The organism is Streptomyces sp. PR69 (assembly GCF_026420845.1).
Lineage (GTDB): Bacteria > Actinomycetota > Actinomycetes > Streptomycetales > Streptomycetaceae > Streptomyces.
Genome location: NZ_JAOWCB010000041.1, coordinates 1 through 42,363 on the forward strand (window position 1 = coordinate 1; position 42,363 = coordinate 42,363).

At 71.5% G+C, this 42,363-nt stretch carries 31 protein-coding genes; 19 read left to right on the plus strand and 12 right to left on the minus strand.

The window, feature by feature from the left end; all coding sequences use genetic code 11:
• The 6 genes from infB to OF819_RS26100 all read left to right on the plus strand — a co-directional run.
• Positions 1-2,014: translation initiation factor IF-2 (gene infB, locus OF819_RS26075; protein WP_267246092.1), on the plus strand; the 2,014-nt coding region annotated here is incomplete at its 5' end.
• 140 nt (positions 2,015-2,154) lie between these two features.
• Positions 2,155-2,448: a DUF503 domain-containing protein gene (locus OF819_RS26080; protein WP_267246093.1), complete on the plus strand. Its 294-nt coding sequence runs from the start codon at positions 2,155-2,157 to the stop codon at positions 2,446-2,448.
• 74 nt (positions 2,449-2,522) lie between these two features.
• The gene (gene rbfA / locus OF819_RS26085) at positions 2,523-2,984 is read left to right on the plus strand and encodes a 30S ribosome-binding factor RbfA (protein WP_267246094.1); all 462 of its coding nucleotides are present in this window, start codon (positions 2,523-2,525) and stop codon (positions 2,982-2,984) included.
• Complete coding sequence (truB, locus tag OF819_RS26090; RefSeq protein ID WP_267246095.1) at positions 2,981-3,907, plus strand: tRNA pseudouridine(55) synthase TruB; 927 nt, start codon at positions 2,981-2,983, stop codon at positions 3,905-3,907. The genes rbfA and truB overlap by 4 nt, the downstream gene beginning before the upstream one ends.
• 246 nt (positions 3,908-4,153) lie before the next feature.
• A complete protein-coding gene (locus OF819_RS26095) occupies positions 4,154-8,590 on the plus strand; it encodes a hypothetical protein (protein ID WP_267246096.1) in 4,437 nt (1,478 codons plus the stop codon).
• Between the two features lie 31 nt (positions 8,591-8,621).
• A complete protein-coding gene (locus OF819_RS26100; protein WP_267246097.1) occupies positions 8,622-9,578 on the plus strand; it encodes a bifunctional riboflavin kinase/FAD synthetase in 957 nt (318 codons plus the stop codon).
• 300 nt (positions 9,579-9,878) lie between these two features.
• Here the strand turns inward: OF819_RS26100 and OF819_RS26105 are convergent, their stop codons facing one another.
• The 8 genes from OF819_RS26105 to eccE all read right to left on the minus strand — a co-directional run bounded on the left by OF819_RS26105 (position 9,879) and on the right by eccE (position 21,572).
• The gene (locus tag OF819_RS26105; protein WP_267246098.1) at positions 9,879-10,829 is read right to left on the minus strand and encodes an ABC transporter ATP-binding protein; all 951 of its coding nucleotides are present in this window, start codon (positions 10,827-10,829) and stop codon (positions 9,879-9,881) included.
• A gap of 10 nt (positions 10,830-10,839) precedes the next feature.
• Positions 10,840-11,838 carry an ABC transporter ATP-binding protein gene (locus OF819_RS26110; RefSeq protein ID WP_267246099.1) on the minus strand — a complete coding sequence of 333 codons (999 nt, stop codon included), beginning with the start codon at positions 11,836-11,838 and terminating at the stop codon, positions 10,840-10,842.
• Positions 11,835-12,767, minus strand: coding sequence for an ABC transporter permease (locus tag OF819_RS26115; protein WP_267246100.1), 933 nt, complete (start codon positions 12,765-12,767; stop codon positions 11,835-11,837). Before OF819_RS26115 ends, OF819_RS26110 begins: the two co-directional genes overlap by 4 nt.
• Positions 12,764-13,816 carry an ABC transporter permease gene (locus OF819_RS26120; RefSeq protein ID WP_267246101.1) on the minus strand — a complete coding sequence of 351 codons (1,053 nt, stop codon included), beginning with the start codon at positions 13,814-13,816 and terminating at the stop codon, positions 12,764-12,766. Before OF819_RS26120 ends, OF819_RS26115 begins: the two co-directional genes overlap by 4 nt.
• A gap of 74 nt (positions 13,817-13,890) precedes the next feature.
• Positions 13,891-15,753, minus strand: a complete 1,863-nt coding sequence (locus OF819_RS26125) for an ABC transporter substrate-binding protein (protein ID WP_267246102.1) — start codon at positions 15,751-15,753, stop codon at positions 13,891-13,893.
• 178 nt (positions 15,754-15,931) lie between these two features.
• Positions 15,932-19,183 (minus strand): SCO5717 family growth-regulating ATPase, encoded by a 3,252-nt coding sequence (locus OF819_RS26130; RefSeq protein ID WP_267246103.1) that lies wholly within the window; start codon positions 19,181-19,183, stop codon positions 15,932-15,934.
• A 347-nt stretch (positions 19,184-19,530) separates the two neighbouring features.
• Positions 19,531-20,250, minus strand: a complete 720-nt coding sequence (locus tag OF819_RS26135) for a hypothetical protein (protein WP_267246104.1) — start codon at positions 20,248-20,250, stop codon at positions 19,531-19,533.
• Positions 20,250-21,572 carry a type VII secretion protein EccE gene (gene eccE / locus OF819_RS26140; RefSeq protein ID WP_267246105.1) on the minus strand — a complete coding sequence of 441 codons (1,323 nt, stop codon included), beginning with the start codon at positions 21,570-21,572 and terminating at the stop codon, positions 20,250-20,252. Before eccE ends, OF819_RS26135 begins: the two co-directional genes overlap by 1 nt.
• Positions 21,573-21,791: 219 nt before the next feature.
• On the opposite strand from eccE, the gene eccB reads away from it, so the two are divergent.
• From eccB to OF819_RS26160, 4 genes are all read left to right on the plus strand, one after another.
• Positions 21,792-23,339: a type VII secretion protein EccB gene (gene eccB, locus OF819_RS26145; protein ID WP_267246106.1), complete on the plus strand. Its 1,548-nt coding sequence runs from the start codon at positions 21,792-21,794 to the stop codon at positions 23,337-23,339.
• Between the two features lie 12 nt (positions 23,340-23,351).
• The gene (mycP, locus tag OF819_RS26150) at positions 23,352-24,638 is read left to right on the plus strand and encodes a type VII secretion-associated serine protease mycosin (RefSeq protein ID WP_267246107.1); all 1,287 of its coding nucleotides are present in this window, start codon (positions 23,352-23,354) and stop codon (positions 24,636-24,638) included.
• 147 nt (positions 24,639-24,785) lie between these two features.
• The gene (locus OF819_RS26155) at positions 24,786-25,121 is read left to right on the plus strand and encodes a WXG100 family type VII secretion target (protein WP_267246108.1); all 336 of its coding nucleotides are present in this window, start codon (positions 24,786-24,788) and stop codon (positions 25,119-25,121) included.
• A 40-nt stretch (positions 25,122-25,161) separates the two neighbouring features.
• Positions 25,162-25,455, plus strand: coding sequence for a WXG100 family type VII secretion target (locus OF819_RS26160; protein WP_267246109.1), 294 nt, complete (start codon positions 25,162-25,164; stop codon positions 25,453-25,455).
• 94 nt (positions 25,456-25,549) lie between these two features.
• On the opposite strand, the gene OF819_RS26165 is transcribed toward OF819_RS26160, so the two are convergent.
• Positions 25,550-25,795 carry a DUF397 domain-containing protein gene (locus OF819_RS26165; protein WP_267246110.1) on the minus strand — a complete coding sequence of 82 codons (246 nt, stop codon included), beginning with the start codon at positions 25,793-25,795 and terminating at the stop codon, positions 25,550-25,552.
• Between the two features lie 65 nt (positions 25,796-25,860).
• Positions 25,861-29,826 (minus strand): type VII secretion protein EccCa, encoded by a 3,966-nt coding sequence (eccCa, locus tag OF819_RS26170; protein WP_267246111.1) that lies wholly within the window; start codon positions 29,824-29,826, stop codon positions 25,861-25,863.
• A gap of 315 nt (positions 29,827-30,141) precedes the next feature.
• Between eccCa and eccD the strand changes: the two genes are divergently transcribed.
• The 6 genes from eccD (at position 30,142) to OF819_RS26200 (ending at position 37,217) form a co-directional block, all read left to right on the plus strand.
• Entirely contained in the window at positions 30,142-31,620 is a 1,479-nt protein-coding gene (gene eccD, locus OF819_RS26175; protein ID WP_267246112.1) for a type VII secretion integral membrane protein EccD, read from the plus strand.
• A 178-nt stretch (positions 31,621-31,798) separates the two neighbouring features.
• Positions 31,799-32,086, plus strand: coding sequence for a 30S ribosomal protein S15 (gene rpsO / locus OF819_RS26180; RefSeq protein WP_031484852.1), 288 nt, complete (start codon positions 31,799-31,801; stop codon positions 32,084-32,086).
• A 304-nt stretch (positions 32,087-32,390) separates the two neighbouring features.
• The gene (locus OF819_RS26185; protein WP_267246113.1) at positions 32,391-34,607 is read left to right on the plus strand and encodes a polyribonucleotide nucleotidyltransferase; all 2,217 of its coding nucleotides are present in this window, start codon (positions 32,391-32,393) and stop codon (positions 34,605-34,607) included.
• The gene (locus tag OF819_RS26190) at positions 34,604-35,983 is read left to right on the plus strand and encodes a M16 family metallopeptidase (protein WP_267246114.1); all 1,380 of its coding nucleotides are present in this window, start codon (positions 34,604-34,606) and stop codon (positions 35,981-35,983) included. The genes OF819_RS26185 and OF819_RS26190 overlap by 4 nt, the downstream gene beginning before the upstream one ends.
• 27 nt (positions 35,984-36,010) lie before the next feature.
• Positions 36,011-36,763 (plus strand): 4-hydroxy-tetrahydrodipicolinate reductase, encoded by a 753-nt coding sequence (gene dapB / locus OF819_RS26195; protein ID WP_267246115.1) that lies wholly within the window; start codon positions 36,011-36,013, stop codon positions 36,761-36,763.
• A gap of 10 nt (positions 36,764-36,773) precedes the next feature.
• Positions 36,774-37,217, plus strand: a complete 444-nt coding sequence (locus OF819_RS26200) for a hypothetical protein (RefSeq protein ID WP_267246116.1) — start codon at positions 36,774-36,776, stop codon at positions 37,215-37,217.
• A 149-nt stretch (positions 37,218-37,366) separates the two neighbouring features.
• Here OF819_RS26200 and OF819_RS26205 read toward each other — a convergent pair whose 3' ends face one another.
• Together OF819_RS26205 and OF819_RS26210 are read right to left on the minus strand one after the other, a co-directional pair.
• The gene (locus OF819_RS26205; RefSeq protein WP_267246117.1) at positions 37,367-37,918 is read right to left on the minus strand and encodes a hypothetical protein; all 552 of its coding nucleotides are present in this window, start codon (positions 37,916-37,918) and stop codon (positions 37,367-37,369) included.
• 130 nt (positions 37,919-38,048) lie between these two features.
• Positions 38,049-38,288 (minus strand): hypothetical protein, encoded by a 240-nt coding sequence (locus OF819_RS26210; protein WP_267246118.1) that lies wholly within the window; start codon positions 38,286-38,288, stop codon positions 38,049-38,051.
• Positions 38,289-38,440: 152 nt separating this feature from the next.
• On the opposite strand from OF819_RS26210, the gene thyX reads away from it, so the two are divergent.
• The 3 genes from thyX (at position 38,441) to OF819_RS26225 (ending at position 42,147) form a co-directional block, all read left to right on the plus strand.
• Positions 38,441-39,181, plus strand: a complete 741-nt coding sequence (gene thyX / locus OF819_RS26215) for an FAD-dependent thymidylate synthase (RefSeq protein WP_267246119.1) — start codon at positions 38,441-38,443, stop codon at positions 39,179-39,181.
• Between the two features lie 213 nt (positions 39,182-39,394).
• Positions 39,395-40,294 (plus strand): 4-hydroxy-tetrahydrodipicolinate synthase, encoded by a 900-nt coding sequence (dapA, locus tag OF819_RS26220; protein ID WP_267246120.1) that lies wholly within the window; start codon positions 39,395-39,397, stop codon positions 40,292-40,294.
• 167 nt (positions 40,295-40,461) lie between these two features.
• Positions 40,462-42,147 (plus strand): ribonuclease J, encoded by a 1,686-nt coding sequence (locus OF819_RS26225; protein WP_267246121.1) that lies wholly within the window; start codon positions 40,462-40,464, stop codon positions 42,145-42,147.
• The last annotated feature ends 216 nt before the right edge of the window (positions 42,148-42,363 follow it).

Sequence of the window (42,363 nt, forward strand, 5' to 3'; positions counted from 1 at the left end):
CGGCGGCCCCGGCGGTGGCGGCGGCTTCGGCGGCGGTGGCCGTCCCGGCTTCGGCGGGCGTCCGGGCGGTCCCGGCGGCCGTGGAGGCACGCAGGGCGCCTTCGGCCGTCCCGGCGGCCCGGCGCGCCGTGGCCGCAAGTCGAAGCGGCAGCGGCGCCAGGAGTACGAGGCCATGCAGGCCCCGTCGGTCGGCGGTGTGATGCTGCCCCGCGGCAACGGCGAGGCCATTCGCCTGTCGCGCGGTGCGTCGCTCACCGACTTCGCGGAGAAGATCAACGCCAACCCGGCGTCGCTCGTCGCGGTCATGATGAACCTCGGCGAGATGGTCACCGCGACCCAGTCCGTCTCCGACGAGACCCTGGAGCTCCTGGGCTCGGAGATGAACTACACCGTCCAGATCGTCAGCCCGGAGGAGGAGGACCGCGAGCTTCTCGAGTCCTTCGACATCGAGTTCGGCGAGGACGAAGGCGGCGAGGAGGCCCTGGCCTCGCGTCCGCCGGTGGTGACCGTCATGGGTCACGTCGACCACGGAAAGACCCGGCTGCTGGACGCCATCCGCAAGACGAACGTCATCGCGGGCGAGGCCGGCGGCATCACGCAGCACATCGGTGCGTACCAGGTCACGACCGAGGTCAACGAAGAAGACCGCAAGATCACCTTCATCGACACCCCGGGTCACGAGGCGTTCACCGCCATGCGTGCCCGCGGTGCGAAGTCGACCGACATCGCGATCCTCGTGGTGGCGGCCAACGACGGTGTGATGCCCCAGACGATCGAGGCGCTGAACCACGCCAAGGCGGCCGAGGTGCCGATCGTGGTCGCGGTCAACAAGATCGACGTCGAGGGCGCGGACCCGACCAAGGTGCGCGGTCAGCTGACCGAGTACGGCCTGGTGGCCGAGGAGTACGGCGGCGACACCATGTTCGTCGACATCTCCGCCAAGCAGGGTCTCAACATCGACTCCCTGCTGGAGGCCGTGGTCCTCACCGCGGACGCCTCGCTCGACCTGCGGGCCAACCCCGTGCAGGACGCGCAGGGCATCGCGATCGAGTCCCACCTCGACCGCGGCCGCGGCGCCGTGGCCACCGTCCTGGTCCAGCGCGGCACCCTGCGGGTCGGCGACACGATGGTCGTCGGCGACGCCTACGGCCGTGTCCGCGCCATGCTCGACGACAAGGGCAACAACGTCGAGGAAGCGGGTCCGTCGACCCCCGTCCTGGTTCTGGGTCTCACCAACGTCCCGGGCGCCGGCGACAACTTCCTGGTCGTCGACGAGGACCGCACGGCCCGCCAGATCGCCGAGAAGCGCGCGGCGCGCGAGCGCAACGCGAACTTCGCCAAGCGCACCCGCCGGGTGTCCCTTGAGGACCTGGACAAGGTACTCAAGGCCGGTCAGATCCAGGAGCTCAACCTCATCATCAAGGGCGACGCGTCCGGTTCGGTGGAGGCTCTCGAGTCCTCGCTGCTCCAGCTCGACGTCGGCGAAGAGGTGGACATCCGGGTGCTGCACCGCGGCGTCGGCGCGGTCACCGAGTCCGACATCGACCTGGCGATGGGCTCCGACGCCATCGTCATCGGCTTCAACGTCCGTGCGGCCGGCCGGGCCGCGCAGATGGCGGAGCGCGAGGGCGTCGACGTCCGGTACTACTCGGTGATCTACCAGGCCATCGAGGAGATCGAGGCGGCCCTCAAGGGCATGCTCAAGCCGGAGTACGAAGAGGTCGAGCTGGGCACGGCGGAGATCCGCGAGGTCTTCCGCTCGTCCAAGCTGGGCAACATCGCGGGTGTCCTCATCCGCTCCGGCGAGGTCCGGCGGAACACCAAGGCCCGCCTCATCCGCGACGGCAAGGTGGTCGCGGAGAACCTCACCATCGAGGGTCTGCGTCGCTTCAAGGACGACGTCACCGAGATCCGCGAAGGCTTCGAGGGCGGTATCAACCTCGGAAACTTCAACGACATCAAGGTCGACGACGTCATCGCGACGTACGAGATGCGCGAGAAGCCTCGCGGCTGACGCGAGCAGCCGGTTCGGGGCCGGTCGGCGGAGATATTTCCGTCGATCGGCCCCGGCCGTTGCGTGTACGGTTCTTGGTGTCCCTGCCAAGCGCTGGCAGGCGTCCATGACCCCGAACCGGCGGGACATCCGGGCATTACATGTATGTGGGGACGCTGTCCTTCGATCTGCTCCTCGGCGACGTACGGTCGCTGAAGGAGAAACGCTCCGTGGTCCGTCCGATCGTCGCCGAGCTCCAGCGGAAGTTCTCCGTGAGCGCGGCGGAGACCGGCGGCCAGAACCTCCACCGCAGGGCCGAGATCGGCGTCGCGATGGTCTCGGGGGACACGGGGCACCTCACCGAAGTGCTGGACCGGTGTGAGCGCCTTGTCGCCGGCCGGCCCGAGGTGGAGCTGCTGTCGGTCCGACGCAGACTGCACAGCGACGAGGACTGAGCGTTCACCAAGGCCGACGCAGACGTGAGCGGTCCAGGAAGCACGAAAAGCAAGGCAAAGAAGGAGAAGGACCAGTGGCCGACAACGCGCGGGCGAAGAAGCTGGCGGACCTCATCCGCGAAGTGGTCGCCGAGAAGCTGCAGCGCGGCATCAAGGACCCGCGGCTGGGATCGCATGTGACCATCACGGACACCCGGGTCACCGGCGACCTGCGGGAGGCCACGGTCTTCTACACGGTCTACGGCGACGACGAGGACCGCGCCAGCGCCGCGGCTGGACTGCAGAGCGCCAAGGGCATTCTGCGCTCCGCCGTCGGCGCCGCGGCCGGGACCAAGTTCACCCCGACCCTGACCTTCGTCGCGGACGCCCTCCCGGAGAACGCCCGCACGATCGAGGACCTCCTCGACAAGGCGCGGGCCTCCGACGCCAAGGTGCGCGAGGCGTCCTCCGGCGCGGCCTACGCGGGCGACGCCGACCCGTACCGCAAGCAGGGCGACGAGGACGAGAGCGGAAACGAGGACGCGGCCTCTTCATGACACAGCACAGCAAGACCCCGCCGGCCGACGGCCGGCGGGGCCCCGGGGACGGCCTGGTCATCGTGGACAAGCCGGCCGGCTTCACCTCGCACGACGTGGTGGCGAAGATGCGCGGCATCGCCAGGACCCGCCGCGTCGGGCACGCCGGCACGCTCGACCCCATGGCCACCGGCGTCCTGGTGCTCGGAGTCGAGCGGGCCACCAAGCTGCTCGGCCATCTCGCGCTGACCGAGAAGGAATACCTGGGCACCATCCGGCTCGGCCAGAACACCGTCACGGACGACGCGGAAGGCGAGATCACCTCCTCCTCCGACGCCTCCGGGATCACCCGGGAGGCCATCGACGCGGGCGTCGCCGCGCTGACCGGCGACATCATGCAGGTGCCGTCCAAGGTCAGCGCCATCAAGATCGACGGCAAGCGGTCCTACGCGCGCGTGCGCGGCGGCGAGGACTTCGACATCCCGGCCCGCCCGGTGACCGTCTCCTCGTTCCGGGTGTACGACGTCCGGGAGGCGGTGGCCGAGGACAGCACGCCCGTCGTCGACCTGGTGGTGTCGGTGGTCTGCTCCTCGGGCACGTACATCCGGGCCCTCGCCCGCGACCTCGGCGCCGGGCTGGGCGTCGGCGGCCATCTCACAGCGCTGCGCCGCACCCGCGTGGGCCCGTACGGCCTGGACGCGGCGAAGACGCTCGACCAGCTCCAGGAGGAGCTGACGGTGATGCCGATCGCCGAAGCGGCGGACCGTGCGTTCCCCCGCTGGAACGTGTCGGAGAAGCACGCCAGGCTGCTGCTGAACGGTGTACGGATCGACATGCCGCCGCACCCCGCCTCGCCCGTGGCCGCGTTCGCCCCCGACGGGCGCTTTCTGGCGCTGGTCGAGGAGCACAAGGGCAAGGCGAAGAGCCTGGCTGTCTTCGGCTGAGCCGGCTTCATCGCGGGGCGATGCCTCATTGGCGGGGCGACAGCTCGCTGTGGGCCATGGCTCATCGTGGAGCGGGCGTCTGCACCGTCGCCCGCCCCACGATCCCCCTCCGCAAGGGGTCTATCCGCCACAGCAGCCCTTTTCACCCCAATGGGCAGGCGCTCGGAGTGAACCACGGGAGCGCACGGGGGCGCTTTCGGCACACGACCTTCTCCGGCTGATCACCGCCGACCTACCGTCGAGGGCATGGAAGGCGGGGACGTGGCGACGCATGCGACGCTGGTGCGGATCTGCGATCTGGCCGGGCGGCCCCGCGGCGTCGGATTCGCCGCAGACCACCTCGGCACGGTCGTCACCAGCCATGAAACCGTCGACGGGCTGGTACGGGCCGTGCTGCACGCCCCCGGCGAGCGGACCTGGCTGGCCGAGGCCGACGCCATCGTCCCGCTCCCGGAACAGGGGCTCGCCCTGGTGCACACCGAGGGGCTCGGTGTGCGCCCGCTGCCCATCAGCCGTCGTGAACAGATCGAGCCCGGCGCGTATGTACGCCTCTGCGCGCACGGCTGGCGCACGGCGCGTATCCTCGGCCGCGCCCAGGTGACGTACACGGCGACCGACCGCTTCCACCTCCTCGACGACGCCGTGGAGCTGGCCATGGGGACGGCCGGCAGCGATGCGCTGCGGCTCGGCGGGGAGGCCGCCGGAGGACCGGTGCTCGACGCGGCCACGGGCGCGGTGCTCGCGGTCGTCGGCACCGCCCTCGAAGCCGGGCGGCTGGCCGCCGGATTCGCGCTCCCCCTGTGCGCCACACAGGCCGCCGAGGCCGGACAGGGGCCCCTGGGGGAACTGCTGCGCCGCAACGAGACGACCGTGCCCGGGTACGGACGGGACCTCAACCTCGCCGCCGTGCTGGAGCTGACCGCCACCTCCGCGGGCTCCTGCGGCGGCCCCGCCGACCGGCCTGGCCTCGTCGAACGGTCCGATGTCGCACGGGAGTTCAGCGACTTCGAGCAGGGCGTCGGCGCGCTGGTCATGGGGCTCGTCGGCGAGCCCGGCACGGGCCGTACGACCGAACTCGCGGCCTTCGCCGAGCGTCGCGCCCACGGCCCCGAGCCGGCGCCCACCCTGTGGCTCCGCGGAGCGGACCTGCGAGCGGACGACGCGTCCATCGCCGACGCGGCCGCCCGCGCCCTGCAGCGCGCCAGCCGCATCGTTTCCGCGCCCGGCCCATGCGGTGCGCACGGTGCGGCCGGTTCGTCCGTCGCGTGCGGCGCGGTTGACGTGTCCGGCCTGTCGGGCCGGTCCGGTCCGCGCGGGGCGGTTGACGCGGGCGGTGGGGGCGGGCCGCGCGGCTCGTCCGGTGCCGCCGGTTCGTCCGGCGCGGTTGGCGAGGCTGGTCGGTCGGCTGTGTCCGGCTCGCTCGGTGGGGCTGGCGAGGGTGGCCTGTCGGGGCTGTGCGGCTTGTGCGGTGTGGTTGGCCCGTGCGGTGGGCATGGTGGGGCTGATTCGTCGCGTCCGTGTGCCGCCGGTTCGTCGGGCGAGGTTGGCGGGGGCGGTTGGTCGGGCGTGTCCGGCTCGCTCGGTGGGGCTGGCGAGGGTGGCCTGTCGGGGCTGTGCGGCTTGTGCGGTGTGGTTGGCCCGTGCGGTGGGCATGGTGGGGCCGATTCGTCGCGTCCGTGTGCGTCCGGGTCGCCCGGTGCGGCTGACGGGGGCGGTCGGTCGGTCCGGTCCGGTCCGCGCGGGGTGGCTGACACAGCCGGGCCAGCCGGTGCGAGCAGTCCATACGGCCCGTCCGGCCCGTGCCTGGCGGCTGCCACCGCCGCCGCGGCCGATGCGGTCGGCCCGTCCGGGGTGTCTGGCCCGGTCGGCCCGTACAGCGAGACCGGCCCGACCGGGGGGTCCGGTGTGACCTCGCCGTGTGGCCCGTCCGGCTGTGGAGCTTCCGGCGCGTGCGGCGGGTGCGGCGCAGTCGGGCCGCATATGGCGCCGGGCGAGGCGGCGGCGGTCACCCCGCAGCAGGCCGCCGCCGTCGCCGCCGCGGCCGGTCGGCCGCTGGTGCTGCTCCTCGACAGCCCCGAGGAGATGCCGCCGGCTCTCGCGCACCGCCTGCCCGACTGGACGGCGGGCACCGTCCAATGGCTCGCCTCCTGCGGCGTACGCATGGCCGTCGCTTGCAGGCCCGAACACTGGGAACAGGCCGGCGCGCTCTACCCGGCCGACGTACTGCATCTGCCGGCCCGCACCACCGCCCTGTCGACCAGGGCATGCGGCCCGTCCTGGCCGCCGCTGCCGCCCGCCGTGCGGATCGGTCCCCTCGCGCCCGGCGATGCGCGGCTGGCGCGCGACCGCTACGGGCTGCCCGCCGGGGCGCTGGCCGCGGCCGACGAGCGGCACCCGCTGGCCCTGCGCCTCCTCGCGGACGTACGCGCCGCGCTGCCCGGTCCGACACCGGGCAGACCGGGCCGCTATGAGATCTTCGCCGCCTATCTGGACCTGATGTGTCTGCGTGTCGCCGTACGCGTCGCGGCGGCGGCCGATCCGCCGCTGCGCGGCAGCGCCGTGCGCCGGCTGGCCGCTCGGGTCTCCGGCCGCGTCCACGAGGCGGCGCGGCGCTGTCTGGGCCCCGGCCAGGGTGAGCTGGCCCGGAAGTCCTTCGAAGAGCTCTTCCCCTGGCGAACGGGATGGGCGTCGGCGGTCCTCACCGAAGGACTGCTCGCCCCGGCGGGCCGTGGCTACCGCTTCGCGCATGAGGAGGTCGCCGACTGGGTGCAGGGCGCGCATCTGGATCTCGACGCGGCCCTGCACGCCCTGGTGCACCGCTGGCACACCCGTGACTCCGTCGGACTGCCGTCCCGGCCGGGCGGACCGCCTCACTCGGGCCCGTACGCGCCCCCGTCGCCCCGGGCCGTCCGCCCGCTGCCCGTGCCGCGCCACCGCATCGGGCCGGTGGTGCAGGCGCTGCTGCTGCTCGACCGGACGCGGCGGCCCGACGCCCTGTCGGAGCGGCTTGCGGGACTCGTCGACGCGCTCGACCGGCTCGACGACGAGCGCTCCGGGAATGAGGCCGGTGACGAGCGCTCCGGTGACGAGCGCTTCGGGAACGCCATGGGAGATGCGCGCGGAGCGGCGGACGCGCGCTGGTGGGGCGCCCGGCTGCTGCGCGAGACGCTGCTGAGGGTCCCGGACGCCGGGCCGTACCTTCCGGTGCTGCGGCTGCTCGCCGACCGCATCGCCCGCCGGGCCGCCGCACCCGGCGGCGCGGCGCACGAGCTGGGCGGACCCGACGCCTTCGGCCCCGGGTTCGTCAAACGGCTGCGCCTGACCGAGGCCGAGCGGTTCGAGCTGTTCCGCCGGCTTGTGCCGGCGGACCCGCCCCCGGGCGACGGTGTACGGCCCCGCTATCTCGACGCGGTCGCCCAGCGGCTCGCCGCCGCCCCGCGGACCGTGCTGCCGCTGCTGTGCCGCTGGTTCGGGGACGACACGCCGCTGCCCGCGGGCCCGGACGCGCGCGTGCGGCCCACGGTCGCCGCGGCCGCGCAGGCGCTGCTGTACACCTGCCGCGGCCTGGCCGTCGACGATCTCACGGAGGCGCTCGTCGCCACCGCGCATCCCCGCGCCGACGAACTGCTCGCCTCCCTCGCCGAGGACGAGCCGTCCGCCCTCTGCCGCGCCGTCGAGCGCTGGGCCCACGACCCGCGCCCCGAGCGGCGTGTCGCCGCCGCCGCGTACGGGCTGACCGCCGCGGACCGGGCGGCCGCCGACGCAGACCGCGAACTGCTGCGGTGCGCGGCGCTCGCGCTGCTCTCCAGACCGGGGGACACCACGCTGCACGGCGCGGCGCTCGCACTGCTGGTCCGCGATCCCCGGACCCGGCCCCGCTATCTGGGCAGCGCCGTGGCGGCCTTCGCAGCAGGTGATCCACGGCTGCCGGCCACCTCCCTGGCGGCCGCGCTGCCGACCCACCCGGAGCAGGTCCTGGGCGCCTTCGAAGCGCGGCTGCGGCAGTCGGCCGACGGGGCGGGGGAGATCTTCGAGGCGCTTGCCCAGGTCGCCTCACCACAGCTGGCCCGGCGGGCGGGCGCACTCGTCCGCGACTACGCCGCCCGCAGGCCGGAGGGAGCGGCTCAGTGCGCCGCGGCGTTCGTCGACCGCCGGCTGGAGGACGGCCCCGCCGCCAGAGCCGTACTGTTCCCGCTGGTCACCGGCCTGCTGCGGGGACGGTCCCCGCAGGTGCGGCAGGCCCTCGCCGCGGTGCTCGCCGCTCCCGGCGGGCCCGCCTCACGCCCGCTGCGGGCCGAACTGCTGGATCTGCTCCTGCACCATGAGCAGTACGAGGCCCATGACCTCGCCGTCCTGGCCGAGCTGCTGCGCGCCGCCGCCCTCGGCGCCGGGCAGCGGGCCGAGGAACGCACCAGAGCGCTCGTCCACCGTGTCGGCATGCTCCTGGTGCGCACACCCGAAGGCGCGGTCTGCTTCGACCGCCGACTGGTCGAGCTGGCCCGTGAGGTGCCCGGTTTCGCCTCGCTCGTCTGCGGCTGGCTGGCCGGCGAACCGGAGCAGTGGTCGGCGGTCGTCGGGCCCAGCGCATGGCGCACGCTGGAGACGCTGGGCGGCGGAACGCTCGCTTGTCCACAGGCGATGCGAACCGACAGGCTGCGGCATGGCACTCTTAGACCTGCGTAATCGGCGAACAGGCGGACGAGGAGCGGTCACAGTGCAGCGCTGGCGTGGCTTGGAGGACATCCCCCAGGACTGGGGGCGCAGCGTCGTCACCATCGGCTCCTACGACGGAGTGCACCGCGGGCACCAGCTGATCATCGGGCGGGCCGTGGAGCGGGCGCGGGAGCTCGGGGTCCCGTCCGTCGTCGTCACCTTCGACCCCCACCCCAGCGAGGTCGTCCGCCCCGGCAGCCACCCGCCGCTGCTGGCCCCGCACCACCGGCGCGCCGAGCTGATGGCTCAGCTGGGGGTCGACGCCGTGCTGATCCTGCCCTTCACCGCGGAGTTCTCCAAGCTGTCGCCGGCGGACTTCATCGTGAAGGTGCTTGTCGACAAACTGCACGCGTGCGCGGTCGTCGAGGGGCCCAACTTCCGCTTCGGGCACCGGGCGGCGGGCAATGTCGCCTATCTCGCGGAGCTGGGCGCGACCTATGACTACGAGGTGGAGGTCGTCGACCTCTATGTGAGCGGCGAGGCGGGCGGCGGCGAGCCGTTCTCCTCCACCCTCACCCGCCGTCTCGTCGCGGAGGGCGACGTCGAGGGCGCGGCGGAGATCCTCGGCCGCCCCCACCGCGTCGAGGGCATCGTCGTCCGCGGCGCCCAGCGCGGCCGCGAGCTGGGCTACCCCACGGCGAACGTCGAGACCCTGCCGCACACCGCGATCCCCGCGGACGGGGTGTACGCCGGCTGGCTGACGGCGGCGGGGGAGCGGATGCCCGCGGCGATCTCCGTCGGCACGAACCCGCAGTTCGACGGCACGGAGCGCACGGTGGAGGCGTACGCGATCGACCGCGTGGGCCTCGAACTGTACGGGCTGCATGTGGCGGTGGACTTCCTGGCCTATGTGCGGGGGCAGAAGAAGTTCGACTCCATCGAGGCGCTGCTGGAGGCGATGGCGGACGACGTCAAGCGCTGCCGGACGTTGACGACGGCGTACGACACCGAGGTGTGAGCCCGGGGGCGTCCCCCGGCATACCCGGCCCCTCGCGGGCGCGCGACCTTTTCCCGCCCACCCGCCCCTGAGGGGTGTGGGGCCTGGCCCCCGCACCCGCCGCGGCCGCTGCCACGCCCGCCGGCGTGACCCTCGGCCCGCGGCTGCGTCCCGCCCGGCAGGCCCTGCCTCAGCGGACAGGGTCTCCCGCCGGCGCGGCTCCCGCGTGTGCCCCGCGCCGGTCCCGGCACGCCTGATGCCTCGCACCCGCCCCCTCCCGGGCTGCCGTGTTGCGCTGGTGCCGGAAGGGCGGCCGCCCCCTCACCGCAGGTGACACGCCACACCCCCCACCAGCCCCGGCTCCTCCCCCCGGCAGCGCTCCACGACCCCCGCCCGCGCCGCCTCTCCCGAGGCCAGAGAAGGGCATCGGATGTGGAAGCGGCAGCCCGCGGGGACGCGGGAGGGGTCCGGGGGTTCCCCGGTGAGGATCGCGGGCGGCTCACCGGACTCCGGCAGGACGGACAGCAGTGCCCGGGTGTACGGGTGCCGCGCACCCGTCAGGACGTCTTCCACCGGGCCCGACTCCACGATCCGGCCCAGGTACATCACCGCCACCCGGTCCGCGATGTTCCACGCAAGGCCGAGGTCGTGCGTCACCACCAGAGCCGCGACCCCCAGCTCATCCCGCAGCCGCAGCAGCAGCGCGAGGATCTCCCCGCGCACGGATGCGTCCAGGGACGCCACCGGCTCATCCGCGATGATCACCTCGGGCTGGAGGACCAGCGCACCGGCGATGACGACCCGCTGCCGCTGCCCGCCGGACAGCTCGTGCGGATAGCGCAGGAAGAACCGGTCCGGCGGCCGCAGCCCCGCCTGCGCGAGGGCCGCGGCGACCGCGGCCCGTTCGTCCCCGCCGTGGCCGTGGATGCGCAGCCCCTCGGCCACGGCCTCGTACACCGTGTGCCGGGGGTTGAGCGAACCGCTCGGGTCCTGCAGCACGAGCTGCACCCGCCGCCGGTACTCCTTCAGCGCCCGCGTCCCGTACGACAGCGGCTTCCCGCCGTGGGAGACGACCCCCGCGGTGGGCTCCACCAGCCCGAGAAGCGCCCGCGCGAGCGTGCTCTTGCCGCAGCCGGACTCGCCGACGAGCGCCACGATCTCGCCCGCGCCGATGGCCAGGTCCACTCCGTCGACGGCGCGCGCGGACGGCGCGCCGCGCCGCCCGGGGAAGACCACGCGCAGCCCGTCGGCGGACAGCACAGGGGTGCTCATAAGCGACTCCTCACGCTCGCGGGGACGGGCACGGGACGGGCACGACATGCACACACGCGGCCCGGTGCCCCGTGAGGGCCTCGGCCTCGGCCAGCACCGGTTCGGCGGATGCGCAGGCCTCGACCGCATCGGGGCACCGGGGACGGAACGCACACCCGGCAGGCAGTGCGGAGGGATCGGGAGGATCGCCGGGCAGCCCTCGCGGCGCGCGCCGCGACCGCATGTCCCCGATCCGGGGAAACGCGGCGGACAGGGCCCGCCCGTACGGATGCCGTGCCGCCCCGTACACCTGCCCGGCCGGCCCCTCCTCGACCACCCGCCCCGCGTACATCACTGCCAGCCGGTCGCAGGTGTCCGCGAGCACCGCCAGATCGTGGCTGATCATCAGCAGCCCGATGTCCTGATCCGAGACCAGCTGTCCGATCAGCCGCAGGATCTGCGCCTGGATCATCACATCGAGGGCGGTGGTCGGCTCGTCCGCGATGATCAGCCGAGGGTCGCAGGCCAGCGCCATCGCGATCATCACGCGCTGCCGCTGGCCGCCGGACAGCTCATGCGGAAACGCGGCGGCACGCGAGGCCGGCAGCCCCACCTGCTCCAGCAGTTCCGCGGCGCGCGCCCGGGCACCCGCGGCCGTCGCTCTGCGGTGCACCAGAAGCGGTTCGGCGATCTGGTCCCCGATCCGCTGGACCGCGTTGAGGGAGTGCATGGCCCCCTGGAAGACGACAGACGCCCCTGCCCAGCGCACGGCCCGCAGCCGCCCCCACCGCATGGTGAGCACGTCTTCGCCGTCCAGCAGGATCTGCCCGCTGATCCGGGCGGTGCGGGGCAGCAGCCGCAGCAGGGCGAGGGCGAGCGTGGACTTCCCGCACCCCGACTCGCCCGCGAGCCCCAGCTTCCGGCCCGCGGGGAGGCGGAGGTCGATGCCCCGCACGGCAGGCACTGCGGCCTCCCCGGTCCCGTACACCACATGGAGGTCCCGCACGTCGAGCAGTGTCACCTCGCTCATCCGGCAGCTCCCAGCCTCGGGTTGAGCACGGATTCGATCGCCCGCCCGCACAGGGTGAAGCAGAGCGCGACGACGGCGACGGCGATGCCGGGCGGGGCCAGATACCACCAGTGGCCGGCGGAGACCGCGCCCGCCTCGCGCGCGTCCTGGAGCATGCCGCCCCAGGACACCACGGTCGGATCGCCGAGCCCCAGAAAGGCGAGGGTGGCCTCGGTAAGAATGGCGGCGGAGATGCACAGGGTGGTCTGCGCGAGGACGAGCGGCATCACATTGGGCAGCACATGGCGGCTCATGATGTGGCCGTGCCCGCCGCCGAGGGCGCGGGCGCGTTCGATGTACGGGCGGGATTCGACCGCGATGGTCTGCGCCCGCACCAGCCGTGCCGTCGTCGGCCAGCTGGTCACCCCGATCGCCACGATCACCGTCCAGACGCTGCGGGACATCACCGTCGCCAGCACGATCGCCAGCACCAGCGTGGGCATCACCAGAAACCAGTCCGTGACCCGCATGGCGAGGGTGGAGAGCCACCCTCCGTAGTGGCCCGCGAGGATGCCGACGAGCGTGCCGATGGCCACGGACAGGGCCGCCGCGAGCAGCCCCACGGTCAGGGAGATCCGCGCCCCGTAGACCAGCAGCCCGAGCAGGGAGCGACCGAACTGGTCGGTGCCGAGGGGGAATTCCGCGCTGGGCGACTCAAGCGCCCCGCCCGGCGCACGTGTCACGCTCTGCACATCCGAGCCGACGAGCAGCGGCGCGGCCAGCGCGACCAGGGCGATGAGCGCCAGCGCGGCAAGCCCCGCCAGACCTGCGCGATGGGTGCGGTACGCGCGCCAGAAGCGGGCCGCCGAGTGCCTGCGGCGGGCCCGGGCGAGGGAGGCGAGGGAGGAGGTGGAGGAGGAAGGAGAAGGGGAGGAGTCGGTCGTCGTCATCGGCCCACCCGGGGGTCGAGCAGCGGATACAGCAGATCGGCCAGCAGGTTCATCAGGATCATCGCCCCGGCGAACACCATGAACAGCCCCTGCACCAGCGGCAGATCAGGCACGCTGAGCGCCTGGTAGAACAGTCCGCCGAGCCCCGGCCAGGAGAACACCGTCTCGACGAGGATGGAACCGGCCGCCACATGGCCCAGATTGATGAAGACCATGGTGACCGTGGGCAGCAGCGCATTGGGCACGGCGTGCCTGCGCCGTACGGCCGCGTCCCGCAGGCCCTTGGCCCGCGCCGTCGTGAGATAGTCGCCGCCCATCTCGTCGAGCAGCGAGGACCGCATCACCAGCAGCGTCTGCGCATAGCCCACGGCGACGAGCGTGAGGACCGGCAGCACCATGTGGTGGGCGACGTCGGCGATATACGCGAGCCCCGCGGCATCGCCGGACTCCATGCCGCCGGTGGGGAACATCCCGGGAATCGGGCCCGCACCCACCGCGAAGGTGATGATCAGCAGCAGGCCGAGCCAGAACGACGGCACGGACCAGAGGGTGAGCGCCACCCCCGTGGTGAGCCGGTCGCCCGGGCTGCCGTGCCGCCAAGCCGAGCGGGTGCCGAGCCAGAGGCCGAGCGCCGAGTAGATCACCACGGCGGTGCCGGTCAGCAGCAGCGTCGCGGGCAGCTTCTGGGCGATCAGCTCCCCGACGGGCGCATGGAACTGGTACGACATGCCGAGATCGCCGGTCAGCGCCTTGCCGCAGTAATCGGCGAACTGCTGCCACAGCGGCTGGTCGAGCCCGAACTGACGGCGCAGCGCGGCCAGCTGCTCCGCCGATGTGGGTCTGCCGTGCGTCATGGCCCGCACCGGGTCGCCGGGCACGATCCGGAAGAGGAAGAAGCCGGTGACGAGAACGGCGAGCAGCGACACCGCGGCCCCCGCCAGCCGGCCCGCCACATAGCGCAGATAGACGCGGGCGCCGCTGCCCCGGCCGGCGGCCGGGGGCACGTCGGGGGGCGGTACGGCCTTGGCCGGCGCGGTGGTGGTGGTCATCGGCTGCTCGCGGTCGTCGGTGTGTCCTCGGGCGTCGGTGTGTCCTCAGGCGTCGGTCTGCTCGGCGTCATCGGCTACTCGCGGTCGTCGGCCGCGGCGCGGCGGCGCCGCGCGATGTACACCCCGGCCCCGGCGGCGACCAGGGCGGCTGCCGCCGCACCGAGGATCACCCCCGCCGCGGAGCCGTCGTCCGAGGCGTCCGCTGAGACCGGCGCACCGGACGCGGGCGCCGCGGACCACCAGCTCCAGTAGCCGTCCTGGCCCCAGAGGTTGCCGGCGGCCGCGGGCATCGTGGTGATCGACTCGATGTGGTCGGTGCGGTAGGCCTCGACGGCGTTCGGATAGGCGAGGATGTTCATCAGGCCCGTGTCGTACAGCCTGGACTGCATCTGCTTCACCAGCTCGGCCCGTTCGGCGGGGTCGTATTCGACGGCCTGCCGCGCATACAGCTCGTCATAGCGCTTGTCGCAGATGAAGTTGTCGGTCGACCCGGTGTCCTTGGGGGTGGCGGGGAGCGCGTCGCAGGTGTGGATCGCGAGTACGAAGTCCGGGTCCGGGTTGACGGACCAGCCGTCGAAGGCCAGGTCGTAGTCGCCCCTGAGCCAGGGGTCGGAGACATTGTCGAGGCATTCGACCGTGAGCCCGATGCCCAGCTTGCCCCACCACTCCTGGAAGTACTTGGCGACCGCCTTGTCGTTGGGGTCGGTGGCATGGCACAGGATGCGGAAGTCGAGCGGGCGGCCGTCGCCGCCGACGCGTTTGCCCTCGGCGTTCTTGCGGTAGCCGGCGCCGTCGAGGAGACGGGCGGCCTCGGCCGGGTCGTACGCGATCTCCTGGCTCGACGACGGCTTCCAGAAGTACGAGGAGAAACGTGGCGGAATATAGCCGTCGCCCTTCACGGCGTGCCCCTGGAAGACCTTGTCGACGATGGCCGTGCGGTCGACGGCGTGGAAGAGCGCCTTGCGCACGGCGGGATCGAGCAGCGCCGGGTGGCCGTTGCCGAACCGTGTGCCGTCTTTCGCTCGCGCCCCGGGGTTGACGGCGAGCGCGTAGAAGCGGCGGCCCGGCGCGTCGTTCACCGCGATGTCGTCCTCCCGCTCCAGGGCGTCGGCCTGGGCCGGGGTGAGTCCCTGGACGAACGACACCTCGCCCTTGCGCAGGGCGGCCACCGCCGCGTCGCCGTCCTTGTAGTACTTCAGCAGCAGCTCGTCGAAGCGCGGCGCGCCCCGCCAGAAGGTCTTGTTCGGCTTGAGCCTGACGTACTGGTCGACCTTGAAGTCCGTGATGACGAAGGGGCCGTTGCCGACGATCGGAAACCGTTTGTCGTTGTTGAAGGACGAGAAGTCGGTGACGTCCTTCCAGATGTGCCGGGGCACGATGGGGACGTCGAGCGCCGTCATCGTGGCCTGCGGCTTCTTCAGCTCGATGACCAGCGTATGGGGGTCGGGCGCGGTGACCCGCTTGAAGTTGGCGGTGAAGCTGCCGTTGGCGGTGGCCGCGTCCTCGTTCTCCATCATCGTGTTGAACGTCCACGCGGCGTCCTCGGCGGTGACCGGTTGGCCGTCCGACCAGGTGGAGTCCTTGCGGATGGTGTACGTCCAGGTCAGCTTGTCCGCGGAAGGCTTCCAGGCGGTGGCCAGACCGGGGATGGCGCGGGCGTCCTCGGCGTCGTAGTTGGTGAGGAACTCATATGTGAGCCGGTGGATGCTGGTGCTCACCAGCCGCTGGGCCAGGAACGGGCTCAGGGAGTCCACACTCTGCGAGACGGCGACCGTCAGCACCGTGTGCCCGTCGCGCTTGCCGTCATCCGTGCCGTCGGCGGCGGCCGTGGCCGCGGCCGTGGCCTGAGGGGCGAGGGCCGAAGCCGTCAGCATCGCGCAGGCGAGGAGCAGCCGGGTACGGCGGCGGGTGGTGCGGTGCGGAGTCTTGACGGCCATGGCAGGCGACCTCACGTCCTCGCTCGCGTGTGCTGGTGAAGCGCAGGTCTATCAGCGGTGTCGCACTGCGTCAACGATGCATTACAGCCTGTGTGGAGCTCGTGTGTGCGCCGCGGCGTACGACGACGGCCCGCACCGGGTGTCGGTGCGAGCCGTCGTGGGCCGGGAGATGCCAGCGCTACTGCTGTTGCTGTGGGGGCGGCGGCGGGGTCTGCGGCTGCTGCTGCCAGTCCGCGGGAGGGGCCTGGAGCGGTGCGTCGGGCTGCCCGGGGGCCTGCTGTCCGGGGGCCGGTTGTCCCGGCGCCGGAGGCTGTGCGGGCTGGGCGGGCTGCTGGGGCGGGTAGGGCTGTCCGGGTGTGGGCTGGGGCGGCTGCCCCGGCATGGCCTGGCCTGGCTGGCCCTGCGCGGGCGGCTGCTGCTGCCAGCCCTGCGGCGGATACGGCTGCTGCTGCGGCTGTCCCCCGTACGGCGGCTGGCCCGGCTGGCCCGGCTGGCCGGGGGCTGGGGGCTGGGCGGGCTGTGCGGGCTGCTGGGGCGGGTAGGGCTGCCCCGGCATGGCCTGACCGGGCTGTCCCGGCTGGCCCTGCCACGGGGGCTGTCCCGGCGTCTGACCCGGTCCCGGATGGCCGGGCATCGGCGGGGCGGCCTGGGGCGGCGGATTGCCGTTCGCGGTCCACAGCCCCTGCTGCTGCTGAGCGCGGACGAAGTCCTCGGCGATCAGGGCCGCGAGGTTGAAGTACGCCTCACGGGTCTTCGGCCGCATCATGTCCAGGTCGACCTCGGCGCCCGCCGCGAGATGCTCGTCGAACGGCACCACGACCACACCGCGGCAACGGGTCTGGAAGTGCTGCACGATGTCCTCGACCTTGATCATCTTGCCGGTCTCGCGGACTCCGGAGATCACCGTGACCGACCGCTGCACCAAGTCCGCGTAGCCGTGGGCGGACAGCCAGTCCAGCGTGGTCGACGCACTGCTCGCGCCGTCCACCGAGGGGGTCGAAATGATGATCAGCTGATCCGCCAGATCCAGCACTCCGCGCATCGCGCTGTAGAGCAGTCCGGTGCCGGAGTCGGTCAGGATGACCGGGTACTGCCTGCCCAGGACGTCGATCGCCCGGCGGTAGTCCTCGTCGTTGAACGTCGTCGAGACGGCCGGGTCCACGTCGTTGGCCAGGATCTCCAGACCGGAGGGCGCCTGCGAGGTGAAGCGGCGGATGTCCATGTACGAGTTGAGGTACGGGATCGCCTGCACCAGGTCGCGGATGGTCGCCCCGGTCTCCCGCCGCACCCGGCGGCCGAGCGTGCCGGCGTCCGGGTTCGCGTCGATCGCCAGGATCTTGTCCTGCCGCTCGGTGGCCAGCGTCGCGCCGAGCGCGGTCGTCGTCGTGGTCTTGCCGACGCCGCCCTTGAGGCTGATGACCGCTATCCGGTAGCAGGACAGCACCGGGGTGCGGATCAGCTCCAGCTTGCGCTGCCGCTCCGCCTCCTCCTTCCGCGCGCCGAACTTGAAACGCGACGACGCGGCGGGATTGCGGCTGCTCTTGGCCTTCTGCTTGGCGTTGCGCAGCAGACGGTCGGAGGAGAGCTCGACCGCGGCCGTGTAGCCGAGCGGCGCGCCCGGCACGGAGCGCTCCCGCTGGTCGTGGGTCACGGCCGTCGGCCAGGCCCCGCTGGTCCTCGGGTCGGCGGACGGCTGGCCGGGGTGCTGTCCGTACTGGCCCGGCTGTCCCGGCTGCGGGAATCCGTATCCGCCCTGCTGCGGCTGAGGGCCGGGCTGCGGTGCGGCGGCGGGCGGCAGCGGCGCTCCCGGCGCCCCGGACGCTCCGGGCTGTCCCGGCTGCGGAAACCCGTACCCGCCCGGCTGGCCGGGCTGGGGGAAGCCGTAACCGCCCTGCTGGGCCTGTGGGTCGGGCTCCGGCACGGCTGGGGGCGGCAGCGGCGTCCCCTGCGCTCCCGGCTGTCCCGGCTGTCCCGGCTGGGCGGGCTGTGGGAATCCGTATCCGCCCTGCTGCGGCTGAGGGCCGGGCTGCGGTGCGGCGGCGGGCGGCAGCGGCGCTCCCGGCGCCCCGGACGCTCCGGGCTGTCCCGGCTGCGGGAAGCCATAGCCGCCGCCCTGCGGCACAGCCCCGGCAGGGGGCTGAGCGGGCCAGGCAGGGGCGGCCGCAACCCCGCCCTGCTGCGGCTGCTGCACCGCCTGGGCCGGCCACTGCGGTGCGGCGGCGGCGGCCGGCTGGTACGCGGGCCCTTGCGGCGGCGCTCCCGCACCGCCGTCCTGCTGCGCCTGCGCCAGCGGGGCCCACTGCTGTGCAGCCTGCGGGGCCGGTTGCCGCGCGGGCTCGCCGGGCTGCGCCTCCGGGGACTGCGGCTCGTCCGCCGCCTCGGGCCCTTGATTCGCGGCGGCCTCCTCGGCGGTGTCCGACGGCTCTTCGGCCAGGCCGCCGGGCTGCTCGCCCTCGCCCTTGCCTTCGTCCGCGCCGCTCGTTTCTCCGGTGACGTCTGCGGAAGCGCCGCCGGTCCCCGCGCCGGACTCCGCGGCCGTCGGCGCGTCACTCTGCCCGGTCCGTACGTCGGCCGTGGCCTTCCCGCCCTCGACTTCGCTCGCGTCCGCGTCCGCGTCCGTGCTCTGAGCATCCGGAGCAGCCGCGTCCACCGCAGGAGTGGCTCCCGGACCGTCGCCGGCCTGCTCGCCCTGCGTCCGCTCGTTCTGCGGGCCCTCGCCGGGCCCGGACGCGTCCGCGCCGTTCCGGGCGGCTTCCTCCGCCGCCTTCTTCGCGGCGTCCCGCTCCGCGAACTCACGCTTCAGCGCGGCGGGGGAGAAACGCATCGTCATCCCGCTCTCCACATCGCCGCCCCCGAACGGCTCCGCGGCGGCCTCCGGCACGGGCTGCGGCTGCTGCCCATGCGGCGGCACCGGCTCGCGCTGGGGCGTCTGAGGCGCATGAGGCCCCTGAGGGGCCTGCGGAATCTGCTGCTGCGGAGGCTGCGGAGGCTGCGGTGGCGTCTGCTGCGGGAACTGGCCCTGCGGGGGCTGGCCGTGAGGGGGCTGGCCGTGCGGGTTCTGCGCCTGCGCGGGCTGACCGTACGGAGGCTGAGCGTGAGGGGCTTGGCCCTGCGGGGCCTGTATCTGCGGGGGCTGTGCCTCCGGGGGCGTCTGCCCCTGCGGCGTCGGCGGCGTCGGCGCCCAGTTGGGCTCGAAGCCGCTCCCCGCGGGCAGCCCCGGCACCGCCACCGGCGCCCCGTGCGGCGGCGGAGGCGTCGCCCCTGTGCCGCCCGCTCCACCCGAGCCTTCCCCCGACGCGTTCTGCGTGTACCAGGCGGGCGGGGTGTAGTCGATGGTGAACTCACCCGTCAGCTCGGCGGGATCCGCGTCGGACTGATCGTCCACGGGCACGTTCCAGCCCCCGCGGGTCTCGTCCCGATCGCCGTTCACTTTGCCTCCTGGTGTGGTCGAGCACCCTTGTGCCGCGTGATTGGGTGGGGGCGAACGGCAAAATGTCGCATCCGCCCGGCTCTCCCCGCTTGCAACACGGCAGAACCGCTCACGGGTTCGATCCCGCCCCGGTCTATCTGCCGCGCCCGGACCCACCCTAATCGCCGACGCGCGCGCTCCGTCAGGCCCGCCGCAACTCCTCCACTGTCCCGTGCGTCACGCCGCGCGCAACCGTCCGCCCCCGAGTGACCCACCCTCGGCAGAGCGTGAGGAGACCGTCCGGCACCCGGTGCGACTGACGGCCGACGACTGACGGCCCGCGATTGACGGCTTACAGCTGACGGCGGTCAGTCCATCCGGCGCGCGCTGCCCAGCAGTCCGGTCTCGGCGTCCGTCGCCTGAGTCATCACAAAGCGGCGGTCCTTCGCCGTGCACCACAGAGTGACGCCGTCGGCCAGGGTGGACAGCGCCTCGATCTCCGGCCGCGGCAGATGCATGATGCGTCCGATCTGCATCGCCTCATCCGGTGAGACCCGCTGAATGCCGACAAGCGCCGACTTCGCCATCAGCCGCGGCGCGACCGGACTGAGATACGGCAGCAGCGTCACCACCGACTGCCAGGGGGCCGAGACCACCCGGCCGCGCGGCGGCCGCATCCCGCAGTCGCGCACCACCACCACGGGGCTGCCCGCGGACGGCCCCTGTGGCGGCACCCGGCCCACATCGTGCAGCGATATGCACTGCTGCCCGCCGCCGGCCGCCTGTGCCAGCGTGGTCCAGGCGGGACCGCGGCCGGTCTCCACGGTGACTCGTGCGCCGGTCGCCGCCGCGCGCAGCGCCAGCACCTGCGCCGTCCACAGTCCGCCGATCAGCGTGACCTCGTATGCGGTGGGCCGGTTGATGCCGAGCACCGACGGCCTGCCCTCGGCGTCGACGCCGATGACCACGCCGTCGTCGCCGACCGGCAGCGCCAGCGAGTCCAGTTGGTCGACGGGCAGCGTATGCCGCTCGCGGCGGGGGCCGATCAGGCCGAAGCCGATGCGCGGCCTGGCGGTGGGCACAGACATCAGCGGGCTCCCCCGAGCGGCAGAGTGGCGAGCATTCCGGGCAGCTGCTCACGGTCGAGCCGCACCAGGCCGGTCTTGACGCCCCGTGCGGTGCGCTCCAGCTCATGGCGGGCCGCGACCAGCTCCTCGTCGCTGCGCCCGGTGATCCGTATATGACCGGTGACGGTCACACCCTGCCGGTCGCCGCTCCCGAGGGTGAGGCTGAACGTGGTGGCCAGCGCGGGCAGCGAGGTGAGCAGCGCGACGAGCTGCGGCATCGACGCACCGCCGCCGCCCAGCTGCGGCCAGCGGCCCACCCAGTAGGTGGTGTGCCGGCGGTCGTCGACACGCCAGGTGCGGGAGGTCTCCTGGGTGCGCCGCGAGGGCGTTTCGGCGCGGCCCGCCTGGGCGATTGCCAGCGGGCTGGCACAGGACGAGGTGGCCATCGCCGACGTCAGCTCCTCCTCGGTCAGCACCGTCGCCCGGAACCCGGCCCCGGTGAGCCTGCTCGCAAGCTGGTCCGCGGCCCGCACCAGGCACTTCTGCGCGCCTTCGAGGCCGCCGCCGCGCGCCTGCACCGCCTCCGGGCACAGCTCGGGGTCCAGCTTGAGCGCGACCCAGGTGATGCGCAGGGCGGGCGCGCCCGTCTGGGCCTGCAGCGGAACGTAGTTGCGCGCGGCCACCGACTGCTGTGGCAGATGCGGAGCGGGCGCGGGCTGGGTGTGCTGCACGATCTGGGCGGACTCCAGCCGGATGCCGTCGACCTCCAGCACATCCCGTATCAGCGTCAGCGGCAGCGGCCGGGCGGCCCGGTCCTGCCGAAGCGCGGGCCCGTCTGCGGACTCGACCTGGAGCACGGCCGTCAGAAAGGTGCCGTCGCCGATCATCCCGACCGGCCGCCGGTCGCGGTCGCTGTAGGTGTACGTCCGCAGGGCCGGGTCGCACTCGACGATTGGGGCCAGCCCCGGCTCCGTACCCGGCGGGGGCACAAAGGAGGCGGCCTTGCGCCGGCGGGCGCGCAGGGCGAGAACCGTCGCGAGCCACTCCGGCAGCGAGCGGCGGTGCCTGCGCACCACGGCCAGCAGCACCAGCACCGCGGCCGCCGCGCCCGCGGGGACCAGCATCAGCGGGTCCAGCACCCAGGCCGTCAGCAGCAGCGCGGCGGCGACCTCGACCAGTACGAGCTGTTGCAGTCGGAACGATCCGAAGTGTCCGGGGCGTCCATGGAGCCGCGGCACGGCCGGCACCGGCCCCTGGGGCGGGGTCTGCGCGGGCGGCCGCGCGGACGGGCGCCCGCGGGCGCCGCGAGGCGCGGGACGCGTCCGCGTCGCGGATGCCGTCATCACGCCACCCCCCGGTTCATAAGGCCCCACTTCATCCCGATCACCCCTGTCCGCCCCCGTCGGGCAAGGCTCTTGGCGGCTGGATCACCCTACCCGCCCCATGAGCGCCGTCGATCAACAGGCATAGTAGGGGGCCGGTCCGACAATCAGGGCCCGGGGGACCGCGCTCATCACAGGGCCCCCACGGGGAGACAGCGCCTTTTTCATCAATGGGGACTCATGGCATCACGGCGGGATGAGCTCAACGCGTACACCTTTGCGAAGAAGCGCACGGTGGCGGCATTCCTCCAGCCGTCGCCCACGGGAACCGAGGAGGGCGCGCCGCGCCCCCTGCGGGCTGTGGTCCCCGGTCTGATCGTGGGCGCGCTGGTCCTGGCGGGCTTCGGCGCGTTCGGCATGTTCAAGCCCAAGGCCCCGAAGGACTGGGCGCAGCCCGGCGCCAAGGTCATCGTCGGCAAGGACTCCACCACCCGCTATGTCGTCCTGACCACCGGCAAGGGCAAGGACAAGAAGACCCTGCTGCACCCGGTGCTGAACCTCGCCTCGGCCCGGCTGCTGCTCAATCCGCAGGAGTTCGGCGTCATCCAGGTCAGCGACGACATCCTGGACGCGGGCAAGCCGCCGCGCGGCCCGATCCTCGGCATTCCGTACGCGCCCGACCGGCTGCCCGCCGCCAAGGAGGCGGACAAGGACAAGCGGTGGGCGGTGTGCGAGCAGCCGGGCGGCGGCAGGAGCAGGTCCGTGCAGAAGGCCGCGTTCGTCTTCGGGGACCGCGATCTGAAGCTGACCGAGGGCAAGAACCGCCTCACCGGCGGCGAAGTCCTCTATGTCCAGGGCCAGAAGGGTTCGCCGCGCTATCTGGTCGACGCCTCCGGCACCAAATATCTCGTACGGGGCACCGAGGCGGACGCCGAGGTGCTCACCCGCACCCTGGTCGGCGAGCGCAAGGAGCCGCAGCAGGTCACCGACGACTGGCTGGCCACGCTGCACGAGGGCAGCCCCGTCGACTTCCCGCGGATTCCCGGCCCGGTCGGCGAGAGCGCGGGCGCGGGCGGGGGCCTGACCGGGACGCAGGACCGGGTCGGCATGGTGCTCAAGGCCCCGACCGGCACCGGGCCTCAGCATTATGTCGTGCTGCCGGGCAAGGTGCAGCCCGTCTCGGACTTCACCGCCTGGCTGCTCATCAACTCGCCGCAGACCGCGGGTCTCGACATGGCGGGCGAGGCGGCCGCCGTCGACGCGGCCTCTTTCACCCCCGACACCGAGGTCTTCGGCGAGGGGCTGCGCTGGCCCGAGCTGAAGGCCAAGCAGGTCAACTCCGCGGACGGTGAGCGGGACACCGTCTGCAGCGTGCTGCGGAAGGTCGACGGCAAGGGCCGTACGACCCTGTCCACCTGGGCCGGCTCCAGCTACCCCGCAGAGATCACCGCGGGCGGCACCAGCACCTATGTCACCCCCGGCTCCGGCCTGCTCTACACCCAGGTCCAGGGCAAGCAGACCAAGCCGGACGGCTCCCTCTTCCTGGTCACGGACACCGGTCTGCGGTACGCGGTGCAGGCCAACGGCGACAGCAGCATGGAGCGTTCCGACATCGGGGCCGGCGGTCGGGAGCAGCCGTCGGACGGCCGTCCGGAGCCCAGCCAGGCGCAGGTGCGGCTCGGCTATGAGAACGTCACCCCGGCGCTGGTGCCGATCGTGTGGTCGGAGTTCCTGTCCAAGGGGCCGCGGCTGGACACCAACAGCGCACGTCAGCCGCAGGGCTCGTAAAAAGGGGGAACCGTGCCCGCACCATCTCGCAAGGCCGCGCTGCTGGCCGCCGCGACGGCGCTCTGCGGCGGCGGCCTGGGCGCCGCGCCGCCCGCCTTCGCCGTCGCGCCGCCCGCCGTCGCGCCGCCCGCCGTCGCCGTCGGGGCCGCCCCGGCCGGGCTCGACGGCAGCGGCGAATGCACCTTCCCCATGAGGAAGCAGATCGAGGGCATCCCCTGGCCGCTTCAGCGGGTGCTGCTCGATGAGCTCTGGCAGGACACCAAGGGCAAGGGCATACGCGTCGCCGTTGTCGACACCGGCGTCGACAACGACAATCCGCAGCTCAAGGCGGCCGTCGACGCCTCCGCGGGCAAGGATCTGCTCAAGCCAGACAAGGAAGCCGGGAGCGACGACAAGCGGGGCAAGACCGACGGCACCGTCGACGAGGTCGGCCACGGGACCAAAGTCGCGGGCATCATCGCCGCCCGCCCCCGCAAGGGAACCGGCTTCGTGGGACTGGCGCCCGAGGCGACGATCATCCCGATCCGCCAGAACGACGAGAAGAACAGCGGCAACGACCGGACGATGGCGGTCGCGATCGACCATGCGATCGCCAAGGGCGCCCATGTGATCAATATCTCCCAGGACACCACCAAGCCGCTGACCACACAGTCGCCGCTCGGCAAGGCCGTCCAGCGGGCCCTGGACAAGGAGATCGTGGTCGTCGCCTCCGCGGGCAACGACGGCCTGGACGGCAAGGTCAAGAACACCTATCCGGCCGCCTTCCCCGGCGTCCTCGCCGTCGCCTCCTCCGACCGCAACAACGAACGCGCCGCGTTCTCCCAGGCGGGGGAGTTCGTGGGCGTCGCAGCCCCGGGCGTGGACGTCGTCTCCACCGTCCCCGGCAACGGCCAGTGCATCGACAACGGCACCAGCTTCTCCGCCCCGTATGTCGCCGGGGTCGCGGCCCTGCTGAAGGCCAAGTTCCCCCAGTGGAAGGCGCATCAGATCGTCGCTCAGATCGAGCAGACCGCGGAGCGCACCATCAACGGCCGTGACGACTACGTCGGCTGGGGCGTCGTCGACCCGGTCCGCGCCCTCGAAGCGGACGCCGACCGTCCGCCTGAGGCCCCGCACGCCGACCCCGGCCCGCCCAAGCCGCCCGCGCCCGAACCGGCCCATCTGGCCATGACGGAGACTCCGCAGGAACGCAGGGAGCGCTATGCAACCTATGCGCTGGGCATCGGCGTCGTACTGGTGGCGGTGATCTCCGGGACGGCGGTCGTCATCCGGGACACTCGGCGCAGAAGGGCCCACTGAGCCAAGCCCCCTTGAGGGGCTTTGCAGTTGGAACACCAGTTTCCAACTGACTAGAGTGACCGCCGGACACCAGTTGCACTGGTCCGGCACGGGGGCGGCATCCATTCGGCTTCCGTCACAGTCACTGTCGCAGGAAGAAGGGGAAAGATGTCGGACGAAAATCTCAAGGTAACCAGTTCTGAGATCACAGAGCTGGCGCGCAAGATCAATGCCTTCCAGGCGGAGCTCAATGCGCGCATCACGTCGCTGAACGGTGTCGTCGACCGCATCCAGGCGGGCTGGAAGGGCGCGGCCAGCCAGGCGTACGACGTCGTGCAGAGCGACCTGAACAAGCAGCTGCGCAATGTTCAGCGAGACCTGGACAACCTGGAGAACCTGGTCAAGATGAGCGCCGACGGCTTCGACGCCCAGGAGATCGAGCGCATCAAGTCCTTCCAGGGCATGGAGCGGACCCAGGGCAGCAGCGCCATCCTCAGCCTCTGATCCGGTTGCCTTCGCTGAACTTCGTCACTAGGAGCACATCATGACCACTGCCGTCAATTACGACACCGTGACCCAGGCGGCCAGGGACGTCCGCGGCACCGCCTCGCACCTGAACGAGCAGCTGCGCATCCTCATGGGGCAGGTCGCCAACGTCGCCCAGGGCTGGACCGGTGAGACCCGGGAGGCGTACGTCACCATCCAGGGCAACGTCGGCAAGGACATGGACGGTCTCAACCAGGACCTGGCCAAGATCGCCGCCCTGTTGGACCAGTCCGTCATCGGCTACCAGGACACGGACAAGGGCAACGCCGCCCGTTTCCGCATGATGCACTGAGACGCCCTGAGCCGTACCGGCTCACGCACGAAGGGGGGTTGCCCGCGCTCGCGGGCAACCCCCCTTTGCCGTATCGGCCGGGCCGGCCGGCGGTCTACTGGAGGTCGAACTCGCCGTCCCGCGCCCCGAGGACGAACGCCCGCCACTCCGCCTCCGTGTACCGCAGCACCGTGTCGGGGTCCAGCGAAGAACGCATGGCGACGGCCCCGCCGGGCAGGTGGGCGATCTCCACCCGCTCCTCGTCCTCACTCGTCCCCGGAGCGCTCAGCCACTCGACGCCGGAGATGTCGAGCGCGTACAGCTCATCCTTCTGGCGTTCCTTCTCACTTGCGTCAGCCATTGGCGCGGTCCCCTCCCGAGGGTGCGGCGAACGAGTTGCAGTGTCACCCTACTCCGGCGCGGCGACTATCCGTGCTGGTCCGGCAACAGGCCCAGCTGCACCAGCGGCGTGCCGCGTCGGCGCGAGACGAACGTGCCACGGCCCTGCGGCATCGGACGCGCCCGCACATTGCCGAGGATGTCGCCCTCCGCGGGATCGCCCGACATGATCACGCCCTGGGCGCCCAGCTCCTTCATACGCTGCATGACCGGCTCGTACATGGCTCGCGAAGCCCCGGCCGAATTACGGGCGATGATGAAGCGGATGCCCACGTCCCGCGCGAACGGCAGATGTTCCACCAGCACCGAGAGCGGATTGCCGGAGTTGGTCGTCACCAGCTCATAGTCATCGATGATCACAAAGAGCTGCGGCCCGGTCCACCAACTGCGGTCCCGCAGCTGCTGCGGAGTGATGTCCGGCTGCGGCGCCCGCTTCTCCATCAGCGAGCTGATCGCGTTCATATGGACTTCCATGGACGACGCCATCGGCGCGTACTCCAGCAGATGGGACGACGGCACCGCCTCCAGCATCGTGCGCCGGTAGTCGCCGACCATGATGCGCGCCTCTTCGGGGGTGTACCGCTCGCAGATCTGCTTGCCGAGCAGCCGCAGCAGATTCGTCTTGCCCGACTCGCTCTCACCGAAGACCAGGAAGAACGGGTCCGTCTCGAAGTCGACGAACACCGGCTCCAGGTTGGTCTCGTCGATGCCGATGGCCACGCCGTGCTGCGGGTACTCGAAGCCCTTCGGCAGCCGGTCCGCTTCCAGCTTGCGCGGCAGCAGCCGGATCGGCGGGGCCGGCGGGCCCGCCCAGGCGCTCTTGACGGCCTCGACGAAGGCCGCTGAGCCGTCCGCGAGGTCCATGGCCGAGCTGCTTCCGTCGATCCGCGGCAGCGCGCTCATGAAGTGCAGCTTCTCCGGAACCTGGCCGCGCCCCGGCACGCCCGCCGGAACGTTGGCCGCGACCTTGCGGTCGAACTCGGAGTCCATCACATCACCGAGCCGCAGCTCCAGACGCCCCAGCATCTGGTCCTTGAGCGCCGCCCGCACCTCCATATAGCGCGCCGCGGTGATCACCACATGGACGCCATAGCCGAGACCGCGGGCCGCGATGTCCGCGACGATGCCGTCCAGACCCTCGTAGTCGTTCTTGAACGGGCCCCAGCCGTCGATGACCAGGAAGACATCGCCCCATGCCTCACCGGGCAGCTCACCCGCCGCCCGCTTGCGCCGGTAGGTGGCGATGGAGTCGATGCCCTGGGCGCGGAAGAACTCCTCGCGCCTGTTGAGCACGCCCAGCACCTCGGCGACCGCGCGGCGCACCCGCTCCGGGTCCAGCCGGGAGGCGACCCCGCCCACATGCGGCAGGTCCGCCAGCGACGAAAGACCGCCGCCGCCGAAGTCCAGCGCATAGAACTGCACCTCGGACGGCGTGTGGGTGAGCGCGAACGACGAGATCAGCGTCCGCATCAGCGTCGACTTCCCGGACTGCGGACCGCCGACTGCCATCATGTGGCCCGCCGCACCCGAGAAGTCCCGGTACAGCACCTCACGCCGCTGCTCGAATGGCTTGTCGATCAGTCCGAGCGGCACCGTGAGACCTCCCGGCCGCGTGTACTCCGTCGCCGTGAGCCCCCGGTCCTGCGTCGGGGCGAGCCCCGGCAGCAGCTGGTCCAGCGAGGGCGCCGTGTCCAGCGGCGGCAGCCACACCTGGTGCGCGGGCACGCCCTGGCCCTCCAGCCGGCGCACGATCACATCGAGCACCGTGTCCGCCAGCGCGTCGTCCTCCTCGTCCGCCGCCGACCGGGACGCGGCCGCCGCCGGATCGGGCGCCGCGTACACCACCGGCACCGGGGCCGCCGTGAACAGCACCGGCCGCCGCTCCACCGGAAACTGGCCCACCGGCAGCTCGGGACCGCCCGTGCGGTACGTCCCCGACACATACGCCGCCTTGAAGCGGGTCATCTCCTCCGTGCCGAACTTCAGATAGCCCGAACCGGGCACCGACGGCAGATGGTAGGCGTCGGGCACGCCGATCGCCGCCCGCGACTCGGCCGCCGAGAACGTCCGCAGACCGATCCGGTACGACAGATAGGTGTCCAGACCGCGCAGCTTGCCCTCCTCCAGACGCTGCGAGGCCAGCAGCAGATGCACGCCCAGCGACCGGCCGATACGGCCGATCTGGATGAACATGTCGATGAAGTCCGGCTTGGCCGTGAGCAGCTCGGAGAACTCGTCGAGCACCAGCACCAGCGACGCCAGCGGCTCCAGCGGAGCGCCAGCCGCCCGCGCCTTCTCGTAGTCGTGGATGTTCGCGTAGTTGCCGGACTTGTGCAGCAGCTCCTGACGGCGCTGCAGCTCGCCGCGGATCGCGTCGCCCATGCGGTCGACCAGCGTCAGATCGTCGGACAGATTGGTGATGACCGCCGCCACATGCGGCATCTGCGACATGCCCGCGAACGTCGCGCCGCCCTTGAAGTCCGCGAGGACGAAATTCAGCGTCTCCGAGGAGTGCGTGACCGCGAGCCCCAGCACCAGGGTGCGCAGCAGCTCGGACTTGCCGGAACCGGTCGCGCCCACACACAGCCCGTGCGGGCCCATGCCCTCCTGCGCGGCCTCCTTCAGATCCAGCATCACCGGCTGGCCGTCCTCGCCCACGCCGATCGGCACCCGCAGCCGCTCCGCGGTCGACCGCGGCCGCCAGGTGCGCGCCACATCGATGCCCGCCGCGTCCCCCAGGTTCAGCAGATCCGTGAAGTCCAGGTTCGCCAGCAGCGGTTCGTCGTCGTCGCCCCCGCCCATCCGCAGCGGCGCCAGCTGACGCCCGAGCGCCTCGGCCGCCGGCAGCGACATGGCGTCCGGCACACCCTCGTACGCCACCCCCGCGCCCGACTCCAGCCGCAGCCGCCCCGGACGCACCACGACCGACAGACCGCCGCGCGGCTCCTCCAGCTCGCCCGGGACCACCTCGACGATGGTGACGCCCTGCAGCCCCTCGGCCGCCGCGAACAGCGAGTCAGGCGGCACCATCCCGCCGTCCAGCACCACGATCACATGCGGCTGGTCCAGCACCGGCGAGCCATCACGGCTGAAGCGCGGACGTCCGTCCAGCTTGCTGTGCATCAACTGCTCCAGCTCGCCCAGGTCATCCCCGAACAGCCGCTTCGTGCCCGCGCCGTCCAGCTGGCCCGGCACCTGCGTATGCGGCAGCCACTTCGTCCAGTCCCAGCGCTCCTGGGCGCTCCGCGACGCCACCACCGCGACCACCAGATCCTCGGGGGAGTGCAGCGTCACCAGCTGCGCGACCATGGCACGCGCCGTGGACTGCGCGGACTCCGGCTCCCCGGAGACCGTCACGTGGTAGAAGGCGCGCAGCGACACCGCCATCGGCAGCCCGTCCAGCGAGCCGTGCACCGCGAGGAACCGCTGCATCGCACCGGCCGCCAGCGGCTCCAGCTCATCCACCGGAGCGGTGTCCGGCGCTATCAGCGGCGTCGCCAGCTGCTGCGCCCCCAGACCGATGCGCACCTGTGCGAAGTCGTCGTCCCCCACGCGCCGTTCCCACAGCCGCGACCCCTCGGCCACCACCGACCACAGCTGCTCGGGAGAGGGGTGCAGATACAGCTGCGCATCGCGCTGCCTGCGCGCCGTCTTGCGCACCGTACGCCGCGTCTGCGCCAGGTATTTGAGATAGTCGCGCCGCACATCGGCCATTTGCCCCTGCGTACCGCGGCGGTAGCGGACCACCTGGGCCACGATCATCGCGACCGTCGAGACCAGCATCAGCACACCCATGATGCGCATGAAGGGAGGGGCCTGCGGCGAGAAGAAGAAGACCACCGACGAGCCCATGCCGAGCACCGGCAGGACCTGCATCAGCATGCCCTCCTGCTGGCCACGCGGCAGCTCGGGAGGAGCCTGAAGGGTCAGCTCGTCCGTGGGCACTTCAGGCGGCAGCGCCCTGGGCGGGCGTTTCACGACGATCTGGCTCACCGGAGCATCAATCCCTCAGTACGGCAGAAGGCGGTCCGGCAGTGCTGCGCCGACGCCCCCGCGACGTCTTCTGCTGGCGGAACCCGACTCCGCGCGACGGCGATCCTACTTGCAGCCGCCGACACCGCCGCCCGGTAGGGTGGCGCGCGCAGTCACGGCGCACTGCCCGGAGGCGAGGCCGCGCTCAGCGTGCGCAACCGCGAATCAAACCCGGTCGCCCGCCCGGAGCTTGCCCGGAGCACACCGGGCGCCCGCCCGGGGTGCGCAACCGCGAATCAGCCGGCGGATCAGCCGCGAACCAGGGGGTCCAGAAACGTGAGTACGACCGCAACGACCGGCTTCTGCCGCGTCACCGTCGTGGCGCCCGACAGCCGTATCGACGTCGCACTCCCCGAGGACATCGCCGTCGCCGACGTCTACCCGGAGATCCTGCGCCTCACCGGCCAGAGCCAGGACCCCGGCACCCCCACCGGCTACCACCTGGTGCGCCGTGACGGCACCGTGCTCGACAGCGCACGCTCGCTCGCCGCCCAGCGGGTCCTCGACGGCGAGATCCTCAGCCTGCGCCCCTTCGCCGAATCCCTCCCCCCGGCGGTCTTCGACGACGTCTCCGACGCCGTCGCCTCCGCCGTCGTACGCGACCGCCGGCTGTGGAGCGACGACCTGCTGCGCACCGCCGGACTCGTCGGCGGAGTGCTGCTGCTCGTCCTGATGGGCTTCGTCCTGTGGTTCGCCGACCCCGTCCGGCACGACATGCACAGCCTGCCCGGAGTCATCGCGGGCGCGGCCGGCGTGCTGCTCACCGCCTTCGCCGGAGTGCGCGCCCGCGTCTACGCCGACCGGGCCACCGCCGTCGCCCTGGGGCTCGGCGCGCTGCCCCTGCTGCTGATCGGCGGCTCCGGGATCATCGGGCCCGACGCGGGCGGCGGCCCCGGAAAGCTTCAGTTCCTGCTCGGCTGTGTCACGGTGCTGATCGCCTCCGTCGCCCTGGTCGCGCTCACCCCGAGCGGCGACGCCGCCTTCGTCGCCACCACCTTCCTCGCCGCCGTCGGCACGCTCGCCACTTTCATCGCGATCCTCACCGAGGCCTCCGCCACCTCGACCGCCGCGGTGGTCGCACCCGTCGCCGTCGGCCTCGTCGCTTTCCTGCCCGGCCTGTCCGCCCGGTTCGCCCGGCTGCCCATCGGATACGCCTCCCCGCACAGCGCCGCCGCCGACGCGTTCGACGCCGACCCCGACGAGACGGGCGGCGTCCCCGACGCCGAGCCCGTCGACGCCGACCGCATCGCCGCCCAGGCCCGCCGCGGCCACGAGATGCTCCTCGGCCTCGTCGGCGGCTGCGCCGCGGCCGTCGTGGGCTGCGCCGCCGTCCTCGGCTTCGCCGACGGCATCTGGGCGCAGCTCCTCGCCCTCGCCGCCGGTCTCGCCATGCTGCTGCGCGCCCGGCTCTTCCGGTACACCTCACAGGTCGCCTGCGCCCTGGTCGCCGGTCTCGCCGCCATCGCCCTGCTGATCCTCGGCCTGTCCCTGAACCCGCCCGCCGCTCTGCTCCAGGACCTGCTGATGTACGGGGACCGGGGCGGACTCGACATCCGCACCGTCTGGCTCACCGCCGCGGTCGCCGCGGGCGCCGCGCTGCTCACCGCGATCGGCCTGGTCATCCCCAAGAAGGGCCTGTCCCCGTTCTGGGGCCGTCTGCTCGACCTCGCGGAGGGCGCCGTGCTGCTCTCCCTCGTGCCGCTCTGCCTAGCCGTCCTGGACGTCTACAGCGCCGCCCGCTCCCTGACGAGCTGAGCGGAGGGAACGGCTCCCGGGGGCTGGTACGCTGTGTGACGGCCGTTTGTGTACGCAATCCCCGGAGCCCCCGGCTCTGGGCGCAGCGCTCATCGGACCTTCGCCTCCGAGTCACGGAAGCTCCCCTGAGACCAAGACCAGGGGCACTCGCGGGCGCACGAACACGAAGGAGTTCCGAGTGTCTCTCGACGCCGCCACGAAGAAGCAGATCATGGCCGAGTTCGGCACCAAGGAGGGCGACACCGGCTCCCCCGAGGTCCAGGTCGCGCTGCTCTCCCGCCGCATCTCGGACCTGACCGAGCACCTCAAGACCCACAAGCACGACCACCACTCCCGCCGTGGTCTGCTGATCCTGGTCGGTCAGCGCCGCCGCCTGCTGCAGTACCTGGCCAAGAAGGACATCCAGCGCTTCCGTGCGCTGGTCGACCGCCTCGGCATCCGCCGCGGCGCGGCCGGCGCCAAGTAAGACGCTGTGAAGGGAGCGGTTCCCACTCGACAGGGGGCCGCTCCCTTCGCCGTATGCGCGGCCGCTTGTCCACAGCTGCCGTCGCTCTGCGTGCGTGACCTCCCGGAAGGGAACTAGTCTGGTCGCGCAGAGCAAAACGAGGAGAAGCCGCCTCACCGCCGGCCGCCGGTCCTCGGTAGTGGCCCCCGGAGCCATCACCCCGGGTGCTTCGATCGAAGACCGGCCCGCAAAGCGAAGCGCTTCTCCGCCCCGCCCCCGCCACACGGGCGACCGGGCGACAGACGAAACGTAGGAGAAAACGCTAGTGGAGAACGAGACCCACTACGCCGAGGCCGTCATCGACAACGGCTCCTTCGGCACCCGCACCATCCGCTTCGAGACGGGCCGCCTGGCCAAGCAGGCCGCCGGCTCCGCCGTGGCGTATCTGGACGACGAGACCATGGTCCTGTCGGCCACCACCGCTTCCAAGAACCCCAAGGACCAGCTCGACTTCTTCCCCCTGACGGTGGACGTCGAGGAGCGGATGTACTCCGCCGGCAAGATCCCCGGCTCCTTCTTCCGCCGTGAGGGCCGCCCCTCCGAGGACGCCATCCTCACCTGCCGGCTGATCGACCGGCCGCTGCGCCCCTCCTTCAAGAAGGGCCTGCGCAACGAGATCCAGGTCGTTGAGACGATCATGGCCCTCAACCCCGACCACCTCTACGACGTGGTCGCCATCAACGCCGCCTCCTGCTCCACGCAGCTCGCGGGCCTGCCCTTCTCCGGCCCGATCGGCGGCACTCGCGTCGCCCTGATCAAGGGCCAGTGGGTCGCCTTCCCGACGCACACCGAGCTGGAGGACGCCGTCTTTGACATGGTCGTCGCCGGCCGTGTCCTGCCGGACGGCGATGTCGCGATCATGATGGTCGAGGCCGAGGCCACCGAGAAGACGGTCGAGCTTGTCAAGGGCGGCGCCGAGGCGCCGACCGAGGAGATCGTCGCCGCCGGGCTTGAGGCCGCCAAGCCCTTCATCAAGGTCCTGTGCAAGGCCCAGTCGGACCTCGCCGCCAAGGCCGCCAAGCCGACCGGCGAGTTCCCGGTCTTCCTCGACTACGAGGACGACGTCCTGGAGGCGCTCACCGCCGCCGTCCGCCCCGAGCTGGCCCAGGCGCTGACCATCGCCGGCAAGCAGGAGCGCGAGGCGGAGCTCGACCGCGTCAAGCAGCTCGCCGCCGAGAAGCTGCTTCCGGAGTTCGAGGGCCGCGAGAAGGAGATCTCCGCCGCCTACCGCTCGCTGACCAAGACCCTGGTCCGTGAGCGCGTCATCAAGGAGAAGAAGCGCATCGACGGCCGCGGCGTCACGGACATCCGTACGCTCGCCGCCGAGGTCGAGGCCATCCCGCGGGTCCACGGCTCCGCCCTGTTCGAGCGCGGCGAGACCCAGATCCTGGGCGTCACCACGCTCAACATGCTGCGCATGGAGCAGATGCTGGACACCCTCTCCCCGGTGACCCGCAAGCGCTTCATGCACAACTACAACTTCCCGCCGTACTCCACCGGCGAGACCGGCCGCGTCGGCTCCCCCAAGCGCCGTGAGATCGGCCATGGCGCGCTCGCCGAGCGCGCGCTCGTGCCGGTGCTGCCCACGCGCGAGGAGTTCCCGTACGCCATCCGCCAGGTCTCCGAGGCGCTCGGCTCCAACGGCTCCACCTCCATGGGCTCCGTCTGCGCCTCCACCATGTCGCTGCTGAACGCCGGTGTGCCGCTCAAGGCCCCCGTCGCCGGCATCGCCATGGGCCTGATCTCCCAGGAGGTCGACGGCGAGACCCACTACGTCACCCTCACCGACATCCTCGGTGCGGAGGACGCCTTCGGCGACATGGACTTCAAGGTGGCCGGCACCAAGGAGTTCGTCACCGCCCTCCAGCTCGACACCAAGCTGGACGGCATCCCGGCCTCCGTCCTGGCCGCGGCCCTCAAGCAGGCCCGTGACGCCCGCCTCCACATCCTGGACGTGATGATGGAAGCGATCGACACCCCGGACGAGATGTCCCCCAACGCCCCGCGGATCATCACCGTCAAGATCCCCGTGGACAAGATCGGCGAGGTCATCGGCCCCAAGGGCAAGATGATCAACCAGATCCAGGAGGACACCGGCGCCGACATCACGATCGAGGACGACGGCACCATCTACATCGGCGCCGCCGACGGCCCGGCCGCCGAGGCCGCCCGCGCCACGATCAACGGCATCGCCAACCCGACCATGCCGGAGGTCGGCGAGCGCTACCTGGGCACGGTCGTCAAGACCACCACCTTCGGCGCGTTCGTCTCCCTGCTCCCCGGCAAGGACGGCCTGCTGCACATCTCGCAGATCCGCAAGCTCGCCGGCGGCAAGCGCGTGGAGAACGTCGAGGACGTGCTCGCGGTGGGCTCCAAGGTCCAGGTGGAGATCGCGGAGATCGACTCCCGCGGCAAGCTCTCCCTCATCCCCGTGATCGAGGGTGAAGAAGGCGACGAGGCGAAGGACGACGCCGCCAAGTGACCTCCCGTAGTCCCCGGCCGACGGCCCGCACCTCCCCGGAGGCGCGGGCCGTCGCCCGTACCCAAACGCTCCTCAAGGGCAAGGACGGCATCGGCACCGTCCGCCGCACCACCCTCCCCGGCGGACTGCGCATCGTCACCGAAACCCTGCCCTCCGTACGGTCGGCGACCTTCGGCATCTGGGCGCACGTCGGCTCCCGCGACGAGACGCCGTCGCTCGGCGGCGCCACGCACTATCTTGAGCATCTGCTGTTCAAGGGCACACAGCGGCGCTCCGCCCTCGACATCTCCGCCGCCATCGACGCCGTCGGCGGCGAGATGAACGCCTTCACGGCCAAGGAGTACACGTGCTACTACGCGCGGGTACTCGACACCGATCTGCCGCTCGCCATCGACGTCGTCTGCGACATGCTCACCGGCTCGCTGATCCACCAGGAGGACGTCGACGCCGAGCGCGGCGTGATCCTCGAAGAGATCGCGATGACGGAGGACGACCCGAGCGACTGCGTCCACGATCTGTTCGCCCGCACCATGTTCGGCGACACCCCGCTCGGCCGCCCCGTCCTGGGCACCGTCGACACCGTGAGCGCGCTGACCGCCGACCGCGTGCGCCGCTTCTACAAGAAGCACTACGACCCCACCCACCTGGTCGTGGCCGCCGCGGGCAACGTCGACCACGCTGCCGTCGTACGCCAGGTCCGCCGCGCCTTCGACAGGGCCGGCGCCCTCGGCGACACCGCCGCGCTGCCGCTCGCCCCGCGCGACGGCCACCGCTCCCTGCGCACCGCCGGCCGGGTCGATCTGATCGACCGCAGGACCGAGCAGGTCCATGTCGTCCTCGGCATGCCCGGCCTCGCCCGCACCGACGAGCGCCGCTGGGCCATGGGCGTCCTCAACACCGCCCTCGGCGGCGGCATGTCCTCCCGTCTCTTCCAGGAGGTCCGGGAGAAGCGCGGCCTCGCCTACAGCGTGTACTCATACACCTCCGGCTTCGCCGACTGCGGGCTCTTCGGCGTGTACGCGGGCTGCCGCCCCAGCCAGGTCCACGACGTGCTCAAGATCTGCCGCGGCGAACTGGAGCGCGTCGCCGCCGAAGGACTGCCGGACGACGAGATCGCCCGTGCCGTCGGACAGCTCTCCGGCTCCACCGTCCTCGGGCTTGAGGACACCGGCGCGCTGATGAACCGCATCGGCAAGAGCGAGCTGTGCTGGGGCGCCCAGATGTCCGTCGACGACATGCTCGCGAAAATAGCCGCGGTCACACCCGACGACGTACGCGCCGTCGCCGCCGACGTCCTGGGACGGCGTCCCTCGCTGTCGGTGATCGGCCCGCTGAAGGACAAACAGGCCGACCGACTGCACGAAGCCGTTTCCTAGATCCTTCTCGTAGGGAGAGCAAGAGCAATGAGCAAGCTGCGCGTGGCCGTCCTCGGAGCCAAGGGGCGGATCGGCTCCGAAGCCGTACGGGCCGTGGAGGCCGCCGAGGACATGGAACTGGTCGCGGCGCTCGGACGCGGCGACAAGCTGGAGACCCTCGTCGACCAGGGGGTCCAGGTCGCGGTCGAGCTGACCACTCCCGCCTCGGTGATGGGCAACCTCGACTTCCTGGTACGCCACGGCATCCACGCCGTCGTCGGCACCACCGGCTGGACCGACGAGCGCCTCGCGCATCTGCGCACCTCCCTCGACGCCGCGCCGCAGACCGGTGTGCTCATCGCGCCCAACTTCTCCATCGGCGCGGTCCTCACCATGAAGTTCGCGCAGATCGCCGCGCCCTACTTCGAGTCGGTCGAGGTCGTCGAGCTGCACCACCCGAACAAGGCCGACGCTCCTTCGGGCACCGCCACCCGCACCGCCCAGCTGATCGCCGCGGCCCGCGCGGAGGCCGGCTGCGCCCCGCAGCCCGACGCCACGACGACCGCCCTGGACGGCGCCCGCGGCGCGGACGTCGACGGTGTGCCGGTGCACGCCGTACGGCTCCGCGGCCTGCTGGCCCACCAGGAGGTGCTGCTCGGCGGGGAGGGCGAGACCCTCACCGTCCGCCATGACTCGCTGCACCACAGCAGCTTTATGCCGGGCATCCTGCTGGGCGTCCGCCGAGTGGTGGGCGCCCCGGGCCTGACCTTCGGCCTGGAACACTTCCTCGACCTGGGCTGAGCGGACCGCCATGCGCGCAAAGATCACGTACTTCATCACGGCTGCCGTCCTGGTCGTCTACTTCGTCCTGGTCGGCAGCCGGGGCCTGCTCCTGATCCAGGAGGGCACCGCGCTCACCGTCACCTTCGGGGTCGCGGTGCTGATCCTGCCGCTGATCGGCGTCTGGTTCCTCTGGAAGAACACCCAGTTCGTCACCAAGGCCAACAAGCTGGCCGCACAGCTGGAGTCAGAGGGCGGACTGCCGGTCGACGAACTGGTGCGCACCCCGAGCGGCCGTATCGACCGGGAATCGGCGGACGCGGTCTTTGCCAGACGGCGCGCCGAGACGGAGGACGCCCCCGACGACTGGCGCTGCTGGTTCCGCCTCGCCGTGGCCTACCACGACGCCCGCGACACCCCACGCGCCCGCAAGGCGATGCAACACGCGATCGCCCTCCACGAGCGCCGCGCCTGACCCAACCGGGGGCTCCGCCCCCGGACCCCCGCGCCTCAATCTCCCCCAGCTACCGCTGGGCGGTACCCCCAGGCGAGGCTCATTTGAGCCCGTCCGGCGTTTGAGGACACGGCCGGAGGCCGTACGGGGGTCTGGGGGCTTGCCCCCAGTTACGACCGGTACTCGGCCGCCCACGCCTCCACCGCATCCGCGGCCCGGTCAAACGCCACCGCCCGCGCCAGAAAATCCGCGTTGTGGTCCGTGAGCAGCGGCACCGCCCCACCCGCCCCGCCCCGCCGGACGAGGACCAGCGCCTGCCCCTGCACGGTGCGCGGCATGCCCAGCCAGCGCACCGGCTGCTGCACCGTCCGTACGGCCTCGACCTCGCCCCACGCCAGCGTGGCGGTGGCGAAGAACCTCACCCGCCGCAGACCATGGCGGCTCACCCACACGCCCATACGCAGCAGCCGCAGCGCCACCGCGACGAGGGCGAGCCCCACGCCCAGGCATACCGCGGCGCCGTCCAGGGCCCCGGCAAAGGCGACGATCATCGCCGCGAGGAACACGAACGAGGCCAGGAGCAGCAGCAGCGCGGCCGTGCCCACCCGCCAGGGGCCCGGCCGGTAGGGGCGTCGCCACTCGTCGTGGTCGTCGAAGGGCAGCGCGGCGTCGGATGGATCCGCGTCGAATGTACGGTCGGCCGTCAGAAAGGGCAGGGGCACGACGGTTCCTCACTCACCAGCGCACGCGGGACGGCGCACTCGTTTGCACTCATTGGGCTGTGACCGGTGAGGCTATCGAGGCGGTCCCGGGCCGACCACGTCAGGGGCGGCCTGATCAGCGCCCGCCTGATCAGCGCCCGTCGGTGGCCGTGGACTGCTGCGTATGCCCCGGCGACTGGCTGGTCTCCAGCGCGGGCAGCCCGAAGAGCAGCGAGCCGACCAGTCCGGACACGAGGGTCAGCCCGATCAGCGTACGGCCCGCGAGCTGAGAGAAGCTGGGACGTTCGCGCGGCGGAGGAGTGACGTTACTGCGGAAGCGATCGGCATCCGCGACGAATGCGAACGGAACGGCCTCTCGCCGGCTGAACATGAGGGTGCCCTCCTCAAGCTGGTGTTTGATCGGTGCTACTGGTACAGACGAGAGAAAGCGCCATTTGGTGCCGTAAATCTCTCCGGCCCCCGTTCGGCCCGGCTGAGCCGCTCGTTAGAGTGGTCGCCGCCGTCGTAACCGGAAGGACCCCAGTGCCCCCTACCCCCGCTGACAGCGCTGAGCCCGAGTTCCGCAGTGATGTGACCGTGGAACTGGTGAGAAGCAGCGCCCAGGACTCGGACGTGCTCTGGGCAGCGCGTGTCTCGACTCTCGGTGAGCAGTCCCTCGAAGAGCTCACCAAGGACCCGGAGCGTTCCAAGGGCCTGATCAACTTCCTGATGCGGGACCGGCACGGCAGCCCCTTCGAGCACAACTCGATGACGTTCTTCATCAGCGCCCCGATCTTCGTCTTCCGCGAGTTCATGCGGCACCGCGTGGGCTGGTCGTACAACGAGGAGTCGGGGCGCTACCGGGAGCTCCTGCCGGTCTTCTATGTCCCGGGGCAGGACCGCAAGCTCGTGCAGGAGGGGCGGCCCGGCAAGTATGTCTTCGTCGAGGGCACCGAGGCACAGCACGCCACGGCCCGCACCGCGATGGAGGAGTCCTACGCCCAGGCGTACGAGGCGTACCAGAAGATGCTGGCGGACGGCGTCGCCCGCGAGGTGGCCCGCTCGGTCCTTCCCGTCGGTCTGTACTCCTCCATGTACGCCACCTGCAATGCCCGCTCGCTGATGCACTTCCTCGGTCTGCGTACGCAGCACGAGATGGCGAAGGTCCCGTCCTTCCCACAACGTGAGATCGAGATGGTCGGCGAGAAGATGGAAGAGCACTGGGCCAGGCTTATGCCGCTGACCTATGCCGCCTTCAACGCCAACGGCCGCATTGCCCCCTGAGGGGAGCGGTGAAGCGGTTAAAAGGGGCAAACGTTTGAATCGGCCCCGCGAAGTGTCCGTATTGCGACGTTTCAAGAACTTCATCTAGGCTGATCAAACGGACCCGGCACTGCTTGAACCCCCGAGCAGGCAGTGCCGGGCTCCGCATGTCAGGTCATACGTCACGTCCCCCGAGGGGACACACCCCGCTGAGCAGCGAGTAGCGTGTTACCCATGGCACCGATCTCCACCCCGCAGACCCCCTTCGGTCGGGTCCTCACCGCCATGGTCACGCCCTTCACGGCGGACGGCGCTCTCGATCTTTCCGGCGCCCAGGCGCTGGCCGCCCATCTGGTGGACGCAGGCAATGACGGCCTGATCGTCAACGGCACCACCGGAGAGTCGCCCACCACCAGCGATGCGGAGAAAGACCAGCTCGTACGAGCGGTCCTGGAAGCGGTCGGAGACCGGGCCCATGTCGTCGCCGGCATCGGCACCAACGACACCCGCCACAGCATTGAGCTCGCCCGCGCCGCCGAGCGTGCCGGCGCGCACGGCCTGCTCGCGGTCACCCCGTACTACAACAAGCCCCCTCAGGAGGGCCTGCTCCGCCACTTCACGGCGATCGCCGACGCCACCGAGCTGCCCGTGATGCTGTATGACATCCCGGGCCGCAGCGGGGTCCCCATCGACACCGAGACGATCGTCCGCCTTGCCGACCATCCGCGCATCGTCGCCAACAAGGACGCCAAGGGCGACCTCGGCCGTGCCAGCTGGGCCATCGCCCGGTCCGGGCTGGCCTGGTACTCCGGCGACGACATGCTCAACCTCCCCCTCCTGTCGGTCGGCGCCGTCGGCTTTGTCTCCGTCGTCGGCCATGTCGTCACCCCGGAGCTGCGCGCCCTCCTCGAAGCCCACCTCAGCGGCGACGTCTCCAAGGCCATCGTGATCCACCAGCAGCTGCTCCCCGTCTTCACGGGTATGTTCCGCACCCAGGGTGTGATCACCACCAAGGCCGCGCTCACGCTCAAGGGCCTGCCGGCCGGCCCGCTGCGCCTTCCGCTTGTGGAGCTCTCCCCGGAGGAAACGGCCCAGCTCAGGATCGACCTGGCAGCAGGCGGGGTACAGCTGTGACGCCGGCGGGGTACTGCTGAAGACAACGGACTTCGTAAGACTTCATAACTGAATACGCGAAGCAGTCCGACCGGCGTACGGCGGACGACGACAACAGCAAGTGCACGAATGTCATGTACGCCACGTGCCTCGACGGTGCGTGGGGCGTACATGGTGAGGAGAGTCTTTTGAGTCATCCGCATCCTGAACTCGGCGCTCCGCCGAAGCTCCCCAAGGGCGGCCTGCGCGTCACCCCGCTGGGCGGGCTGGGCGAGATCGGCCGGAACATGACGGTCTTCGAGTACGACGGCCGGCTGCTGATCGTCGACTGCGGCGTGCTCTTCCCTGAGGAGGAGCAGCCCGGAGTCGACCTGATCCTGCCGGACTTCACCACGCTCCGGGACCGCCTCGACGACGTCGAAGGCATCGTGCTCACGCACGGTCACGAGGACCACATCGGCGGTGTTCCGTTCCTGCTCCGGCTGAAGCCCGACATTCCGCTGATCGGCTCCAAGCTGACGCTCGCCCTGATCGAGGCGAAGCTCCAGGAGCACCGCATCCGCCCCTACACCCTTGAAGTCGCCGAGGGGCACCGCGAGCGCATCGGCCCCTTCGACTGCGAGTTCGTCTCGGTCAACCACTCCATCCCGGACGCGCTGGCCGTCGCCATCCGCACACCCGCGGGCATGGTGGTGCACACCGGTGACTTCAAGATGGACCAGCTTCCGCTGGACGGCCGCCTGACGGATCTGCGGGCCTTTGCCAAGCTGGGCGAGGAGGGCATCGACCTCCTGCTCTCCGATTCGACGAATGCCGAGGTCCCCGGCTTTGTCCCGCCCGAGCGGGATATCTCCAACGTCCTGCGGCAGGTCTTCGCCAACGCGCAGAAGCGCATCATCGTCGCCAGCTTCGCCAGCCATGTCCACCGCATCCAGCAGATTCTCGACGCGGCCCATGAGTACGGCAGAAGGGTCGCCTTCGTCGGTCGCTCGATGGTCCGGAACATGGGCATCGCCCGGGATCTTGGCTACCTGAGGGTGCCCGCCGGCCTGGTCGTCGACGTCAAGACGCTGGACGACCTGCCAGACGACGAGATCGTGCTCGTCTGCACGGGCAGTCAGGGCGAGCCCATGGCGGCCCTGTCCCGCATGGCCAACCGCGACCACCAGATCCGCATCGTCCAGGGCGACACGGTGATCCTTGCGTCGTCCCTCATCCCGGGCAATGAGAACGCCGTCTACCGCGTGATCAACGGACTGACCCGCTGGGGCGCGAACGTCGTCCACAAGGGCAATGCCAAGGTCCATGTCTCGGGCCATGCCTCGGCCGGCGAACTGCTGTACTTCTACAACATCTGCAAGCCGCGGAATCTGATGCCGGTCCACGGCGAGTGGCGTCATCTGCGCGCCAACGCCGAGCTCGGCGCTCTTACCGGCGTCCCCAAGGACCACATCGTGATCGCCGAGGACGGCGTCGTGGTCGACCTGGTCGACGGCAAGGCCAGGATCGTCGGCAAGGTCCAGGCCGGCTATGTGTACGTCGACGGACTGTCGGTCGGCGATGTCACCGAGGCGGCGCTCAAGGACCGCCGGCTCCTCGGCGACGAGGGCATCATCTCGGCCTTCGTCGTGGTCGACTCCACGACAGGCAAGGTCGTCGGCGGCCCGCACATCCATGCCCGCGGCTCCGGCATCGAGGACGCGGCCTTTGACGCGATCATCCCGAAGATCGAAGAGGCCATCGCCAAGGCGGCCCAGGACGGCATCGTGGAACCCCATCAGCTCCAGCAGCTCATCCGCCGCACGCTGGGCAAATGGGTATCCGACAGCTACCGCCGCCGCCCGATGATCCTCCCGGTCGTCGTCGACGTCTGACAGCCCCTCACCGGGCGTGCGTGCCCGGGCGCGTGTGAGCGGGGCTCCTCGATTTGCGTCGGGGAGCCCCGCTCCAGTACGTTTACGTCTCCGCCTGCACAGGAACCCGGCACACTTGTGTGCTCGGGCCACTTCCTGGAAGAGGCCGGGAATTCCGACTCAGATATCTCTGATAAAGTCGGTCCGGCCGAAAGGCAGCCGAAAGGCAAAGGCCCT

Coding starts and splice junctions, on each gene's coding strand:
- OF819_RS26080 (WP_267246093.1), top strand. CDS start 2,155: ATGTATGTGGGGACGCTGTCCTTCGATCTGCTCCTCGGCGACGTACGG.
- truB (WP_267246095.1), top strand. CDS start 2,981: ATGACACAGCACAGCAAGACCCCGCCGGCCGACGGCCGGCGGGGCCCC.
- OF819_RS26095 (WP_267246096.1), top strand. CDS start 4,154: ATGGAAGGCGGGGACGTGGCGACGCATGCGACGCTGGTGCGGATCTGC.
- OF819_RS26105 (WP_267246098.1), bottom strand. CDS start 10,829: ATGAGCACCCCTGTGCTGTCCGCCGACGGGCTGCGCGTGGTCTTCCCC.
- OF819_RS26110 (WP_267246099.1), bottom strand. CDS start 11,838: ATGAGCGAGGTGACACTGCTCGACGTGCGGGACCTCCATGTGGTGTAC.
- OF819_RS26115 (WP_267246100.1), bottom strand. CDS start 12,767: ATGACGACGACCGACTCCTCCCCTTCTCCTTCCTCCTCCACCTCCTCC.
- OF819_RS26120 (WP_267246101.1), bottom strand. CDS start 13,816: ATGACCACCACCACCGCGCCGGCCAAGGCCGTACCGCCCCCCGACGTG.
- OF819_RS26125 (WP_267246102.1), bottom strand. CDS start 15,753: ATGGCCGTCAAGACTCCGCACCGCACCACCCGCCGCCGTACCCGGCTG.
- OF819_RS26135 (WP_267246104.1), bottom strand. CDS start 20,250: ATGTCTGTGCCCACCGCCAGGCCGCGCATCGGCTTCGGCCTGATCGGC.
- eccE (WP_267246105.1), bottom strand. CDS start 21,572: ATGACGGCATCCGCGACGCGGACGCGTCCCGCGCCTCGCGGCGCCCGC.
- eccB (WP_267246106.1), top strand. CDS start 21,792: ATGGCATCACGGCGGGATGAGCTCAACGCGTACACCTTTGCGAAGAAG.
- OF819_RS26155 (WP_267246108.1), top strand. CDS start 24,786: ATGTCGGACGAAAATCTCAAGGTAACCAGTTCTGAGATCACAGAGCTG.
- OF819_RS26160 (WP_267246109.1), top strand. CDS start 25,162: ATGACCACTGCCGTCAATTACGACACCGTGACCCAGGCGGCCAGGGAC.
- OF819_RS26165 (WP_267246110.1), bottom strand. CDS start 25,795: ATGGCTGACGCAAGTGAGAAGGAACGCCAGAAGGATGAGCTGTACGCG.
- dapB (WP_267246115.1), top strand. CDS start 36,011: ATGAGCAAGCTGCGCGTGGCCGTCCTCGGAGCCAAGGGGCGGATCGGC.
- OF819_RS26200 (WP_267246116.1), top strand. CDS start 36,774: ATGCGCGCAAAGATCACGTACTTCATCACGGCTGCCGTCCTGGTCGTC.
- OF819_RS26210 (WP_267246118.1), bottom strand. CDS start 38,288: ATGTTCAGCCGGCGAGAGGCCGTTCCGTTCGCATTCGTCGCGGATGCC.
- dapA (WP_267246120.1), top strand. CDS start 39,395: ATGGCACCGATCTCCACCCCGCAGACCCCCTTCGGTCGGGTCCTCACC.